Origin of the sequence: Streptomyces sp. CB02400, from assembly GCF_001905725.1 — a bacterium.
In the GTDB taxonomy this organism is placed as follows: domain Bacteria; phylum Actinomycetota; class Actinomycetes; order Streptomycetales; family Streptomycetaceae; genus Streptomyces; species Streptomyces atrovirens.
The window spans coordinates 56,950-114,620 of record NZ_LIWB01000013.1 but is presented as its reverse complement, the minus strand read 5'-3'; the positions used below and the strand labels follow the sequence as shown (position 1 = coordinate 114,620).

The 57,671-nt window shown below is 71.5% G+C and carries 48 protein-coding genes (2 of these 48 only partly in view); 21 read left to right on the top strand and 27 right to left on the bottom strand.

Annotated elements, in window-relative coordinates; translation table 11 throughout:
- Positions 1–283, bottom strand: partial view of a hypothetical protein gene (locus AMK33_RS27615; RefSeq protein ID WP_073935681.1) — the 5' end (the start) only. The gene continues 356 nt to the left of window position 1, outside the view; the window shows 283 of its 639 coding nt (coding positions 1–283); it begins with the start codon at positions 281–283; its stop codon lies off the left edge, out of view.
- A gap of 140 nt (positions 284–423) precedes the next feature.
- Between AMK33_RS27615 and npdG the strand changes: the two genes are divergently transcribed.
- Together npdG and AMK33_RS27605 are read left to right on the top strand one after the other, a co-directional pair.
- Complete coding sequence (npdG, locus tag AMK33_RS27610; RefSeq protein WP_073935680.1) at positions 424–1,137, top strand: NADPH-dependent F420 reductase; 714 nt, start codon at positions 424–426, stop codon at positions 1,135–1,137.
- A gap of 66 nt (positions 1,138–1,203) precedes the next feature.
- Complete coding sequence (locus AMK33_RS27605; RefSeq protein WP_073935679.1) at positions 1,204–1,398, top strand: hypothetical protein; 195 nt, start codon at positions 1,204–1,206, stop codon at positions 1,396–1,398.
- Here the strand turns inward: AMK33_RS27605 and AMK33_RS27600 are convergent.
- A complete protein-coding gene (locus AMK33_RS27600; RefSeq protein ID WP_073935678.1) occupies positions 1,388–2,188 on the bottom strand; it encodes a site-2 protease family protein in 801 nt (266 codons plus the stop codon). The genes AMK33_RS27605 and AMK33_RS27600 overlap by 11 nt on opposite strands.
- Before the next feature lie 160 nt (positions 2,189–2,348).
- Between AMK33_RS27600 and AMK33_RS27595 the strand changes: the two genes are divergently transcribed.
- Positions 2,349–5,630, top strand: coding sequence for a BTAD domain-containing putative transcriptional regulator (locus AMK33_RS27595; protein ID WP_073935677.1), 3,282 nt, complete (start codon positions 2,349–2,351; stop codon positions 5,628–5,630).
- Here AMK33_RS27595 and AMK33_RS27590 read toward each other — a convergent pair whose 3' ends face one another.
- The 3 genes from AMK33_RS27590 to panB form a co-directional block, all read right to left on the bottom strand.
- Positions 5,631–6,449: an ABC transporter permease gene (locus AMK33_RS27590; protein WP_073935676.1), complete on the bottom strand. Its 819-nt coding sequence runs from the start codon at positions 6,447–6,449 to the stop codon at positions 5,631–5,633.
- Entirely contained in the window at positions 6,446–7,474 is a 1,029-nt protein-coding gene (locus AMK33_RS27585; RefSeq protein WP_201263093.1) for an ATP-binding cassette domain-containing protein, read from the bottom strand. Before AMK33_RS27585 ends, AMK33_RS27590 begins: the two co-directional genes overlap by 4 nt.
- A 275-nt stretch (positions 7,475–7,749) precedes the next feature.
- Positions 7,750–8,628 carry a 3-methyl-2-oxobutanoate hydroxymethyltransferase gene (panB, locus tag AMK33_RS27580; protein ID WP_073935674.1) on the bottom strand — a complete coding sequence of 293 codons (879 nt, stop codon included), beginning with the start codon at positions 8,626–8,628 and terminating at the stop codon, positions 7,750–7,752.
- 191 nt (positions 8,629–8,819) lie between these two features.
- On the opposite strand from panB, the gene AMK33_RS27575 reads away from it, so the two are divergent.
- The 4 genes from AMK33_RS27575 (at position 8,820) to AMK33_RS27560 (ending at position 13,688) form a co-directional block, all read left to right on the top strand.
- Entirely contained in the window at positions 8,820–10,415 is a 1,596-nt protein-coding gene (locus AMK33_RS27575) for an MFS transporter (RefSeq protein ID WP_073935673.1), read from the top strand.
- Positions 10,416–10,492: 77 nt separating this feature from the next.
- Positions 10,493–11,113: a TetR/AcrR family transcriptional regulator gene (locus AMK33_RS27570; protein ID WP_073935672.1), complete on the top strand. Its 621-nt coding sequence runs from the start codon at positions 10,493–10,495 to the stop codon at positions 11,111–11,113.
- Between the two features lie 184 nt (positions 11,114–11,297).
- Positions 11,298–12,350, top strand: a complete 1,053-nt coding sequence (locus AMK33_RS27565; protein ID WP_075806921.1) for an endonuclease/exonuclease/phosphatase family protein — start codon at positions 11,298–11,300, stop codon at positions 12,348–12,350.
- A gap of 114 nt (positions 12,351–12,464) precedes the next feature.
- Positions 12,465–13,688: an MFS transporter gene (locus tag AMK33_RS27560; RefSeq protein WP_073935671.1), complete on the top strand. Its 1,224-nt coding sequence runs from the start codon at positions 12,465–12,467 to the stop codon at positions 13,686–13,688.
- Between the two features lie 619 nt (positions 13,689–14,307).
- Here AMK33_RS27560 and AMK33_RS27555 read toward each other — a convergent pair.
- Genes AMK33_RS27555 through AMK33_RS27545 form a run of 3 tightly spaced genes read right to left on the bottom strand, consistent with a single transcriptional unit; the run spans position 14,308 to position 17,391 of the window.
- On the bottom strand, positions 14,308–16,059 hold the full coding sequence (locus tag AMK33_RS27555; protein WP_073935670.1) for an NAD+ synthase: 1,752 nt from the start codon (positions 16,057–16,059) through the stop codon (positions 14,308–14,310).
- Between the two features lie 49 nt (positions 16,060–16,108).
- Complete coding sequence (locus AMK33_RS27550; RefSeq protein WP_073935669.1) at positions 16,109–16,732, bottom strand: DUF305 domain-containing protein; 624 nt, start codon at positions 16,730–16,732, stop codon at positions 16,109–16,111.
- Positions 16,729–17,391: a DUF3105 domain-containing protein gene (locus tag AMK33_RS27545; RefSeq protein ID WP_073935668.1), complete on the bottom strand. Its 663-nt coding sequence runs from the start codon at positions 17,389–17,391 to the stop codon at positions 16,729–16,731. The genes AMK33_RS27550 and AMK33_RS27545 overlap by 4 nt, the downstream gene beginning before the upstream one ends.
- Positions 17,392–17,552: 161 nt before the next feature.
- On the opposite strand from AMK33_RS27545, the gene AMK33_RS27540 reads away from it, so the two are divergent.
- A complete protein-coding gene (locus AMK33_RS27540; RefSeq protein WP_073935667.1) occupies positions 17,553–17,996 on the top strand; it encodes an RrF2 family transcriptional regulator in 444 nt (147 codons plus the stop codon).
- A 276-nt stretch (positions 17,997–18,272) separates the two neighbouring features.
- Complete coding sequence (locus AMK33_RS27535) at positions 18,273–19,634, top strand: glutamine synthetase family protein (protein WP_073935666.1); 1,362 nt, start codon at positions 18,273–18,275, stop codon at positions 19,632–19,634.
- A 144-nt stretch (positions 19,635–19,778) separates the two neighbouring features.
- Here AMK33_RS27535 and AMK33_RS27530 read toward each other — a convergent pair whose 3' ends face one another.
- On the bottom strand, positions 19,779–20,336 hold the full coding sequence (locus AMK33_RS27530; protein ID WP_073935794.1) for a DinB family protein: 558 nt from the start codon (positions 20,334–20,336) through the stop codon (positions 19,779–19,781).
- A gap of 332 nt (positions 20,337–20,668) precedes the next feature.
- Between AMK33_RS27530 and AMK33_RS27525 the strand changes: the two genes are divergently transcribed.
- The gene (locus AMK33_RS27525) at positions 20,669–22,234 is read left to right on the top strand and encodes a pectate lyase family protein (protein ID WP_073935665.1); all 1,566 of its coding nucleotides are present in this window, start codon (positions 20,669–20,671) and stop codon (positions 22,232–22,234) included.
- Between the two features lie 271 nt (positions 22,235–22,505).
- On the opposite strand, the gene AMK33_RS27520 is transcribed toward AMK33_RS27525, so the two are convergent.
- The 6 genes from AMK33_RS27520 to AMK33_RS27495 all read right to left on the bottom strand — a co-directional run bounded on the left by AMK33_RS27520 (position 22,506) and on the right by AMK33_RS27495 (position 25,769).
- Positions 22,506–23,216, bottom strand: a complete 711-nt coding sequence (locus AMK33_RS27520; RefSeq protein WP_073935664.1) for a DUF3618 domain-containing protein — start codon at positions 23,214–23,216, stop codon at positions 22,506–22,508.
- Positions 23,192–23,620, bottom strand: a complete 429-nt coding sequence (locus AMK33_RS27515) for a phage holin family protein (RefSeq protein WP_073935663.1) — start codon at positions 23,618–23,620, stop codon at positions 23,192–23,194. The genes AMK33_RS27520 and AMK33_RS27515 overlap by 25 nt, the downstream gene beginning before the upstream one ends.
- 1 nt (position 23,621) lies before the next feature.
- Positions 23,622–24,254, bottom strand: coding sequence for a hypothetical protein (locus AMK33_RS27510; RefSeq protein ID WP_073935662.1), 633 nt, complete (start codon positions 24,252–24,254; stop codon positions 23,622–23,624).
- Positions 24,255–24,611: 357 nt separating this feature from the next.
- Positions 24,612–25,046: a type II toxin-antitoxin system VapC family toxin gene (locus AMK33_RS27505; RefSeq protein WP_073935661.1), complete on the bottom strand. Its 435-nt coding sequence runs from the start codon at positions 25,044–25,046 to the stop codon at positions 24,612–24,614.
- The gene (locus tag AMK33_RS27500) at positions 25,047–25,298 is read right to left on the bottom strand and encodes a CopG family transcriptional regulator (RefSeq protein WP_073935660.1); all 252 of its coding nucleotides are present in this window, start codon (positions 25,296–25,298) and stop codon (positions 25,047–25,049) included.
- A 30-nt stretch (positions 25,299–25,328) separates the two neighbouring features.
- The gene (locus AMK33_RS27495) at positions 25,329–25,769 is read right to left on the bottom strand and encodes a VOC family protein (RefSeq protein ID WP_073935659.1); all 441 of its coding nucleotides are present in this window, start codon (positions 25,767–25,769) and stop codon (positions 25,329–25,331) included.
- Between the two features lie 241 nt (positions 25,770–26,010).
- On the opposite strand from AMK33_RS27495, the gene AMK33_RS27490 reads away from it, so the two are divergent.
- Positions 26,011–29,010 carry a bifunctional [glutamine synthetase] adenylyltransferase/[glutamine synthetase]-adenylyl-L-tyrosine phosphorylase gene (locus tag AMK33_RS27490; protein WP_073935658.1) on the top strand — a complete coding sequence of 1,000 codons (3,000 nt, stop codon included), beginning with the start codon at positions 26,011–26,013 and terminating at the stop codon, positions 29,008–29,010.
- A gap of 153 nt (positions 29,011–29,163) precedes the next feature.
- Here AMK33_RS27490 and AMK33_RS27485 read toward each other — a convergent pair whose 3' ends face one another.
- Together AMK33_RS27485 and AMK33_RS27480 are read right to left on the bottom strand one after the other, a co-directional pair.
- Positions 29,164–30,033, bottom strand: coding sequence for a phosphatase PAP2 family protein (locus tag AMK33_RS27485; RefSeq protein ID WP_073935657.1), 870 nt, complete (start codon positions 30,031–30,033; stop codon positions 29,164–29,166).
- 132 nt (positions 30,034–30,165) lie between these two features.
- Entirely contained in the window at positions 30,166–31,200 is a 1,035-nt protein-coding gene (locus AMK33_RS27480; RefSeq protein WP_073935656.1) for a LacI family DNA-binding transcriptional regulator, read from the bottom strand.
- A 423-nt stretch (positions 31,201–31,623) separates the two neighbouring features.
- Between AMK33_RS27480 and AMK33_RS27475 the strand changes: the two genes are divergently transcribed.
- The 7 genes from AMK33_RS27475 (at position 31,624) to AMK33_RS27445 (ending at position 44,390) form a co-directional block, all read left to right on the top strand.
- Entirely contained in the window at positions 31,624–32,895 is a 1,272-nt protein-coding gene (locus AMK33_RS27475; RefSeq protein ID WP_073935655.1) for an extracellular solute-binding protein, read from the top strand.
- 97 nt (positions 32,896–32,992) lie between these two features.
- Complete coding sequence (locus tag AMK33_RS27470; RefSeq protein ID WP_073935654.1) at positions 32,993–33,997, top strand: carbohydrate ABC transporter permease; 1,005 nt, start codon at positions 32,993–32,995, stop codon at positions 33,995–33,997.
- Positions 33,998–34,010: 13 nt separating this feature from the next.
- Positions 34,011–34,922 (top strand): sugar ABC transporter permease, encoded by a 912-nt coding sequence (locus AMK33_RS27465; protein ID WP_073935653.1) that lies wholly within the window; start codon positions 34,011–34,013, stop codon positions 34,920–34,922.
- A 147-nt stretch (positions 34,923–35,069) separates the two neighbouring features.
- Positions 35,070–36,815, top strand: coding sequence for a glycoside hydrolase family 13 protein (locus AMK33_RS27460; protein WP_073935652.1), 1,746 nt, complete (start codon positions 35,070–35,072; stop codon positions 36,813–36,815).
- Positions 36,816–36,984: 169 nt separating this feature from the next.
- Entirely contained in the window at positions 36,985–38,358 is a 1,374-nt protein-coding gene (locus tag AMK33_RS27455) for an alpha-amylase (protein ID WP_073935651.1), read from the top strand.
- Positions 38,359–38,566: 208 nt separating this feature from the next.
- Positions 38,567–43,978 carry a pullulanase-type alpha-1,6-glucosidase gene (gene pulA / locus AMK33_RS27450; protein WP_073935650.1) on the top strand — a complete coding sequence of 1,804 codons (5,412 nt, stop codon included), beginning with the start codon at positions 38,567–38,569 and terminating at the stop codon, positions 43,976–43,978.
- A gap of 55 nt (positions 43,979–44,033) precedes the next feature.
- Positions 44,034–44,390 (top strand): 5-carboxymethyl-2-hydroxymuconate Delta-isomerase, encoded by a 357-nt coding sequence (locus AMK33_RS27445; RefSeq protein WP_073935649.1) that lies wholly within the window; start codon positions 44,034–44,036, stop codon positions 44,388–44,390.
- Positions 44,391–44,394: 4 nt separating this feature from the next.
- Here the strand turns inward: AMK33_RS27445 and AMK33_RS27440 are convergent, their stop codons facing one another.
- Both AMK33_RS27440 and AMK33_RS27435 read right to left on the bottom strand, forming a co-directional pair.
- Positions 44,395–45,090 (bottom strand): TetR/AcrR family transcriptional regulator, encoded by a 696-nt coding sequence (locus tag AMK33_RS27440; protein ID WP_073935648.1) that lies wholly within the window; start codon positions 45,088–45,090, stop codon positions 44,395–44,397.
- 64 nt (positions 45,091–45,154) lie between these two features.
- Positions 45,155–47,044: a hypothetical protein gene (locus AMK33_RS27435; protein WP_073935647.1), complete on the bottom strand. Its 1,890-nt coding sequence runs from the start codon at positions 47,042–47,044 to the stop codon at positions 45,155–45,157.
- 134 nt (positions 47,045–47,178) lie between these two features.
- Here AMK33_RS27435 and AMK33_RS27430 point away from each other — a divergent pair, with 134 nt between their 5' ends.
- Complete coding sequence (locus AMK33_RS27430) at positions 47,179–47,610, top strand: hypothetical protein (RefSeq protein WP_073935646.1); 432 nt, start codon at positions 47,179–47,181, stop codon at positions 47,608–47,610.
- 78 nt (positions 47,611–47,688) lie between these two features.
- On the opposite strand, the gene AMK33_RS27425 is transcribed toward AMK33_RS27430, so the two are convergent.
- The 8 genes from AMK33_RS27425 to AMK33_RS27385 all read right to left on the bottom strand — a co-directional run bounded on the left by AMK33_RS27425 (position 47,689) and on the right by AMK33_RS27385 (position 55,759).
- Positions 47,689–49,215, bottom strand: coding sequence for a DUF1996 domain-containing protein (locus tag AMK33_RS27425; protein WP_073935645.1), 1,527 nt, complete (start codon positions 49,213–49,215; stop codon positions 47,689–47,691).
- Between the two features lie 219 nt (positions 49,216–49,434).
- Positions 49,435–50,088: a LuxR C-terminal-related transcriptional regulator gene (locus AMK33_RS27420; RefSeq protein WP_073935644.1), complete on the bottom strand. Its 654-nt coding sequence runs from the start codon at positions 50,086–50,088 to the stop codon at positions 49,435–49,437.
- Complete coding sequence (locus AMK33_RS27415; RefSeq protein ID WP_073935643.1) at positions 50,073–51,338, bottom strand: sensor histidine kinase; 1,266 nt, start codon at positions 51,336–51,338, stop codon at positions 50,073–50,075. Before AMK33_RS27415 ends, AMK33_RS27420 begins: the two co-directional genes overlap by 16 nt.
- Before the next feature lie 68 nt (positions 51,339–51,406).
- Positions 51,407–52,417: an SDR family oxidoreductase gene (locus AMK33_RS27410; RefSeq protein WP_073935642.1), complete on the bottom strand. Its 1,011-nt coding sequence runs from the start codon at positions 52,415–52,417 to the stop codon at positions 51,407–51,409.
- Positions 52,418–52,489: 72 nt separating this feature from the next.
- On the bottom strand, positions 52,490–53,029 hold the full coding sequence (locus AMK33_RS27405) for a winged helix-turn-helix domain-containing protein (protein ID WP_073935641.1): 540 nt from the start codon (positions 53,027–53,029) through the stop codon (positions 52,490–52,492).
- Between the two features lie 329 nt (positions 53,030–53,358).
- The gene (gene glnII, locus AMK33_RS27395) at positions 53,359–54,387 is read right to left on the bottom strand and encodes a glutamine synthetase (RefSeq protein WP_073935639.1); all 1,029 of its coding nucleotides are present in this window, start codon (positions 54,385–54,387) and stop codon (positions 53,359–53,361) included.
- Positions 54,388–54,648: 261 nt separating this feature from the next.
- Positions 54,649–55,290, bottom strand: coding sequence for a hypothetical protein (locus AMK33_RS27390; RefSeq protein WP_073935638.1), 642 nt, complete (start codon positions 55,288–55,290; stop codon positions 54,649–54,651).
- 109 nt (positions 55,291–55,399) lie between these two features.
- Positions 55,400–55,759: an arsenate reductase family protein gene (locus tag AMK33_RS27385; protein ID WP_201263092.1), complete on the bottom strand. Its 360-nt coding sequence runs from the start codon at positions 55,757–55,759 to the stop codon at positions 55,400–55,402.
- A 232-nt stretch (positions 55,760–55,991) separates the two neighbouring features.
- Here AMK33_RS27385 and AMK33_RS27380 point away from each other — a divergent pair, with 232 nt between their 5' ends.
- Entirely contained in the window at positions 55,992–56,306 is a 315-nt protein-coding gene (locus AMK33_RS27380; RefSeq protein WP_073935793.1) for a hypothetical protein, read from the top strand.
- A 179-nt stretch (positions 56,307–56,485) separates the two neighbouring features.
- On the top strand, positions 56,486–57,671 hold the 5' portion of the coding sequence (locus tag AMK33_RS27375) for a sensor histidine kinase (protein ID WP_079194989.1). 62 nt of this gene lie beyond the right edge of the window; 1,186 of the gene's 1,248 nt are visible here — the first part of the coding sequence; it begins with the start codon at positions 56,486–56,488; its stop codon lies off the right edge, out of view.

Below are 57,671 nucleotides of genomic sequence, written 5' to 3'. Positions count from 1 at the left end.
CCTCCAGGCGCCCCAGGCCCACCGCCAGGTGCGCGGGGTCCGAGGGGCGCGCGTCGTGCCGTACGAGCGTGGGGGCCAGCTCAGGGGTGCCCGACCAGGCGGCCTCGTCCGCCAGGTGTGCCGCCAGATGCCACGGCTCGTACGCCGGTGTGCCCACGAGCAGCAGCCCGCCGCCGTGCGAGACCACCGACCCGCGCAGCGTCCCCGCGAAGTGCCGGGTGGCGCCCAGCCATTCCGTCCCGGCGAGCACTTCCCGCAGCAGCGCGACCCGTACCGCGTCCATGCCGCCGCATCTTTCCCCAACCGCGTCGCCGCGGACCGGTGTTCGGCCCGGATTCGCCCGAACCGGGGACACGGTCCCGGACCGCGTGACAGGGCTCACGTACACCGGGCACGGCGCCGTCACGGACGTAGAGTCGGGCCATGACCTCCAGTGACAGCGCACAGCCGCCCGCGAAGGCCCCCGCCAAGGACCCCTGGGACCTGCCCGACGTCTCCGGGCTCGTCGTCGGCGTGCTCGGCGGCACCGGGCCGCAGGGCAAGGGCCTGGCCTACCGGCTCGCCAAGGCCGGCCAGAAGGTGATCATCGGCTCCCGCGCCGCCGAGCGCGCCCGGGACGCCGCCGAGGAGCTCGGACACGGCGTCGAGGGCGCCGACAACGCCGAGACCGCCCGGCGCAGCGACATCGTGATCGTCGCCGTGCCGTGGGACGGCCACGGCAAGACGCTCGAGTCCCTGCGCGAGGAGCTGGCCGGCAAGCTCGTCGTGGACTGCGTCAACCCGCTCGGCTTCGACAAGCAGGGCGCCTACGCGCTGAAGCCGGAGGAGGGCAGCGCCGCCCAGCAGGCCGCCGCGCTGCTGCCGGACTCCCGGGTCACCGCCGCCTTCCACCACCTGTCCGCCGTACTGCTCCAGGACCCGGAGATCGACGAGATCGACACCGATGTGATGGTGCTCGGCGAGGTCCGGGCCGATGTCGAGACCGTGCAGGCGCTCGCCGGGCGCATTCCGGGCATGCGGGGCGTCTTCGCCGGGCGGCTGCGCAACGCCCACCAGGTGGAGGCGCTGGTCGCCAACCTGATCTCCGTCAACCGCCGCTACAAGGCACACGCCGGGCTCCGCGTCACGGACGTATGAGGCGATGGGGGACACTGGAGGCCGTAGCAGTGCCGTAGCAGTGTCCCCCGACAGGAGCCCCCAGCCATGCCCCGCCTCGCCCTCTACGCCCTCGCCGTCTGCCTCCTCACCGTCGCCGCGGCCGTCGTCTCCTTCGTGCGGGGCAGCGTGTTCATCGGCATCGTCTGGGTGCTGCTGGCGGGACTGTCGTCCAACATGACCTGGTACTACCTGCGGCGCGGGCGGACGGCGGCGGCGCGGGACGGCTCCGTCACGGGCTGACCGAGCAGTACCCGCTCGTCTCCCGCCAGAAGCGGAACAGGTCGTAGCCGCAGTACGTGTCGAGCTCGTCGATGCCCAGCGTCCCCAGCAGCGAGTCGATCACGTCGAAGAACGCGCCGTTCACCGACGGCACCCACAGCAGCGCGAACACGAACAGCAGACCGAACGGGGCGAACGGCTCCACCTGCCGCCTCACGCCGTACGACAGCCAGGGCTCGATCACGCCGTAGCCGTCCAGGCCCGGAACCGGCAGGAAGTTCAGGATCGCGGCCGTCACCTGGAGCAGCGCCAGGAACGCCAGCGCGAAGCGGAAGTCGGCCGGTACGCCGTCCAGCGCGCCCAGCCAGAACGGCGCCGTGCACACGATCGCGAACAGCACGTTCGTCAGCGGGCCCGCCGCCGAGATCAGACTGTGCCGCCAGCGCCCCCGGATCCGGCCGCGCTCGATGAACACGGCACCGCCCGGCAGGCCGATCCCGCCCATGATGACGAAGACGACCGGGAGCACGATGCTCAGCAGGGCGTGCGTGTACTTCATCGGGTTCAGCGTGAGATAGCCCTTCGCGCCGACCGATATGTCGCCGCTGTGCAGGGCGGTGCGCGCGTGCGCGTACTCGTGCAGGCACAGGGAGACGATCCAGGCGGCCGTCACGAACAGGAACACGGCCACGCCCGGCTGCTCGGCGAACCCGGTCCAGGTGGCCCACCCGGTGACCGCCGTCACGGCCAGGATGCCCAGGAAGACCGGGCTGATCCTCCGGTCGCTGTGACGGGTGGCGGCGGTGGTCATGGGGCTCCTCGGACGGTCGGGCGCGGACGGGGACCGCCCGACGGTACCGGGCGCACGGTGAAAACGTCTCGCGTCGGCCGCCGGTTCCGCGCAGGGTGGGAACGACCACACCGACCACGCCGACCGGGCTCCGTGCCCCCCGCCGGCACCACCGGAGACAATGGACCCCGTGCGCTACCGCATCCTCGGCACCACCCAGGCACTCCGCCCCGACGGCACCGTCGTCCCCGTCGGCGGGGCGCGGCTGCGTGCCCTGCTGACCGTGCTCGCCCTGCGGACCGGGCGCACCGTGCCCGTGGGCCTGCTGGTCGACGAGGTCTGGGGGGACGCCGATCCGCCGGCCGACGCCACCGGGGCGCTCCAGGCCCTGATAGGGCGGCTGCGCCGCACGCTCGGCGCGGACCAGATCGCCTCCGTCGACGGCGGCTACCGGCTGACCGCCGCGCCCGACGACATCGACCTGCACCGTTTCGAGCGGCTGGCCGGCGACGGCCTGCGCGCCCTCGCCGACGGCGACCCGGCGAAGGCGGCCGTCGTCCTCGACGACGCCCTCGCCCTGTGGCGCGGCCCCGCCCTCACCGGCCTGCCCGACCGCACCGCGGAGGCGGCCCGCCTGGCGACCCGGCACCTGGACGTGCTGCGCGCCCGGCACACCGCCGCCCTCGCCCTCGGCGACGCCGAGCAGTCCCTGCCCGAGCTGACCGCACTGTGTGACAGCCACCCCCTCGACGAACCCCTCCAGGCGCTGCGGCTGCGCGCCCTGCGCGACACGGGCCGCACCGCCGAGGCCCTGGCCGCCTACGAGGACGTACGACGCCTGCTCGCGGACCGTCTCGGCTCCGACCCCGGCACCGAACTGCGCGCACTGCACGCCGAGTTGCTGAAACCCGGGCCGGCGCCCAAAAGCCGGGTCGGTGCGCCGCCCGGCAACCTGCGGGCCCGGCTGACCTCGTTCGTCGGCCGGGAGGCCGACATCGAGACCATCCGCGCCGACCTCACCGCCGCCCGCCTGGTGACCCTGCTCGGGCCGGGCGGGGCCGGCAAGACCCGGCTGTCGCAGGAGGCCGCCGAGACCGTACGGCAGACCCTCCCCGACGGCGTGTGGCTCGCCGAACTCGCTCCGGTCGACGACCCCGAGGCCGTCCCCGAGGCCGTCCTCACCGCCGTCGGCGCCCGCGAGACCGTGCTCTACGGCGCCGGCGCCGAGAGCATGCGGGCCGTCACCGACCGGCACGACGACCCGGTGGAGCGCCTCGCCGAACACTGCGGCCCGCGCCGCATGCTGCTGATCCTGGACAACTGCGAGCACGTCGTCGAGGCCGCCGCCCACCTCGTCGAGGCGCTGCTGGAACGCTGCCCCGAGCTCACCGTCCTCGCCACCAGCCGCGAACCCCTCGGCGTGCGCGGGGAGTTGCTGCGGCCGGTGGAGCCGCTGCCCGAGCCGGTCGCGCTGCGCCTGCTCGCCGACCGGGGGGCCGCCGCCCGCCCCGGTTTCCGCACCGACGCCGACGACGGCACCGCGGCGGCCTGCGCGGAGATCTGCCGCCGCCTCGACGGACTGCCGCTGGCCATCGAACTCGCCGCCGCCCGGCTGCGGATGCTCACCCCGCGCCAGATCGCCGACCGGCTCGACGACCGCTTCCGGCTGCTCACCTCCGGCAGCCGCACCGTCCTCCCCAGGCAGCAGACCCTGCGGGCCGTCGTCGACTGGTCCTGGGACCTGCTCGACGCGGACGAACGCGACGTACTGGGCCGCCTGTCGGTCTTCGCGGGCGGCTGCGACCTCGCCGCCGCCGAGGCCGTCTGCGGACCGGCCGCGCTCGACGCGCTCGGCTCCCTCGTCGACAAGTCCCTGGTGGTGGCCGCCCCCTCGGGCGACGGCGAGATGCGCTACCGGCTCCTGGAGACCGTCGCCGAGTACGCCGGCGAACGCCTCGACGAGTCCGGCCGGCGCCCCGAGGCCGAGCGGGCGCACCTGACGTACTTCCGTGAAGTCGCCCGCACCACCGAGCCGATGCTGCGCGGCCCGAACCAGGTGGCCGCCATCGCACTGCTGGAGCGGGAGTACGAGAACGTGCGCACGGCCCTGCGCCACGCCCTCGCCCTGCGCGACGAGCAGGAGGCACTCTGCATCTGCCTGTCGCTCGTCTGGTACTGGCAGATGCGCGATCTGCGCATCGAGGCCCGCAACTGGTGCTCCGAGGTCATGGCCCTCGCCCCCGACCCGTTCACCGAACCGGTACGGCCCGCCGTACCGCTGTGGGAGCGCTGCACCGACGCCCCGCCCCCGATGACCGGCGAACTCCTCGCCGAGGCCCGCCGCGGGGTACACCTGGCCCATCTCGCCCACATGGACACCGAACTCGACGACTGGCAGACCCCGCAGGCCCAGCACAAGCTGCGCCTCGTCGGCGCGACGTACGAGCCCGGCATGCCGCAGGCCTGCCGGCCGCCCGGCCTGCTCTGGGTGTTCGCCGTGATGCTGACCGGCGACATGGAGCGGCTGCGCCACGTGGTCGACGCCGCCATCCGCACCTGCCGGGAGAACCCCGGATTCGAATGGGAGCTGGCCTCCAACCTCCAACTGCGCGCCAACTTCCTGGCCAACCGCAGCGACTGGGCCGGCGACGCCCGCCGCGACGCCGACGAGGCCCTGGAGATCCACCGCCGGCTCGGCGACACCTGGGGCATCGCCGAGGCCCTCTCCGCGCGCGGCGAGGCCCGCGAACAAGCCGGCGCGTACGAGGCCGCCGCCGCGGACTACGAGGTGGCGATCGAGTACGCCGACCGCCTCGGCGCCCGCGCCCACACGGCCGTGCTCACCGCCCGGCTGGGCAACGCGCTGCTGGAGGCGGGTGAGGCGGAGCGCGGTGAGCGGCTGCTGCGCGAGGTCATCGACGACACGCGCGGCCGGCATGCCGAGGCCCTGCCCGCCGCCCGGCTCTTCCTGATCGGCTGGCTGTGCACGACCGGCCGTACGGCGGAGGCCCGGCAGAATCTGCGGGAGTTGCGCGAGGAGTTCCGCATCGCGCACTACGTCGTCTTCGACGCGTTCATCCTCGGTGCCGAGGGCTGGCTGGAGGTGGCCGACGGCAACGACGAGCAGGCCCTGGTCGTCCTCCGCGAGGCGATCCGGCAGGCGGGCGATCCGCTGTCCGCCGCCATGGCACCCCATATGCGCTCGGCGTACGTCACCATGGGCGCCGCCGCCCTCGCCGGAGTCGACGGCGGACGGCACGCCCGGGACGCGGGCCGCTGCCTCGGCGCCGCCGACTCCTGGCTGCCGCCCGAGCACAGCCCCCCGCGCATGGAACGCGAGGCGCGCGAACGCGCCGAGGCGCGCATTCGGGCGGCACTCGGCGACACGGCGTACGACACCGCGTACGCCGAGGGCGCCGGCCTCTCCCCGGACGAGGTCGACGCCCTGCTCGAAGCGGAGTGATCAGCTCTTCGTACGGAACTTGTGGATCGCGACCGGTGCCATCACCGCCGTGATCCCCACCGACCAGGCCAGGGTCATCCACAGGTCGTGGGCGACCGGGCCGCCCACCATCAGCCCGCGCGCGGCGTCCGCCAGCGCGGACAGCGGGTTGACCTGGGTGAAGGACTCCAGCCAGCCCGGCATCGACTGGGTCGGCGCGAAGATCGACGAGCCGAACTGCAGCGGCATCAGCACCAGGAAGCCCATCGCCTGCACCGACTGCGCGTTCTTCATCACCACGCCCAGCGTGAGGAAGATCCACATCAGTGCCGAGCCGAACACCGCGGACAGTCCCACGGCGGCGAACAGCCCCGGCCAGTTGTTGATGTCGAAGCCGACGAGCACACCGACGACCATCAGGATCGCGGTGGCGATCAGCATCCGCACCATCTCGACCGAGATCTTCGCGAACAGCACCGAGCCGCGCCCGATCGGCAGCGACCGGAAACGGTCCATGACCCCGGTGTTGAAGTCCTGGTTGAACCCGGTGCCCACTCCTTGGGCCATGTTCATGCCCATCATGGCCATCAGGCCGGGCACGATGTACTGCACATAAGCCTCCTGCCCGCCGCCCAGCGACTGCCCGATGGAGCCGCCGAAGACGTACACGAACAGCAGGGTGAAGACGATCGGGAACAGCACGGCGTCGAACATCGACTCCGGGTCCTGCCGTATCCACAGCAGATTGCGGCGCACGAGCGCCCCGGTGTGCCGCAGATGGGCGCGCAACGGGATCCGCGCGTCCGCGCGGAGGTCGGTGGTGGCGGTGGCGGCACTCATACGGCGACGACCTCCTCGTGGGTCTCGGCGGGTACGGCGTCCTGCGGGGCACTGGCACGGTGGCCGGTGAGGGACAGGAACACCTCGTCCAGGCTGGGCAGTTCGGTGGTGATGGAGCTGAGGGTGATGCCGCGCGCGGTGACCGCGCCGACCACGGCGGTCAACTGCTCGTCACTGAGCACCGGGACGAGCACGGCACCCCGCTCGGTGTCCACGGTGGTCGTGGCGAGCCCGGTGATGCCCAGCGTGTCGAGGGCGTCCGCCAGCGGGCGCAACTGCAGCGGATCGGCCGGGCGGACCCGCAGCGTACGGCCGCCGACCTTGGCCTTCAGCTCCTCGATGCCGCCGCTCGCGATGACCTTGCCCCGGTCCACGACGGTCAGCTCGGAGGCGAGCTGCTCGGCCTCCTCCATGTACTGGGTGGTCAGCAGCACCGTCACCCCGTCCCCGACCAGCCGCTTGACCTCGTCCCACACCTCGTTGCGGGTACGGGGGTCCAGTCCCGTGGTCGGCTCGTCCAGGTACAGCACGGCCGGCCGGCCGATCATCGAGGCGGCCAGGTCGAGGCGCCGCCGCATACCGCCCGAGTAGGTGGCCGCCGGCCGGCGGGCCGCCTCGGTGAGCGAGAACCGCTCCAGCAGCTCGTCGGCGCGGGACCGCGCCTCCTTGCGGGACAGGTCGAGCAGCCGCCCGATCAGATACAGGTTCTCCCACCCCGGAAGCTTCTCGTCCACGGAGGCGTACTGCCCGGTCAGCCCGATCACCCGGCGCAGCTGCCTCGGCTGGCGCACCACGTCGTACCCCGCGACGGTGGCGTGCCCGGCGGTCGGCGTGAGCAGGGTGGACAGGATCCGTACGAGCGTGGTCTTCCCGGCCCCGTTCGGCCCGAGCACCCCCATCACGGTGCCCTCACGCACATCCAGATCGACCCCGTCCAGCGCCTTGGTCCCGCCGTAGTGCTTGACCAGCCCCCGCACGGTGACGGCGCTCCCCGCGCCCCCCAGGTCCTTGTCGTTTCGCGTCATGCCAAGAACCCTCCCAACCCCCACCGACAAACCCCCGACATCCCACCGACAGCCCTCCTACGCCCTCCGCGGGCAGCCGCATGCAGCGTCAGCCGCGGGCAGTCGTGCCTCCCCCAGTGCCTCGAGGGCCTGGGAGGTGCCCCCAGCGGCACGGGTGGGCGCGACGGCACCCCGTTGGCGCCGGGCAGCGCGAACACCCCCCGCCCAGCCCGGACATGCGTCGGCCCCGCCGACGGGGGAAGATCGACGGGGCCGACAGGTGGTGCGACAGTGGCTCAGTGCACGGAGTGCGCTTCCTCCGGGAAGGTCCCGCCGACCACATCCTCGGCGAACGCCTTCGCCGCCCCGCTCATGACCTCACGCAGATCGGCGTACCGCTTGACGAACTTGGGCACCCGCCCCCCGGTCAGCCCCAGCATGTCGGTCCACACCAACACCTGCGCATCCGTGTCCGGCCCGGCCCCGATCCCGACGGTCGGAATGTGCAGCACCCGAGTCACCTCGGCCGCCAGCTCCGCCGGCACCAGTTCCAGCACCACCGCGAACGCCCCCGCGTCCTGCACGGCCTTCGCGTCCCGCAGCAACTGCTGCGCCGCCTCCTCGCCCCGCCCCTGCACCCGGTACCCCATCGCGTTCACCGACTGCGGCGTCAGCCCGATATGGGCCATCACCGGGATCCCGGACTCCACAAGCAGCTCGATCTGCCGGTGCGACCGCTCGCCGCCCTCCAGCTTCACGGCACCGACGCCGGCCTCCTTCACCAGCCGGGTCGCCGAGCGCAGCGCCTGCACCGGACCCTCCTGGTAGGAGCCGAAGGGCAGGTCGCCCACGATCAGCGCGCGCGAGGTCCCGCGCACGACCGCCGCCGACAGCATGGTCATCTCGTCGAGGGTCACGGGCACGGTGGTCTCGTACCCGAGGTGGCAGTTGCCGGCCGAGTCACCGACGAGCATGACCGGGATGCCGGCCTCGTCGAACACGGACGCGGTCATCGCGTCGTACGCGGTGAGCATGGGCCACTTCTCGCCGCGCTCCTTGGCGGCGGCGATGTCGCGGACAGTGATACGGCGCGTGCCCTTGCCCCCGTACAGCGTCGCTCCGCCGGAGGGGGAACCGGACGTCGTCCCGGTCTGGGCAGCCGAAAGCTGCGTCATTGAACCGTCTCCCAACACGTCATCTCGAGGCGCCCTGACGGCGTCCCCGGACCACGTCCATGGTGGCACCTCGCCCCGACGAGGGCCAGAGGCACCCCTGTGAGTTCCACCGTGCAATATCCCGGCAAGTTCTGGGCAAAACGTTTACGATACGAGACGGTTCCGTATCGTAATTGACTACTCTGGGCCGCATGACTTCTCCTGCCGCCCCTGCCCGCCGCCGGGTCCCGGAAGCCGTGCACCGGCGTCGTTGGGTGATCCTCGGCGTGCTGATGCTGAGCCTGCTGATCGTCGTACTCGACAACTCGATCCTGAACGTCGCCATCAAGACGATCTCCACCCCCGCCCCCACCGGCCTGGGCGCCACCCAGAGCGAGCTGGAGTGGGCGATCAACTCCTACACCCTCGTCTTCGCCGGTCTGCTCTTCAGCGCGGGACTCCTCGGCGACCGGCTCGGCCGCAAGAAGGTGTTGATCGGCGGTCTCGTCGTGTTCGGCGTCGGCTCGGCGCTCGCCGCGTTCTCCGGCTCACCGGCCGAGCTGATCGGCTTCCGCGCGGTGATGGGCCTGGGGGCCGCGTTCGTCATGCCGGCCACCCTGGCCGTCCTGATGAACGTCTTCGAACGCGACGAGCAGCCCAAGGCCATCGGCATCTGGGCGGGCGGTGTGGGCCTCGCCATCGCCATCGGCCCGATCACCGGCGGATTCCTCCTGGACCACTTCTGGTGGGGCTCGGTCTTCCTCGTCAACGTGCCCATCGTCGTCCTCGCCGTCGCCCTGATGCTGTGGCTGGTCCCCGACTCCCGCGACCCGAACCCGGGCCGGATCGACCCCGTCGGCGTCGTCCTGTCCGTGGCCGGACTGGTCCTGCTGGTCTACGGCATCATCAAGGGCGGCCAGCTCGCCGACTTCACCGACGTCACGGTGGTGTCGACGATCGGCGCCGGTCTCGCCGTACTCGCCGCGTTCGTGGTGTTCGAGAAGCGCAGCGACCACCCGTCCATCGACGTCACCTACTTCAAGAACAAGGTGTTCTCCGCCGCGGTCGTCGCGATCGCGCTGGTCTTCTTCGCGCTGATGGGCGTGACGTTCTTCGCCGTGTTCTACACCCAGAGCGTGCGCGGCTACTCGCCGCTGGAGACGGGCCTGCTGATGCTGCCGCTGGCCGCCACACAGATGATCTTCGCGCCGCGGGCCCGCCTCCTGGTGGACCGCTTCGGCAACAAGGTCACCACGACCGCCGGCCTGCTGGTGCTCGCCGCGACGCTGGCCGCGTTCGCCACCCTGGACGGGGACACGCCGATCTGGATCCTGGAGGTCGTCTTCTTCCTCATGGGCGCCGGCATGGCGCACGTCATGACACCGGTCAGCGTCGTCATCATGCAGGCCCTGCCCCGCGAGAAGGCCGGCTCCGCCTCCGCCCTCAGCAACGTCTTCCGCCAGGTCGGCGGCGCCCTCGGCATCGCCGTACTCGGCTCGGTGCTGTCCGCCGCCTACCGCAACGGCATCGAGGACGACCTCGGCCTGCTGCCGCCCGGCGTCCGGCACACCGCCGGCGAGTCCATCGAGGCCACCCTGGCCGTGGCGGCCCGGCTGGGCGCGCGCGGCGAGCCCCTGATCGGCGCGGCCGACGACGCGTTCCTGCACGCCATGCACGTCACCGCGCTGTGGGGAGCGGGCGTCGCGGTGCTGGGCGCGGTCGTCGTCGCCGTGTTCCTGCCCGGCCGTACGCCGACGCCCGAAGGGGACGAGGAGGAGCAGGAACTGATGCCGGCGGCGGACCGATGACCCCTGGGCGGTGGACCGTCGCCACCGCCCACCGGGAGAATCGTCCCAGCCCACCCCTGACGTAAGGACCCGACGACGTGATCCCGGCCGACACCGACCCCCGGCAGGACGGACCCGCACGGGGCCGCCCCCGCAGCGAGGCGGTCGAACGCGCCATCATCGAGGGAGTGATGAAGCTCCTGGAGGACGGCGTGCCCCTCGCGGAGCTCTCCATCGAGCGCATCGCCCGCACCGCCGGCGTCGGCAAGGCCACCATCTACCGCCGCTGGAACGGCAAGGAGCAGCTCCTCGTCGACGTCCTGCGCGCCGCCGAGCCCCCGGACCCCCAACTCCCCGGCACCTCCATGCGCGACGACCTCGTCGTCCTGCTGGAGTCCCTGCGCCTGCGCGGCCTGGCCGGGCGGACCTCGGCGATCCTGCACAACGTGCGCGCCCAGATGAAGAGCAGCCCCAACCTCTGGGCCGCCTACCACGACACCGTCATCCTGCCGCGCCGCCGGCTCGGCCTGGAGGTGCTGCGCCGGGGCCGGGAGAACGGCGAACTGCGCGCCGACGTCGACATGGAGATCCTCAACGACATCGTCGTGGGCCCCATCCTCGTCCGCACCGTCCTGCGCCCCGACGCCGACCTCCCGGACGACCTCGCCGAACAGGTCGTCGACACGCTCCTCCAGGGCCTACGCCCCGTCACCGGCTAGCCGCGATGTGCGCGTTTCGTCACAGAGGACGCTTTCCCCGCCCCCGCCCGGAACTCCCCGAGCGCCCCCGCACGTCCTCGCCCCCGTACGGCCGTCGAGAGGCGGCAGGAAAGGAACCGATCATCCCCTAGGGTCTTACGGACACGGGGGCGACGGTGTGCACGGCAGGTTGTGAGGCGACGGTATGGCGCAGCAGGCGTACATGACGGAGACGGACAACGGCGGTTCGGGGTCCGAGCCGCAGCCGACCCGGCTCCGACGCCTGCGCGAGCGCCTCACCAGAGGCTGGCGCGGCGACCGCCGTATCTGGCGCCGCGGCCTCGTCCTGGCCGCCTGCTCGGTCCTGACGGCCCTGGTCATGCTGGCCCACGGCCACATCCCGAACGCGATCGGCAACCTGGGCAGCCTGGTGGACACCTTCCTCCCCTGGGTGGGCCTGCTGATCCCCGTACTGCTCGTCCTCGGCCTGATCCGCAAGTCGGCGACGGCGCTGATCGCGACGATCCTGCCGGCGGCCGTCTGGCTGAACCTCTTCGGCGGCCTGCTCACCGACAAGACCGCCACGGGCGGCGACCTCACGGTGGCCACGCACAACGTCAACGCCGACAACCCGGACCCGTCCGCCACCGCCCGCAGCGTGGCCGCCTCGGGCGCGGACGTGCTGGCCCTGGAGGAGCTGAAGGCGTCGGAGGTCCCGACGTACGAGCGGGCGCTGGAGTCGACGTACGAGTACCACGAGGTGGTCGGCACCGTCGGGCTGTGGAGCAAGTACCCCCTGAGCGACGTGAAGGCGGTCGACATCCGCCTCGGCTGGAAGCGCGCGATGCGGGCCACGGTGGCCGCCCCCGCCGGCCAGGTCGCCGTCTACGTCGCCCACCTCCCCTCGGTCCGCGTGAAGCTGGAGGCCGGTTTCACGGCCCGTCAGAGGGACAAGAGCGCCGACGCCCTGGGTGAGGCCATCGCCGACGAACCGCTGCCGAACGTCGTGCTGCTCGGTGACCTGAACGGCACGATGAACGACCGCGCCCTGAACGCCGTCACCTCCCAGATGCGCTCCACCCAGGGCGCCGTGGGCAGTGGCTTCGGCTTCAGCTGGCCGGCGTCGTTCCCGATGGCGCGGATCGACCAGATCCTGGTCAAGGGCGCCGAACCGGAGAGCTCCTGGACCCTCCCGGCCACGGCGAGCGACCACCTCCCCATAGCGGCCCGTGTGAGGGTCACCACACAGGACGACTGAAAACCGCAGGTCAGCCGCCCTTTCTTCATCCCCTGGTCACTCAATGGAATACCGGACCTGCGAGACTTTGTTCCGCACGTGAACATATCTCGTCCTCCGAAAGGTCCGCACGTCATGCCCCTGGCCCTGCTCGCCCTCGCCGTGGGTGCCTTCGGCCTCGGTACCACCGAGTTCGTGATGATGGGGCTGCTCCCCGACGTCGCGGACGACCTGGGCATCTCCATCCCCAGCGCGGGCCACCTGGTCTCGGCCTACGCCCTGGGCGTGGTCGTCGGTGCCCCGCTGCTGGCCGCCGCGACCGCGCGGATGGCCCGCCGCACGGTCCTGATCGCCCTCATGGCCCTCTTCGTGGCGGGCAACGCCCTCTCGGCGCTCGCCCCCGACCACAACTGGCTGCTGGCCGCCCGCTTCCTCAGCGGCCTCCCGCACGGTGCCTTCTTCGGCGTGGGAGCGGTGGTCGCCACGACGATGGTGGCCCCGGAACGCAAGGCCCGCTCGGTCTCCCTGATGTTCCTCGGCCTGACCGTGGCCAACGTGGCGGGCGTCCCCGTGGCCACGCTCATGGGCCAGAACGTCGGCTGGCGGGCCACCTTCCTCGGGGTCAGCGCCATCGGCCTGGCGGCGATGGCGTCCCTGGCCCTCCTGATCCCCCGCGACGCCACTCCCGCCCCGCGGTCCGCGCTGCGCGGCGAACTGGCGGCGCTGCGGTCCCTGCCGGTCTGGCTGGCCCTCGGTACGACGGTCGCGGGCTTCGGAGCGCTCTTCGCGGCGTACAGCTACATCACGCCGATGCTGACCGGTACCGCGGGGTACGCCGAGACGAGCGTGACGCTGCTGCTGGCCCTGTTCGGCGTGGGTGCCACGGCCGGCAACCTGCTGGGCGGGCGGCTGGCCGACCACTCCCTGCGCGGGACGCTGTTCGGTGGTCTGGCTTCGCTGACGGCGATCCTGGCGCTGTTCCCGCTGCTGATGCGGACGGAGGTGAGCGCGGCGATCGCCGTGACCGTGCTCGGTACGGCGGCGTTCGTGACGGGGTCGCCGTTGCAGCTGATGGTGATGGAGAAGGCGTCCGCGGCGCCGTCACTGGCCTCGTCGGCCAACCAGGCGGCGTTCAATCTGGCGAACGCCGGTGGGGCGTGGATCGGGGGACTGGCCCTGGCGGCCGGCTTCGGGACGACGTCGCCGGCGCTCGCGGGTGCGTTGCTGTCCGCCTTCGGTGTCGGTGTGGCGGCGGTGGCGTACGCGGTGGACCGCAGGGCGGCGCCGGGGGTGGCCGTCGGGCGTGAGCGGGTGGTCGCGGGGGGTGTGCCGCAGCGGTCCGAGGTGAGCGGGGTCTGAGCCACGGCGCCGGCGCGGGCCGGGGGCGTGCGTGGTTCGGTGCTTTGCGGATGCCCTGTGCTGGTGTCGGCCGGGGGCCGCACGGCCCGGCGTGCTGTGCGGAGTGCCCCGGCGTCGGTGTGGGCCGGGGGTGGGGTCGCGCGGCCCGGCGCTTACGGGGTGCCGTCGCGCCCACCCGTGCCGCCCTGCGGCACGATTGCCCGCGGAGGGCGGGGGAGGTTGCGCCCACCCGTGCCGCCCTGCGGCACGACTGCGCGCGGAGGGCGGGGCGCAGGCGCGTACGGTCCGGAGCGCGTGCCACGGTGGGCGCACCGCAGCCGCTCGCGGCGGGAAGGGGACGGGGCGGGGGTGGCCGCCCGCAGTGGCTGGCGCGTCCGCGCCCCGCACCTCTCCGAGGAACCCCATCGCGCCAGTCCGAGGACGGACACCCCCGACCCGGCCCCGACCCACCCACCGACCGCAGGCGCTACCCCAGCCCTCACCGAACCGAAAGCGGCGCCGCAGGCATCCCCCCACCGGACCGAACCCCGCACCGCAGGCATCCCCCCACCGGACCGAACCCCGCACCGCAGGCATCCCACCCACCGGACCGAACCCCGCGCCGCAGGCGGTAAAGGCGTCAGCCCTCGCGCCAGCCGTTGGTGATGGGCAGGCGGCGGTCCTTGCCGAAGCCCTTCGGGGAGATCTTCGTGCCCGGCGGGTACTGCCGCCGCTTGTACTCCGCCCGGTCCACCATCCGCAGCGTCTTCGTCACCAGCTCCGCGTCGAACCCGGCCGCGACGATCTCGTCCGCCCCCCGGTCCCGGTCCACGTACAGCGCCAGGATCGCGTCCAGCACCGGATAGTCCGGCAGCGAGTCCGTGTCCACCTGCCCCGGCCGCAGCTCCGCACTCGGCGGCTTCGAGATCGAGTTCTCCGGAATCGGCGGCGTCTGCCCCCGCTCCACCGCCGCCCGGTTGCGCCACTCCGCCAGCTGGAACACCGACGTCTTGTACACGTCCTTGATCGGCCCGTACGCCCCGACCGAGTCCCCGTACAGCGTCGAGTACCCCACCGCCAGCTCCGACTTGTTCCCCGGTGCCAGCACGATGTGCCCCTCCTGATTGGAGATCGCCATCAGCAGCGTCCCCCGCAGCCGCGACTGCAGGTTCTCCTCCGCCAGCCCCGTCAGCCCCAACGCCCCCATATACGCATCGAACATCGGCTCGATCGCCACCGTCCGATAGTTCAGCCCCGTCCGCCGAGCCAGCTCCGCCGCATCGTCCTTCGAGTGCTCGGACGAGTACTTCGACGGCATCGACACGCCGTACACGTTCTCCGCCCCCACCGCGTCACAGGCGAGAGCGGCGACCAGCGCCGAGTCGATCCCCCCGGACAGCCCGATCAGCACCGACCGGAACCCGTTCTTCTCGACGTACGCCCGCAGCCCCACGACCAGCGCGGAGTACACCTCCTCGTCATCGTCGAGCCGCGAGGCGTATCCTCCGGCCGACGAGGCGTCGTACGCGGGCACAGGCTCCTCCGACAGCACGACCCGGTCGATCCGCAGCCCGTCGTCGACGACCCCCGTCGGCGCGTCGGCCTCCGCGAGGGGCAGCTCGAGGTCGACCACGACACACGCCTCGGCGAACTGCGGCGCACGCGTCACGACGCCGCCGTCACGGTCCACGACGATCGAGTCCCCGTCGAAGACCAGCTCGTCCTGCCCGCCCATCATCGCGAGGTACGCGGTCGTGCACCCGGCCTCCTGCGCCCGCTTGCGCACCAGCTCCAGCCGGGTGTCGTCCTTGTCCCGCTCGTACGGCGAGGCGTTGATCGACAGCAGCAGCCCGGCCCGGGCCGACCGCGCCGCCGGCACCCGCCCCCCGTCCTGCCACAGGTCCTCACAGATGGCGAGGGCGACATCGACCCCGCGCACCCGCACCACCGGCATGGTGTCGCCGGGCACGAAGTACCGGAACTCGTCGAAGACGCCGTAGTTCGGCAGGTGGTGCTTGGCGTAGCTCAGCACCACCTCACCCCCGTACAGCACGGCGCCCGCGTTCTGCGGCGCACCGGCCGGCTGCCCGTACTTCGGCTGGGCGGCGGCGCTGCGGTCGAGGTACCCGACGATCACCGGAAGCTCCCCGAAGCCCTCCTCGGCGAGCCGCGCGGCCAGCGAGCGCAGCGCCGCCCGCGAGGCCTCCACGAAGGACGACCGCAGGGCGAGGTCCTCGACGGGATACCCGGTCAGCGCCATCTCGGGGAACGCCACGAGGTGCGCTCCCTGCTCGGCGGAGTGCCGGGTCCAGCGGACAATCGTTTCGGCGTTGCCGGCGAGGTCGCCGACGCTCGAGTCGATCTGATTCAGGGCGAGACGTAGTTGAGGCACGGGCCCAGTGTAATCGTCAAAACGACGCGATGTCCCGGAGCCCCGTCCGCTACGGCCGGGCAGCCGCCCCCCGCTCCTCCAGCATCCCCGCCATCAGCGCGATCTCGGACTCCTGCCCCTCCACCATCCCTCGCGCGAGCCGCTTCTCGACCCCCACCTCACAGGCACGGACACACGCCTGAGCCATGTGCACCCCGCCCTTGTGGTGGTCCGTCATGAGCTGCAGGTAGAAAACCTCCGCCCGCTCCCCGCTCAGCGACCCCAGCCGCTCCATCTCGGCGTCGGTCGCCATCCCCGGCATCAGCGCGCCGTCCTTGCCGGAAGCGCTGTCACCCATCCCCATCCAGGTCATGGGCGGATCCATGGACACCTTGGGCAGCTCCCACAGGTCGAGCCACCCCAGCAGCATGCCCCGCTGGTTGGCCTGCGTCTGGGCGATGTCGTAGGCGAGCCGCCGGACCTCCTCGTCGTCCGTGCGGTCCCGTACGACGTACGACATCTCGACGGCCTGCTGATGGTGCACGGCCATGTCCCGGGCGAACCCGGCGTCCGCGGACTCCGCGGTCGGAACCGCGTCCGAGGACCCCTCGTCCCCGGCCACCGCATAGGTGATCGCCCCGGCCGCGACCAGCGCCGTCACCACGGCCCCCGCGACCAGCCCGACCTGCCTCACTTGGACAGCCCGTTGGTGCAGGCGGCCCCCGGCTCGGGCGTCTGCTCCCCCTGGACGAACTTCTCGAAGAACGCGTCCAGGTCCGGATCGTCCGCACCGGTCACCGTGCGCTGGTGCCCCCAGGCGGACAGCATGATCGGGTCCTGCTGGCCGTCCACCGGACTCATCAGCGTGTACGGCGTCTTCTTCACCTTCGCCGCGAGCGCGTCGACGGCGGCCTTGTCGGCCGAGGCGTTGTACGTCACCCACACGGCACCGTGCTCCAGCGAGTGCACGGCGTTGGTGTTGTTGATCTCGTCGGTGTAGACGTCCCCGTTGCAGTTCATCCACACCGGGTTGTGGTCACCGCCCACCGGAGGCGAGACGGGGTAGTCCACGGCCTTGGTCACGTGGTTGCGCCCCAGCTCGCCCTCCCACTTCCGCACACCGTCCTTGCCCGTGACGAACTTGCCCGAGTTCTTCGAGCCGGCGGCCGGACTGCCGTCGTCGTCCGACTGCGACTGGACGAGCACCACACCGCCGGCGACGAGCCCGACGACGATCACCACACTGGCGGCGATGGTGAGGATGCGGGCGCGACGCTCGCGGGCCTTCTCGGCACGCCGCATCTCCTCTATGCGCGCCGAACGTGCCGAGCTGCTCTTCTTGGCGGAGCCCATGGGAGTGTCCTTCGGGGGAGTGGGACGAACGGGTCAGCTGATCGTAATAGGGGAGAGGGGGCAAGCCGTAGGGTTCACGGCCAACGGAACCGGACCGCACCCCGCAGAACCCCACCCCAGAAAACTTGAACCCAAGATGCGTATTACCTACGCTCTCTGCTATGCGGCTCCTCCGCTCCACAGACCTGGCCCTGCGCGTCCTCATGCGCCTCGCCGTGGCCGGCGACTCCAACCCGACGACGCGCGACGTCTCGGAAGCCATGGACGTGCCCTACACACACGCTGCGAAGGTGGTCGCCGAGCTCCAGCACATGGGCCTGCTGACGGCCCGCCGCGGCCGGGGCGGCGGTCTGGGCCTCACGGAGGAGGGCCGTACCGCCTCGGTGGGCGCGGTGGTCCGGGCCTTCGAGGGCGAGGGGGACGTCGTCGACTGCGAGGGCACCGCCACCTCGTCCCCCTGCCCGCTGAACTCGGCCTGCCGGCTGCGCGGCGCCCTGCGCGGGGCCCAGGAGGCGTTCTTCGCCTCGCTGGACCCGGTCACGGTGGCGGACATCGTCACGGCCCCCACCGGCCCCCTCCTGCTGGGCATCTCCCCGAGGCCGTGAACCGCCCGTTGCGCCCGTTACGGATGTCGGTCCGAGCGGGCAGGATGGGCTCCGGAGCGGTACACCTGTCGTGTGCGAGGCGTTCGAGCCGCGGCAAGCCGACCGCTCGAGCCGACCGCTCGAGCCGACCGATCAAACCGTCCGATCAGGCCGACCGATCAAGGTCGGCAACGCGTATGAAACGCTGGTGTGGTGGGATGCTCGCAATGCCCGGCCGTGTCCCCGGGGCGTGGGAGCGGACAGGCGGCCTGACCGGCAAGGATGGGGAAGCGGAAGATGGACAAGCAGCAGGAGTTCGTGCTCCGGACGTTGGAGGAGCGCGACATCCGGTTCGTGCGCCTGTGGTTCACCGACGTGCTGGGCTTCCTCAAGTCCGTGGCCGTCGCCCCCGCCGAACTCGAACAGGCGTTCGATGAAGGGATCGGCTTCGACGGCTCCGCCATCGAGGGCTTCGCCCGGGTGTACGAGTCCGACATGATCGCCAAGCCGGACCCGTCGACGTTCCAGATCCTCCCCTGGCGCGCCGAGGCCCCCGGCACGGCCCGCATGTTCTGCGACATCCTCATGCCGGACGGCTCCCCGTCCTTCGCGGACCCGCGCTACGTCCTCAAGCGCGCCCTCGCCCGCACCTCCGACCTGGGCTTCACCTTCTACACCCACCCGGAGATCGAGTTCTTCCTGCTGAAGGACAAGCCGCTGGACGGCAGCCGCCCGACCCCCGCGGACAACTCCGGCTACTTCGACCACACCCCGCAGAACGTCGGCATGGACTTCCGCCGCCAGGCGATCACCATGCTGGAGTCGATGGGCATCTCGGTGGAGTTCTCCCACCACGAGGGCGCCCCCGGCCAGCAGGAGATCGACCTGCGTTACGCGGACGCGCTCTCCACGGCGGACAACATCATGACGTTCCGCCTGGTCATGAAGCAGGTGGCCCTCGAGCAGGGCGTCCAGGCGACCTTCATGCCGAAGCCCTTCTCCGAACACCCCGGCTCCGGCATGCACACCCACCTCTCCCTCTTCGAGGGCGACCGCAACGCGTTCTACGAGTCCGGCGCGGAGTACCAGCTCTCCAAGGTGGGCCGTTCCTTCATCGCGGGCCTGCTGCGGCACGCGGCGGAGACGTCTGCGGTCACCAACCAGTGGGTCAACTCCTACAAGCGCATCTGGGGCGGTACGGAGCGCACGGCGGGCGCCGGCGGCGAGGCCCCGTCGTACATCTGCTGGGGCCACAACAACCGCTCGGCGCTGGTCCGCGTGCCCATGTACAAGCCCGGCAAGACCGGCTCGGCGCGCGTGGAGGTCCGCTCCATCGACTCCGGCGCCAACCCGTACCTGACCTACGCCGTCCTGCTGGCCGCCGGCCTGAAGGGCATCGAGGAGGGCTACGAGCTCCCGCCGGGCGCCGAGGACGACGTATGGGCCCTGTCCGACGCGGAACGCCGCGCGCTGGGCATCGAGCCCCTGCCGCAGAACCTGGGCGAGGCCCTGACCCTGATGGAGCGCAGCGACCTGGTCGCCGAGACCCTCGGCGAGCACGTCTTCGACTTCTTCCTGCGCAACAAGCGCCAGGAGTGGGAGGAGTACCGCTCCGAGGTCACCGCCTTCGAGCTGCGGAAGAACCTGCCGGTGCTGTAACCGCGGACCGGAGCGGGTGTCCGGCCGGGTGTCCGGCTGACGAGCGCACGGGGCCGATGGCCGTGGGCCCCGGCCCCATGAACGTTCACCGGCGCCTGCGACCCCGCCCCGGCGGAAGACGGCGCGACAAAGGCAACGGCGCCGTCAGCCCATGCTCTTGGCGCCGTCCAAGGACTCACGGATGATGTCGGCGTGACCGGCGTGCTGAGCGGTCTCGGCGACGATGTGCATCAGCACCCTGCGGACCGACCACTCCGCGCCGGACTCGAACCACGGGGCCTTCGGCAGCGGCCACCTGGCCTCCAGGTCGGGCAGGGCGGCGACCAGGTCGTCGGTCCGGCGGGCCACGTCGGCGTACTCGGCCAGCACACCGGCCAGCGTCTCACCGGGCAGCATCCGGAACTCGTCGTCCCGCCGGGCCCAGTCGGCCTCGGTCATGGCGGTGAAGTCCCCCATCGCCGAGGGGCCGTCCAGGATGAAGTCCACCCAGTTCCGCTCGACCGAGGTGACGTGCTTGACCAGGCCGCCCAGGCAGAGCGCGCTGCTCGTGGTCCGCAGCCCGGCCTGCTCGTCGGTGAGGTCACGGGTGGTGAAGCGCAGGAAGTGCCGGTGCTTGGCGAGCATCTCCAGCAGGTCGGCGCGCTCGCCGGTGACGGCCGGGGTTCCGCTCGGGTCGTCGGTGGTCAGCTCGTTCACGGTCATGGTCATCCGCCTTCCGTTGTTCTGCTCCGTCGGACAAGGACCACGTTAGAAGTCATCTAGGTCAGATCCTGTCCTAGGACGGGGAGGGGCGGGGAGGAGAGCGCGGCGCCACGGCAAGTGGAAGCTCCCCCTCCGTAACTGCACGGAGTCTTGTCAGCCACTCGGGCGTGGCCCTACTGTCACGGCAGACCAGAAGAAAGCGCTTTCCCATCGATGGGTCCGGCCCACCCCGCCCCCTCTCATCGATGTCGCTGTCATGCCCATGACACGAACCTGATCGGCACCGACACCGGCACCAGCCCCCGACTCAGAGGACGAAAGGCGAGACGAGAATGAGACGATCAGTCGCCGTGCGGCTCTCCGCCGTACTGGCCACGGGAGCCCTCGCGGCAGCGACCGGCCTGACCCTGTCCACGTCCACGGCATCCGCCGCGACCGGCGGTGTCACCGGCTACGCGACCCAGAACGGCGGGACCACCGGCGGCGCGGGCGGCCAGACGGTCCGCGCCACCACCGGCACCGCGATCCACCAGGCCCTCTGCAACCGGGCCAGCAGCTCCACCCCGATCGTCATCCAGGTCGAGGGCACCATCAACCACGGCAACACCACCAAGGTGTCGGGCGACAGCTGCAGCACCGCCGCCGACAAGATCGAGCTCAAGCAGATCAGCAACGTCACGATCGTCGGTGTCGGCAACGGCGCCGTCTTCGACCAACTGGGCATCCACATCCGGGAGTCCAGCAACATCATCATCCAGAACGTGACGGTGCGGAACGTCAAGAAGTCCGGCTCGCCCACGTCGAACGGCGGCGACGCCATCGGCATGGAAAGCGATGTCCGCAACGTCTGGGTCGACCACGCCACGCTGGAGGCGTCCGGCGGCGAGTCGGAGGGCTACGACGGCCTCTTCGACATGAAGGACAACACCCAGTACGTGACGCTGTCCTACAGCACCCTGCGCAACTCCGGCCGCGGCGGCCTGATCGGCTCCAGCGAGAGCGACACCTCGAACGGGTACGTCACGTTCCACCACAACCTGTACGAGAACATCGACTCCCGTACGCCCCTGCTGCGCGGCGGCATCTCCCACATCTACAACAACCACTACAAGAACCTGAACGAGTCCGGGATCAACTCCCGGGCCGGCGCCCGCGCCAAGGTGGACAACAACTACTTCGAGGACTCCAAGGACGTCCTCGGCACCTTCTACACCGACGCCGCCGGCTACTGGCAGGTCAGCGGCAACATCTTCGACAACGTGACCTGGTCCGAGCGGGAGGGCGACAACAACCCCGCCGGTCCGAACCCGACGTCGAACACCTCGGTCAGCATCCCGTACGCGTACACCCTCGACGCGGCCAACTGCGTGCCGAGCGTGGTGAGCCAGACGGCGGGCGCCAACAAGGGCCTGAAGGTCTCCGACGGCAGCTGCACCCCGCAGAACCCGGACCCGACCGACCCCGACCCGACGGACCCGGACCCCACCGACCCGGACCCGGACCCGACCGACCCGGACCCCACTGACCCGCCCACCGGTACCAACCTCAGCATCGGCGCGGGCTCCGACGGCTCCTCCAAGGCCGACGGCACGAGCTACGGCAACGTCCGCGACGGCGACATGAGCACGTACTGGTCGCCGTCCGGCTCGACCGGCTCCGTCTCGATCAAGTGGGGCTCGGCCGCCACCGTCTCCAAGATCAACATCAGGCAGGCGTCGGGCTCGGGCACCATCGGCTCCTACCGCGTCCTCAACCACGACACGGGCGCCGTCCTGGCCTCCGGCAGCGGATCGGGCGTCATCGGCTTCTCCGCGACCTCCCTGAAGAAGATCACCTTCGAGATCACCAGCGCCTCGGGCACCCCGAGGATCGCCGAATTCGAGACGTACGCGAGCTGACACGCACCGGGGGCCGTCCTTGCGGCGGCCCCCGGCCTCCGTCGTCCCCGGCGCGGGCCGCTGGAGTCACCGGCCCGGGCGGGGTACTCGGAGGCCACGTTCTTCTTCGGCAACCGGGTCGGTTGCCTCGGGTCGCTGGTCATCAGCGCGGTGGCGACCGTGATCCTGATCCTGGTCCTCACGCGCTGACCGTTCACCACGGCGGGACGAAGCCCTGTCCCCGGCCCGCTCGGGCCGTGGACAGGGCTTCCTCCGTCCGCCGCGCCCGGTCTCACGCCGGGCCGGAGCGGCGGCCGGCCTCGTCCTTGAGGCTGCGGCCGGAGTCCTTGGCCTGGTCGGTGACCTGGCCGGTCCGGTCGCGGGCCTCGTCCTGGGTGGTGCGGGCCGCCTGTTGCGCGGTGTCCTTCACCTCCGCGGCCGCGCTCTGCGTGACCTCCTTGGCGCCTTCCTTCAGGTGCTGCGCGGACTCGGTGGCGGCCTGCTTCACCGGCTCCAGCGCCTCGGCGCCGCGCTCCATCAGCTCGGACGCCTTCTGCTGTTCCTTCTCGGAGGCGGGCACCATCGAGGCGGCCAGCAGGCCGACGCCGAAGGCGACCAGGCCGGCGGCCAGCGGGTTGCCCTGCGTCTGGCGGCGGGCCATCTCGGGTGTCTGCTGGACGGCCTGTCCCGCCTGACCGGCGGCCTCGCGCGCCGAGTCGGCCGCCCGCCCGGTGCCCTCCTGCACGGAACCGGCCGCGGAGCCCGCCGCCGACTGCACCGACTCGGCCGCCGACCGGGCGGTGTCGGCCATGCCGTGCGCCGTGTACGAGGCGGTGCCCATGACGCGGTCACGGACGCCCGACACCGTGCGGCGCATCCTCGCCCTGCGGCGGCGGGCCATGCGGCGCGGGCTGGCCCGGTCGGCGAGCCGGTCCACGTCCGCGGACAGCTGGTTGCGGGTGGCCGCGATCTCGGCCCTCATTTGGTCGGGTGACGTGCCCATTCCGCGTCCTCCTTCAGGGTCTGGACGGTGTGCTCGGGCTTCGGCGAGACGGTGCGCATCTTCGCGCGGCCCTTCTGGTACAGCACGGCCGCGGCGACGGCCCACAGCGCGGCGATGATCAGCGCGGCCCAGCCGTCGTCCATCACGTTGGCCAGACCGAACATGGCCGCCAGCGACAGGAACAGCAGGACCATGTAGCCGGCGAAGCCGGCACCGCCGTACATCCCGGCCGCCTTGCCCGCCTTGGTGCCCTCCTCCTTGACCTCGGCCTTGGCCAGCTCCACCTCCTGGCGGAAGAGGACCTGGAGGTCGGAGGTCACCCGGGACAGCAGCTCGCCCGCGGACCGCTCCCCTTCGTACGGCTCGGCCGAGCGGGCCCGGGACAGGGGTGACATCGTGGCCATCTCACGCCTCCGGGAACGGGCGGCCCGGCGTGCCGAGGCTCGGCGGCGTGGACGGCGCGGGCGGTGCGGTCCCCGGCGGGGGAGCGACCGGCAGGGCCTCGGGAGCCGGGGCCGCGGTGACCCGCCGCTGCCCGTTCCCGTCGGTCCGGGAGGCCGACTGCGTCACCTTCGCCAGGCGTCCGACGGCCAGTCCGGCCAGCAGCGCGCCGCCGAGGAAGGCGCCGGGGCGGCGCCGGGCGAAGCCCTGGAGGTCGGCGGCGATGCCTTCGACCCCCTGCCGCTCCAGGTAGTCGGCCATCCACATTCCCTTGTCGCCCGCGCGGGCCGCCAGGCCCCGGGCGGGCGAGTCGTGCTCGGCGTGCGCGGCCAGGTTCGAGAAGTCGTTCGCCCACTGCCGCAGCGTGCCGGCCGCCCGCTTCGTCTGCCCGTCCGCCTCGTCGATCGCGCGGCCGCGCAGGTCCTCGATGACCGTACCGGCCTGCTGCCGCGCCTCACCCACGACGGTCCGGGCCTGTTCCGCCGCGGTCCCCGCGACCTGACCGGCGGCCTGTTTGGCCTGCCCGGCCGTCGCGGAGGTCTCTGCCTTGACCTTGTCCCCGGTACTCCCGGATCCGGTTCGTACGGACTCACTCATCGGCGACTTCCCCTCATCGGATGTGCTGGGTGCGGCTCCTGCTCCCAAGGGCCGGCCGGTGCACGCCGGAGGCCTGCGCCAGCCAGCACACGAAACCGCCCGTGACACGACGAGTCGCCATTTGTCCTGGATTGACACGTAATGACGGGATCGGATATCGGGAGTGAGGGCGGCGGCGGACAGCACCCGCCCGCCGCCCGCAGGGGAGTGCCGGAGGCAGAGGTGATCCGCGAGGGTGCTCACCGGATTGCCTCGGTGCGTCGCGTCCGGGACGAGCGCGAGCACCGGCGCCGGGGCAACACGATGTGATCGCGATCGCCCCCGGCCGACACCTTCGGCATTCTCGTCCGGGTGGCGTTACAGGTCGTCGGGCAGGAGCCGGAACGCCGGGTGCGCGGTGAGTGGGCGGATGGTGCGGAAGTCCTTCCGGTCGAGCGTGAGCACGGCGTCCGTCGCGTACTCGCGGGCCATGACCGCGATCACCGAGTCGGTCAGGTCGAGCGCGAGTTCCCGGTACCTGCGCTGAACGTGTCTGGCGTCCGCGAGGAGACCGGCGTGCGCGTCACCGAAGACGTAGCGCCCCGTCCTGGCCTGTGCCACGAGTGAGTCCATGACCTGCCCTGCGGCGTCCTTGTCGAACCGGCGGCTCAACAGGTGGTCCAGTTCGGCGAGGACGAGTTGGGGGATCACCAGAAGGCCGGCCGTGTCCATCACGTGACGGGCGGTCTTGTGCTCGGGGCAACTGCGGTCGACGGAGGCGACGACCCCCGACGTGTCGGCGATGGCGATCACTTATGAGGCCTCGTTCCAGCGGCCGAAGCCCGTCTCACCCAGTATCTCGTCACCTTGCTCCGCGAAGGTGGGGTCGCCGCTGTCGAAGACGGGAAGCCCCACGGGCTCGTCCCAGACACGATTGCGGGCGATGGCGAGGCGGACGCCCTCACGAATCAGTTCCGCTTCGCTGATTCCTCTCCGCGCAGCCGTGTCCTTGAGGTCGTGGAGATCGTCTTCCTCGAGGTAGACCGTCGTTCGCTTGAGGCTCATAATTGTATGGTACTCCCGCCATACGTTGGCCTATGCCCCCGCCGCGTCCCCCAGCACCTTGTGCAGCGGCTCCGCCGCCCGGCGCCGGTACTCCTGCACCGCCCAGCCGTTGCCGTCCGGGTCCGTGAAGTACATGAACGTCGCGCCGTCGGCCGGGGCGTACTCGACCGGGTCGGAGACGTCCAGGCCCCGGGCGGTCAGTTCCGCGTGGGCCGCCTCGATGTCGGCGACGCAGAGCTGGAGTCCCTGGTAGGAGCCGGGGGCCGGGGTGGGTCCCGGGGTCATCTCCCAGATGCTGTCGCCCAGGGCGATCGAGCAGCCGGAGCCGGGCGGGGTGAGCTGGACGATGCGCATGCCCGGCATGACCTCCTGGTCGATGTCGACGTGGAAGCCGACCTTGTCCCGGTAGAAGTCCCTGGCGCGGTCGATGTCGCTCACCGGGAGCGGGATCACTTCGAGGGTCATGTCCATGGAACAGCGACTCCTTCGTCGGCGTATCGGCTGCGCGTCGCCCGGACCGTCACCCGGCCCGGCCGGACGGCTGTCCCCACCGAATCCGAAAACCGTCCGCCGCGCCACCGAAACGCCGACACGGGCATGTCTCACCGCGCCCCGGGCCAGGGCCCCGTACTCCGGATAGGCTCATGGCCGTACGACCCTGATCCGAGGCATGTGCAGCAGGCACAGGCACGAGGCACGAGGGAGGCCGGGGATGACGTCGGCGCCGGGGCGCAGGAGCAGTACCTTCACGCGGCTGCTGCGGCACGGCTTCACCGATCCGTCCGCCGCGGAGCGGCTGCTCGACAGCGCCGGACTCGCGCTGGTGCGCAACGACCCCGTGCTGCTGGACGCCCTCGGCGCCACCGCCGACCCCGATCTCGCGCTGCGGGGCCTGGTGCGGCTGCTGGAGGCGCAGGACGGGCCCACCGCCCGTCAGGAGCTGCTGGACACGCTGATAGCCGCCAAGCCGCTGCGGGACCGGCTGCTCGGGGTGCTCGGCGCGTCCGAGGCGCTCGCCGACCATCTGGCCCGGCACCCGAGCGACTGGCAGGCCCTCGTCACCTACGAGCCGCGCGACCTGCACCCGGGCGTCGAGGAGTTCGAACGGGGCCTCGCCGAGGCCGGCGACCCGGTCTCGCTGCGCGTCGCCTACCGGCGCTGTCTGCTGTCCATCGCCGCCCGTGACGTCTGCGGCACCATCGAGGTCGCCCAGACCGCCGCCGAGCTCGCCGACCTCGCCACCGCCACCCTGCGCGCCGCCCTCGCCCTCGCCGGGGCCGCCGCGCCCGAGGACGCCGCGCTGTGCCGGCTCGCGGTGATCGCGATGGGCAAGTGCGGGGGACACGAGCTGAACTACGTCTCCGACGTCGACGTCGTCTTCGTCGGCGAGGCGGTGGACGGGGCCGACGAGGACAAGGCGCTGCGCGCCGCGACCCGGCTCGCCGCGCACATGATGCGGATCTGCTCCGAGACCACCGTCGAGGGCTCCATCTGGCCCGTCGACGCCAACCTCCGCCCCGAGGGCCGCAACGGGCCGCTGGTGCGCACCCTCGCCTCCCACCTCGCCTACTACCAGCGCTGGGCCAAGACCTGGGAGTTCCAGGCGCTGCTCAAGGCCCGCCCGGTCGCCGGTGACCTCGCGCTCGGCGAGGAGTACGTCGCCGCGCTCCAGCCGCTGGTGTGGGGGGCCGCCGAGCGGGAGAACTTCGTCGCCGACGTGCAGAAGATGCGCCGCCGGGTGGTGGCGAACATCCCCGCCGCCGAGATCGACCGCCAGCTCAAGCTGGGCCCCGGGGGTCTGCGGGACGTCGAGTTCGCGGTGCAGTTGCTGCAACTGGTGCACGGGCGCGCCGACGCCTCGCTGCGCAGTGGCACCACCCTCGACGCGCTGAAGGCCCTCGCCGCCGGCGGCTACGTCGGCCGCGCGGACGCCGCCCAGCTCGACGACGCCTACCGCTTCCTGCGCTCCATGGAGCACCGCATCCAGCTCCACCGGCTGCGCCGCACCCACCTCGTCCCCGAGGACGAGGCCGACCTGCGCCGCCTGGGCCGCTCCCTCGACCTGCGCACCGACCCGGTCGCCACCCTGACCCGGGAGTGGAAGCGGCACGCCTCCGTCGTACGGCGGCTGCACGAGAAGCTGTTCTACCGGCCGCTGCTGGACGCCGTCGCCGCGCTCGCCCCCGGCGAGGCCAGGCTCAGTGCCGAGGCCGCGCGGGAGCGGCTGATCGCGCTCGGGTACGCCGATCCGGCCGCCGCGCTGCGCCACCTGGAGGCGCTGGCGTCCGGTGTCACCCGCAAGGCCGCCATCCAGCGCACCCTGCTGCCGGTGCTGCTCGGCTGGTTCGCGGACTCCGCCGACCCGGACGCCGGTCTGCTCACCTTCCGCAAGGTCTCCGACGCGCTCGGCAAGACGCCCTGGTACCTGCGGCTGCTGCGCGACGAGGGCGCCGCCGCCGAGAACCTGGCCCGCGTGCTGTCCGCCGGACGGCTCGCCCCCGACCTGCTGATGCGCGCCCCCGAGGCGGTGGCGCTGCTCGGCGACGGGGGCGGCGGGCTCGAACCGCGGCCCCGCGCCCATCTGGAGCAGGAGATCCTCGCCGCCGTCCGCCGCGCCGACAACGCCGTCCAGGGCGTCACGGCCGCCCGCGGGGTGCGCCGCCGCGAGCTGTTCCGTATCTCCGCCGCCGACATCGTCGGCTCCTACGGCACCGAGTCGCAGCCCGCCGAGGCCGACCAGGGCGCCCTGGTGGACCTGGTGGGCGGCGCGGTGTCCGACCTGACGGCCGCCACCCTCGCCGGCACGCTCCGCGCGGTGGTCCGCGAGGGCTGGGGCGACACCCTCCCCACCCGGTTCGCGATCATCGGCATGGGCCGCTTCGGCGGACACGAGCTGGGCTACGGCTCCGACGCGGACGTCCTGTTCGTGCACGAACCGCGCGACGGCGTGGACGAGCGGGAGGCCGCCGAGGCCGCGGGCAAGGTGGTCGCCGAGATGCGTCGGCTGCTGCAGATACCGAGCGCCGACCCGCCCCTGCTGATCGATGCCGACCTGCGCCCGGAGGGCAAGTCCGGCCCGCTGGTGCGCACGCTCAAGTCGTACGAGGCGTACTACCGCCGGTGGTCGCTGGTGTGGGAGCGGCACGCGCTGCTGCGCGCCGAGCACGTCGCCGGGGACGAGGACCTGGGCCGCCGCTTCACCGAGCTGATCGACCCGCTGCGCTATCCGACCGCCGGGCTCGACGAGGAGGCCGTCCGGGAGATCCGGCGGCTGAAGGCCCGTATGGAGTCCGAGCGGCTGCCGCGCGGCGCCGACCCCAAGCTGCACGCCAAGCTCGGGCCGGGCGGGCTGTCCGACGTGGAGTGGACCGTGCAGCTCCTCCAGTTGCGGCACGGCGCCCGGGAGCCGGGCCTGCGCACGACCCGCACGCGGCAGGCGCTGGCCGCCGCCCGCGCGGCCGGGCTGATCTCCGAGGACGACGCCTCCACCCTCGACGAGGCCTGGGTGCTCGCCACCCGTGTGCGCAACGCGGTGATGCTGGTCCGTGGCCGGGCCGGGGACACCTTCCCCACCGTGCCCCGCGAACTGGGCGCCGTCGGCCGCTACCTGGGCTACGGCCCCGGCCACGCCGGCGACATGCTCGACGCGTACCGGCGTACGGCACGGCGGGCGCGGGGCGTGGTGGAGGAACTGTTCTACGGGGGGCTGTAACCCCCCGCCAGGGCCCGGCCTCCCCGAGGTCGCCCCGGCCCGTCGTGTCGCCCGGGGGCGCGTCGCCCCGTCTCCCCGGCGAAGGCGGCAGTCCGGTCTTCGCCCGGGACAGGAGGTCAGGCCCCTGAGGAGGTGCCGCCCGGTCCCACCGGGCTAGCCCTGCTTCGGCACCGGAATCCGCTCCGGCTCCCGTTTCCGCTGTTCGGGCACCAGCCTCGGCAGGGTGTACGGCTGACGGCCGTACCAGAGCAGTGCGATGCCGTAGCCGAAGGCCAGGCAGAGGACGCCGCCCACCGCGTCCAGCCAGAAGTGGTTGGCGGTGGCGACGATGACCACCAGCGTGGCCGCCGGGTACACCAGGCCCAGCACCCGCACCCACGGCACGGTGGCCAGCGCGAAGATCGTCAGCCCGCACCACACCGACCAGCCGATGTGCATCGACGGCATCGCGGCGTACTGGTTCGACATGTTCTTCAGGTCGCCGGAGGCCATCGAACCCCACGTCTGGTGGACCATGACGGTGTCGATGAAGTCCTGGCCGTTCATCAGCCGGGGCGGGGCGAGCGGATACAGGTAGTAGCCGACGAGGGCGATGCCGGTGGTGGTGAAGAGGACCAGGCGGGCCGCCGCGTACCGGCCGGGATGACCACGGTAGAGCCACACCAGGACGCCCAGCGTCACCACGAAGTGCAGGGTGGCGTAGTAGTAGTTCATGCCGACGATGAGCCAAGTCACCGAGTTCACGGCGTGGTTGACGGACTCCTCGACGGCGAGGCCCAGTTGCTGTTCGAGGCGCCAGATCCAGTCGGCGTTGCGCAGCGCCTCGGCCCGCTGTTCCGGCACGGCGTTGCGGACGAGCGAGTACGTCCAGTAACTCACCGCGATCAGCAGGATCTCGAACCACAGCCGGGGCCGGCGGGGGGCTCGCAGACGGCGCAGGCGGCCCGGCCCCGTCTTCTCCGCGACGGGGTGCGCTGCGGCCTCTTCCCGGCCTTCCAGCGTTGTCACCGTCGTGTCACCCATGGGCCAGAGTCTGCCAGAAAAGGCCTTCCCACCAGATCATCCCCCGGTCGGGCCCGACCCGCATGTTCTCCCCCGGGGGGCAGGCCCGCTCCTTCCTCCTGTGGGAGTGCGCCGAAGGTCCTTCTCTCCGCCCTAGGGACGATTCCGGTCCCCAGGGGCCGAAGCGGTCGAACCGCGCACCACCAGTTCCGGCATGAACACGAACTCGCTGTGCGGCGCGGGCGTTCCGCCGATCTCCTCCAGCAGCGTGCGCACCGCGGCCTGGCCCATCGCCGGGACCGGCTTGCGGACCGTGGTCAGCGGCGGGTCGGTGAAGGCGATCAGCGGGGAGTCGTCGAAGCCGACCACCGAGATGTCCTTCGGCACGTCCAGACCGCGCTGCCGGGCCGCCCGTATCGCGCCCAGCGCCATCATGTCGCTCGCGCACACCACCGCCGTGCAGTCGCGGTCCATCAGCGCGGTGGCGGCGGCCTGGCCGCCCTCCAGCGTGTACAGCGAGTGCTGGACGAGCTCGGTCTCGACCGTCTCGGCGCTCAGGCCGAGCTGCTCCTGCACGGTGCGCACGAAGCCCTCGATCTTGCGCTGCACCGGCACGAACCGCTTCGGCCCGAGCGCCAGGCCGATCCGGGTGTGGCCGAGGGAGGCGAGGTGGGTGACGGCGAGCGCCATCGCGGCCCGGTCGTCGGGGGAGATGAACGGCGCCTGCACCTTCGGCGAGAAACCGTCCACGAGCACGAACGGCACGCCCTGTGCCCGCAGCCGCTCGTAGCGCTGGGTGTCGGCGGTGGTGTCCGCGTGCAGTCCGGAGACGTAGATGATGCCGGCCACCCCGCGGTCCACGAGCATCTCGGTGAGCTCGTCCTCCGTCGACCCGCCCGGGGTCTGGGTGGCGAGCACCGGCGTGTAGCCCTGCCGGGTCAGCGCCTGCCCGATGACCTGGGCCAGCGCCGGGAAGATCGGGTTCTCCAGCTCCGGGGTGATCAGACCGACCAGGCCCTCGCTGCGCTGCCGCAGCCGCACCGGCCGCTCGTAGCCGAGGACGTCGAGGGCGGCGAGCACGGACTGGCGGGTGGTGGCGGCGACGCCCGGCTTGCCGTTGAGGACGCGGCTGACGGTTGCCTCGCTCACCCCCGCCTGAGCAGCGATATCGGCAAGGCGTGTGGTCACAGGACTGGACTGTAGCTGCCGGTTCTCCCCTTGCACACCGATCGGACGCCTGGTGCGCGCCGTCGAACGGCCCGCTGCGGGCTGCTGGGTCATCGCGGTCCCTCAAGTCGTGGTCGGCGTCCGGTCCGCAAGGGATGATTCCCCCGGCGGCAACGGATGGCAAGTGCTTGCAGAGTCTTGCACAACAGTCCGAACCCCTGTCGTACGGGCGGAAACCCGGGTTGCCGGGCGGTCTGGAACAGGTCACGGCGGCATAACTCTCGGCTGCGCTTGCAAAACTTTTCTGCAAGGTCTTTCGAAAAGGTTCCAGCGCTGTTACGTTCACGTCGCCCGGCGGCGGCAACGGCGCCCTCGGCAAGTCAGCAGGACGGCAGACGGGGCCGCACCTGCACCACACGGGCTTTCACCCTCAAGGAGATCCTCATGCGGCGTGGCATAGCGGCCACCGCGCTGGTGGCGTCCCTCGCCCTCGCGGCGACGGCCTGCGGCGGAGACAGCGACAGCGGCGACTCGGCCGGCGGCCCGGTCACCATCACCTGGTGGGACACCTCCAACGCGACCAACGAGGCGCCGACGTACAAGGCCCTGGTCGAGGAGTTCGAGGCCGCCAACAAGGACATCAAGGTCGAGTACGTCAACGTCCCCTTCGACCAGGCGCAGAACAAGTTCGACACCGCCGCCGGCGCGTCGGGCGCCCCCGACGTGCTGCGCGCCGAGGTCGGCTGGACCCCCGCCTTCGCCAAGAAGAGCTTCCTCCTGCCGCTGGACGGCACCGAGGCCCTCGCCGAGCAGGACAAGTTCAAGCCCAACCTGATCGAGCAGGCCAAGTACGAGGGCAAGACCTACGGCGTCCCGCTGGTCACCGACACCCTCGCCTTCGTCTACAACAAGGCCCTGTTCGAGAAGGCCGGCGTCGAGGCCCCCAAGACCTGGGACGACCTGAAGAAGGCCGCCGCCACCATCAAGGACAAGACCGGCGTCGACGGCTACTGGGGCTCCACCGCCGGCTACTACGCCCAGCCGTTCCTGTACGGCGAGGGCACCGACACCGTCGACGTCGACGCCAAGAAGGTCACCGTCAAGTCGCCCGCCGCCGAGAAGGCGTACGGCACCTGGCTGGACCTCTTCGACGGCAAGGGCCTGCACAAGGCCGACGTCACCGCCGACGCCTACGCGCACATCCAGGACGCGTTCATCAACGGCAAGGTCGCCTCGATCATCCAGGGCCCGTGGGAGATCACCAACTTCTACAAGGGCTCCGCGTTCAAGGACAAGAACAACCTCGGCATCGTCACCGTCCCGGCCGGCTCCGCCGGCACGGCGGGCGCCCCGACCGGCGGCCACAACCTCTCCGTCTACGCCGGCTCCAGCAAGGACAAGCAGGCCGCCGCGCTGAAGTTCGTCAACTTCATGACCTCGGCCAAGGCGCAGGAGACCATCGCGCTGAAGAACTCCACGCTGCCCACCCGCGACGACGCCTACACCGACAAGGTCAAGGCCGACCCGGGCATCGCCGGCTACCAGACGGTCCTCTCCGCCGCCCAGCCGCGCCCGGCCCTGCCCGAGTACAGCTCCCTGTGGGGTCCGCTGGACGACGAGCTGCCGCAGATCGCGAGCGGCAAGGAGTCCCTGGACAAGGGCCTCGGTGACGCGGAGACCGCGATCGCCAAGCTGGTCCCGGACTTCAGCAAGTAACGCCCGTGTGGCCGCCGGACCCGCTTCCAGGAGGGGAGGGTCCGGCGGCCGCCGGCCTGTGTGCCGTACCCCTTGACCATCCAGAAGGTGCCGAACCATGACAGTCGCCATCGACCGCGCGACCGGCAAGCGCCGCGGTGACCGCGCGCCCCGCCCCGGGCCGGTCAGCCGCCTGAAGCGCGGATACCAGAAGCACTGGTACGCCTACGCCATGATCGCGCCGGTGGCGCTCGTGCTCGGCGTCATCGTGCTGTACCCCCTGGCATACGGGCTCTACCTCACGCTCACCGACGCCGACAGCCTGAACTCGGCCCGCACCATCGGCGTCAACGAGATCGAGGCCACCTACAAGTTCATCGGCATCGACAACTACGCCGACATCCTGTGGGGCGAGACGGCCTACGACCGCTTCTGGTCCAAGTTCGTCTGGACGATCGTGTGGACGGCCGCCTGTGTCGCCCTGCACTACGGCATCGGCCTCGGCCTCGCCCTGCTGCTCAACCAGAAGCTGCGCGGCCGCACCCTCTACCGGCTGGTCCTCATCCTGCCGTGGGCCGTGCCGACCTTCGTCACCGTCTTCGGCTGGCGCTTCATGCTCGCCGACGCCGGCATCATCAACGACGGCCTGAGCGCCCTCGGCCTGCCCACCCCGGCGTGGCTGGAGGACACCTTCTGGCAGCGGTTCGCCGCCATCATGGTCAACACCTGGTGCGGTGTGCCGTTCATGATGATCTCCCTGCTCGGCGGCCTGCAGTCCATCGACGCCAGCCTGTACGAGGCGGCCGAGATGGACGGCGCCAACGCCTGGCAGCGCTTCCGCCACGTCACCCTGCCCGGCCTGCGCTCGGTCAGCTCCACCGTGGTCCTGCTCGGCGTCATCTGGACCTTCAACCAGTTCGCCGTCATCTTCCTGCTGTTCGGCAACACCGCCCCGGAGGCACAGATCCTCGTGACCTGGGCCTACCAGCTCGGCTTCGGACAGCAGCCGCGCGAGTTCGCCGAGTCCGCGGCCTACGGCATGCTGCTGCTGGCCATCCTCGTCGTCTTCACCTCCTTCTACCGCCGCTGGCTGAACCGCAATGAGCAGCAGCTCGCGATCTGAGGCAGGAGTCCCCATGAGCACATCCACCGTCACCACCACTGCTCCGGCGGACCGGCCTGCCGACGAGAAGACCCCGCCCCGCCCGTCCCGCCGGCGCGGCGAGAGCGGCCTCCTGGCCCGCCTCACCACGCACGGCGTGCTGACCGTGGCCAGCCTGATCGCGCTGTTCCCGGTCGCCTGGCTGGTCTTCCTGTCCCTCGGCCCCGACAAGGACGACTATCTGCGCCCCGGCGGCATCTGGGGCAAGATGACGCTGGACAACTACACGTTCGTCCTGCAGAACACGAACTTCTTCGACTGGCTGAAGAGCTCGCTGATCGTCTCGCTCGGCACCACGTTCATCGGTGTCCTGGTCGCCGCCACCACCGGCTACGCGGTCTCCCGCATGCGCTTCCCGGGCTACAGGAAGTTCATGTGGGTGCTTCTGCTCACCCAGATGTTCCCCGTGGCCGTCCTGATGGTCCCGATGTACCAGATCCTCTCGGACCTGCAGCTCGTCGACAGTTACCTTGGACTCATCCTCGTCTACTGCTCGACGGCGGTGCCGTACTGCGCCTGGCTGATGAAGGGCTACTTCGACACCATCCCGTTCGAGATCGACGAGGCGGGACGCGTCGACGGGCTGACCCCCTTCGGCACGTTCGCGCGGCTGATCCTGCCGCTCGCCAAGCCCGGGCTGGCGGTCGCCGCGTTCTACAGCTTCATCACCGCGTTCGGCGAGGTCGCCTTCGCCACGACGTTCATGCTCGACGACGAGAAGTACACACTCGCCGTCGGTCTGCAGAGCTTCGTCAGCGAGCACGACGCACAGCGCAACCTCATGGCCGCCACCGCGGTCCTGATCGCGATACCGGTCTCCGCGTTCTTCTACCTCGTGCAGAAGAACCTGGTCACCGGCCTCACCGCCGGCGGCACGAAGGGCTGACCCCCTTCGTCCGACGACTCCCGCGCGCGCCCGCCGCGCGCGGGTAGGCGGCCGCGGTGTCCATCCGACCCCGCCGTCACCGCGGCCGCCTCGTCTCCAGCCGCGCACCCCCACTCGTCTCCCGACCGCACTCGTATCAAGGACGACATGAGCCAGCAGCACTCCGCCGCCCCGGCCCCGACCCCCACCACCGACGCGGCCGTCGCCACCGTCACCCGGCGCCGCGACTGGTGGCGGGACGCGGTGATCTACCAGGTGTACCCGCGCAGCTTCGCCGACAGCAACGGCGACGGCATGGGCGACCTGGAAGGCATCCGCTCCCGCCTGCCGTACCTGCGCGACCTCGGCGTGGACGCCGTGTGGCTCAGCCCCTTCTACGCCTCACCGCAGGCCGACGCCGGCTACGACGTCGCCGACTACCGCGCCGTCGACCCCATGTTCGGCACCCTGCTCGACGCGGACGCGCTGATCCGGGACGCCCACGGCCTCGGCCTCAGGATCATCGTCGACCTGGTCCCGAACCACTCCTCCGACCAGCACGAATGGTTCAAGCGCGCCCTCGCCGAGGGCCCCGGCTCGCCCTCGCGCGACCGCTACCACTTCCGCCCCGGCAAGGGCGCGAACGGCGAGCTGCCGCCCAACGACTGGGAGTCGATCTTCGGCGGCCCCGCCTGGACCCGCGTCACCGAGCCCGACGGCACGCCCGGCGAGTGGTACCTGCACCTGTTCGCCCCCGAGCAGCCCGACTTCAACTGGGAGCACCCGGCCGTCGGCGACGAGTTCCGCTCCATCCTCCGCTTCTGGCTGGACATGGGCGTGGACGGCTTCCGCATCGACGTCGCCCACGGCATGGTGAAGGCCGAGGGCCTGCCCGACCTTGGAAACCACGAGCAGCTCAAGCTGCTGGGCAACGATGTCATGCCGTTCTTCGACCAGGACGGCGTCCACGACATCTACCGCCAGTGGCGTCTCATCCTCGACGAGTACAGCGATGCAATGGGGCCCGAAGGGCCTTCCGCGGAAGGGCGGGGGCGGGAGACGGGCGGGCGCATCTTCGTCGCCGAGGCGTGGACCCCGACCGTCGAGCGCACCGCCAACTACGTCCGCCCCGACGAACTGCACCAGGCGTTCAACTTCCAGTACCTGGGCACCCACTGGGACGCCGAGGAACTGCGCACGGTCATCGACCGCACCCTGGACGCCATGCGCCCGGTCGGCGCCCCCGCCACCTGGGTCCTCTCCAACCACGACGTCACCCGGCACGCCACCCGCTTCGCCAACCCGGCAGGCCTCGGCACCCAGATCCGCCTGGCCGGCGACCGCGAGCTGGGCCTGCGCCGCGCCCGCGCCGCCACCCTGCTGATGCTGGCGCTGCCCGGTTCGGCGTACGTCTACCAGGGCGAGGAGCTGGGCCTGCCGGACGTCGTCGACCTCCCCGACGAGGTGCGCCAGGACCCGGCGTACTTCCGGGGCGCCGGCCAGGACGGCTTCCGTGACGGCTGTCGCGTCCCGATCCCGTGGACCCGCGAGGGTTCCTCGTACGGCTTCGGCGACGGCGGAAGCTGGCTGCCGCAGCCGGCGGGCTGGGGCGAGCTGAGCGTCGAGGCGCAGACCGGCACGCCCGACTCGACCCTGGAGCTGTACCGCTCCGCGCTCGCCGTCCGCCGGGACCAGGCCGACCTGGGCGCCGGCGACGCGGTGGAGTGGCTGCGCGCCCCCGAGGGCGTCCTCGCCTTCCGGCGCGGCGAGTTCGTGTGCGTCGCCAACACCACGGGGGAGTCGGTGACCACCCCGTCGTACGGCCGTGTCCTGCTCGCCAGCGGTGAGGTGGAGGGGACGGCCGGCGAGGCGAAGGTGCCCGCCGACACCACCGTGTGGTGGACCACGGGCTGAGGTTCGTCCGCTCCGCGACTTTTTCATTGAAGTCGGTACGGCCCGCTGCCCTTTCGGGTGGCGGGCCTCTAACATCTGCGTTGCCGCAAGGTTGCTGAGGTTTTCTGCAAGAAGATTCAAGCGGTCACGGCGGCATCCCCACACCCTTCGATGAAGAAGGTAACCCCACATGGCACGCAGGATTCTCGCCGGGGTCGCCGCTCTCGCGGCCGCCTCGGTTGTCATGGCCCCGACCAGTGCGAAGGCGTCCCCGCCCGGCGGCAAGGACGTCACCGCCGTCCTGTTCGAATGGAACTTCGCCTCGGTCGCCCGTGAGTGCACCGACACCCTCGGCCCCGCCGGATACGGATACGTCCAGGTCTCCCCGCCCGCCGAGCACATACAGGGCTCGCAGTGGTGGACGTCGTACCAGCCGGTGAGCTACAGGATCGCGGGGCGGCTCGGCGACCGCGCCGCGTTCAAGAACATGGTCGACACGTGTCACGCGGCCGGCGTGAAGGTCGTCGCCGACACGGTCGTCAACCACATGTCCGCGGGCAGCGGCACCGGCACCGGCGGATCGTCGTACACGAAGTACGACTATCCCGGTCTGTACTCCTCGTACGACTTCGACAACTGCACCTCGCAGATCAGCAACTACGGTGACCGCGGGAACGTCCAGAACTGCGAACTGGTCGGCCTCGCCGATCTGGACACGGGTGAGGACTACGTCCGCGGCGCCATCGCCGGGTACATGAACGACCTGCTCTCCCTCGGCGTGGACGGTTTCCGCATCGACGCCGCCAAGCACATGCCGGCCGCCGACCTGGCCAACATCAAGTCCCGGCTGACCAACCCTTCCGCGTACTGGAAGCAGGAGGTCATCCACGGTGCCGGCGAGGCCGTCCAGCCCACCGAGTACACGGGCAACGGGGACGTCCAGGAGTTCCGGTACGCCTACGACCTCAAGCGGGTCTTCAACAACGAGAACCTCGCCTACCTGAAGAACTACGGCGAGGGCTGGGGCTACATGAACGGCTCCGTCTCCGGTGTCTTCGTCGACAACCACGACACCGAGCGCAACGGCGCCACCCTCAACCACAAGGACGGCGCCGACTACACCCTGGCCAACGTCTTCATGCTGGCCTGGCCCTACGGCGCCCCGGACGTCAACTCCGGGTACGAGTTCTCCGACCACGACGCCGGACCGCCGAACGGCGGCCGGGTCGACGCCTGCTGGCAGAGCGGCTGGAAGTGCCAGCACGCCTGGCCGGAGATCAAGTCCATGGTCGCCTTCCGCAACGCGACCCGGGGCCAGTCGGTCACCGACTGGTGGGACAACGGCGGCGACGCGATCGCCTTCGGCCGGGGCGGCAAGGGCTTCGTGGCCATCAACCACGAGTCCGGCTCCCTGACCCGCACCTACCAGACCTCCCTCCCCGCAGGGACGTACTGCAACGTCCAGAACGACACCACGGTGACGGTGAACGGTTCCGGACAGCTCACCGCCACCCTGGGCTCCGACACGGCCCTCGCGGTGTACGCCGGCAAGTCGTCCTGCTGAATGCGCGCGGGCCGCGCCGCCGTTCACGGGGCGGCGGCACGGCCCGCGTCCGTGTGCAAGTCCTTACCGTTACTTTCACAACCCTTGCTGTAAAGCTTTCAACGGCGATACGGTCACGCCGACGCTCCGGTGACGTGGCCGAAACAGGCCGTGCCGCGGCGTATGGGGTCGGACCCGAAATGAGCCGTAAGCGCAAGGAGTTCTCGCCTTGATACCCAGATGGCCCGCGCCCCCGGGGCGCAGCACCGCGCGCGGCAGACGCGTCGCCGCCGTCACCGTGGCCGCGCTCGCCGCCGCCCTGGTGCAGCCGGTCGCCGCCAGTGCCGCGACCCCGCCCGCGCCGCCCTCGGACGCGAAGCTCGCCAAGTCGCCCGCGCGGCACGACCTGACCCGCGAGCAGTTCTACTTCGTCCTGCCGGACCGTTTCGCCAACGGCGACGCGAAGAACGACCGCGGCGGACTGACCGGCTCCCGCCTCAGCACCGGGTACGACCCCACCGACAAGGGCTTCTACCAGGGCGGTGACCTCAAGGGCCTCACGAAGAGGCTCGACTACATCAAGGGGCTCGGCACCACCGCCATCTGGATGGCGCCCATCTTCAAGAACCAGCCCGTGCAGGGGACCGGCAAGGACGCCTCCGCCGGCTACCACGGTTACTGGATCACCGACTTCACCCAGGTCGACCCGCACTTCGGCACCAACGAGGACCTCGAGACCCTCATCGACAAGGCCCACGACAAGGGCATGAAGGTCTTCTTCGACGTCATCACCAACCACACCGCCGACGTCGTCGACTACGAGGAGAAGTCCTACGGCTACCTGTCCAAGGGCGCCTTCCCGTACCTGACGAAGGACGGCGAGCCCTTCGACGACGCCGACTACGCCGACGGCTCCCGGAAGTTCCCGCGCGTCGACACCGGTTCCTTCCCGCGCACCCCGGTCGTGCCCGACGCGAAGAAGCGCCTCAAGGTCCCGTCCTGGCTCAACGACCCCGACATGTACCACAACCGGGGCGACTCCACCTTCGCCGGCGAGTCCAGCGAGTACGGCGACTTCTCCGGCCTCGACGACCTGTGGACCGAGCGTCCCGAGGTCGTCGACGGCATGGAGAAGATCTACCAGCGGTGGGTCAGGGACTTCGACATCGACGGCTTCCGGATCGACACCGTGAAGCACGTCAACATGGAGTTCTGGACCCAGTGGGCCACCGCCCTGGACGCCTACGCGGCCAAGAAGGGCCGGGACGACTTCTTCATGTTCGGCGAGGTGTACTCCGCCGACACGGACGTCACCGCCCCGTACGTCACCCAGGGCCGCCTGGACGCCACGCTCGACTTCCCGTTCCAGGAGGCGGCGCGGCAGTACGCCTCGCAGGGCGGCAGCGCGAAGAAGCTCGCCTCGGTCTTCGGCGACGACTACAAGTACGCCACCGACAAGGCCAACGCCTACGAGCAGGTCACCTTCCTCGGCAACCACGACATGGGCCGCTTCGGGACGTTCCTGACGCAGGACAACCCGGAGGCGTCCGACGCCGAGCTGCTGAAGAAGGACATGCTCGCCAACGAGCTGATGTTCCTCAGCCGCGGCAACCCGGTCGTCTACTACGGCGACGAGCAGGGCTTCACCGGCGCCGGCGGTGACAAGGACGCCCGTCAGACCCTGTTCGCCTCGCGTACGGCCGACTACCTCGACGACGACCTGATCGGCAGCGACCGCACCCACGCCGAGGACACCTACGACACGCGAGCACCGCTCTACCGGCAGATCAGTGCTCTCGCCAAGCTCCGCAAGGCCCACCCGGCCCTCACCGACGGCATCCAGCAGGAGCGGTACGCGGCCGACGGCGCGGGCGTCTACGCCTTCTCCCGCACCGGTACGGGCAAGGACACGACCGAGTACGTCGTCGCCTTCAACAACTCCGGTGAGGCCCAGAAGGCCACCTTCGCGACCGGCTCCGCCCGGATGACGTTCAAGGGCCTCCACGGCACCGACGCCACCGTCACCAGCGACGCCGACAAGAAGATCACCGTCACCGTCCCGGCCGGCTCGGCGATCGTCCTCAAGGCGTCCGGCCCGCTCGCCAGGCCCGTCGCCAAGCCCACGGTCACCCTCAAGGCCCCCGAGGCGGGCGCCACCGGCACCGTCGAGGTCACCGCCGACGTCGAGGGCGGACAGCTCAACCGGGTCGTCTTCGCCGCCCAGACCGGCAACGGAAAGTGGCGGACCCTCGGCTCCGCCGACCACGCCCCCTACAAGGTCACCCACACCATCGGCGAGGACGTCCCCGCCGGCACCGCCCTGCGCTACAAGGCGGTCGTGATCGACTCGGCAGGGCGTACCGCGAGCGCCCTGGCCGCCTCCACCACGGGCACCCCGCCCGTCGAGGAGCCGCCCACCGCCGCCTCCCGCGACTACGCGATCGTCCACTACAAGCGCGCCGACGGCGACTACGACGACTGGGGCCTGTACGCCTGGGGCGACCTGGCGGACGGCGAGGCCACCGAGTGGCCGAACAGCCACCCCTTCACCGGCCGTGACGCCTACGGCGCCTTCGCCTACGTCAAGCTCAAGCCCGGCGCGTCCGACGTCGGCTTCCTCGTCATCGACAAGGACGGCAACAAGGACGTCGCCACCGACCGCACCATCGACGTCACCCAGCACGGCGAGATCTGGATCGAGCAGGGCAAGGAACCCGTCACCACCGAACGGCCCGACCACCCGGCCCAGGACACCACCAAGGCCGTGCTGCACTACAAGCGCGCCGACGGGAACTACGACGGCTGGGGCCTGCACACCTGGACCGGTGCCGCGAACCCCACCGACTGGTCGAACCCCCTGGAGCCGGTGAAGACTGATGCCTATGGCGCTGTCTTCGAGGTGCCGCTCGCCGAGGGTGCCACCAGCCTCAGCTACATCCTCCACAAGGGCGACGAGAAGGACCTGCCCACCGACCAGTCGCTGGACCTCAAGGCCGACGGCCACGAGGTGTGGCTGTTGAACGGCCAGGAGAAGTACCTGCTGCCGCAGCCGGCCGGCTCGGCGGCGGCACTCGACCCGGCCACCTCCAAGGCGGTCTGGATCGACCGGGACACCGTCGTCTGGGACGGTTCGGAGGCCGCCGCCTCCACTCAGCTCCTCGCCTCCCGCACCGGTTCCATCAAGGTGCAGGACGGTGCGCTGACCAGCGAGGACGCGCGCTGGATCCGGCTGACGAGCGCGACGCTCACCGACGCCCAGAAGGCGAGGTTCCCGCACCTGAAGGACGGCACCGCCTGGTCCGTCGACCCGCGTGACCGGGACCGGGTGCGCGAGGCCCTGCGCGGCCAGGTCGTCGCCTCCCAGCACGCCGCCAACGGCGCCGTGCTCGCGGCGACCGGCGTGCAGATCGCGGGTGTGCTCGACGACCTCTACGCGGACGGCGCCACGAAGGCGAAGCTCGGCCCGGTGTTCCGCCACGGCCGTCCCACCCTCTCCGTGTGGGCGCCGACCGCGCAGGACGTCTCCTTGGAGATCGGCGACCGCACCGTCCGGATGCGCCGCGACTCCGGCACCGGCGTCTGGTCCGTCACCGGCCCCCGCTCCTGGGAGGGCGAGGAGTACCGGTACAAGGTGAAGGTGTGGGCGCCCAGCGCCCGCGAGATCGTCACCAACAAGGTCACCGACCCCTACTCGGTCGCCCTGACGACGGACTCCGAGCGCAGCCTCGTCGTCGACCTGGCCGACCGGTCCCTGAAGCCGCGTGAGTGGTCGACGTACGACAAGCCGAAGGCCGTGCCGCTGAAGGACGCCCAGATCCAGGAGCTGCACATCCGCGACTTCTCCGTGGCGGACCGCACGGCGGAGAACCCCGGCACCTACCTGGCCTTCACCGACAAGGACAGCGACGGCAGCGAGCACCTGCGTGAGCTGGCCGAGGCCGGCACCTCGTACGTGCACCTGCTGCCCGCGTTCGACATCGCCACCATCCCCGAGGAGAAGTCCGACCAGGCGACCGTCGACTGCGACCTCGCCTCCTACCCGGCCGACTCCGGCAAGCAGCAGGAGTGCGTGGCGAAGGCCGCCGCCGAGGACGCCTACAACTGGGGCTACGACCCGTACCACTACACGGTTCCCGAGGGCTCCTACGCCACCGACCCGGACGGCACCGAGCGCACCGTCGAGTTCCGGAAGATGGTCAAGGCGCTCAACGAGGACGGCCTGCGGGTCGTGATGGACGTGGTCTACAACCACACCGCCGCGAGCGGCCAGGCCGAGACCTCCGTCCTTGACCGGATCGTGCCCGGCTACTACCAGCGGCTGCTGGCCGACGGCTCGGTCGCCAACAGCACCTGCTGCGCCAACACGGCCACCGAGAACGCCATGATGGGCAAGCTCGTCGTCGACTCGGTAGTCACCTGGGCGAAGGAGTACAAGGTCGACGGGTTCCGCTTCGACCTCATGGGCCACCACCCGAAGGCCAACATCCTCGCGGTCAGGAAGGCGCTGGACGAGCTGACCCTCGCCGAGGACGGCGTCGACGGCAAGAAGATCATCCTGTACGGCGAGGGCTGGAACTTCGGCGAGATCGCCGACGACGCCCGCTTCGAGCAGGCCACGCAGAAGAACATGGCCGGCACCGGCATCGCCACCTTCTCCGACCGGGCCCGTGACGCCGTGCGCGGCGGCGGCCCCTTCGACGAGGACCCCGGCGTGCAGGGCTTCGCCTCCGGTCTCTACACCGACCCCAACTCCTCCGAGAGCAACGGCACCGAGGCCGAGCAGAAGGCCCGCCTGCTGCACTACCAGGACCTGATCAAGGTGGGCCTGAGCGGCAACCTCGCCGACTACACGTTCACCGACACCAGCGGCAAGGAGGTCAAGGGCTCCCAGGTCGACTACAACGGCGCCCCCGCCGGATACGCGGCCGCGCCCGGCGACGCCCTCGCCTACGCGGACGCGCACGACAACGAGTCGCTGTTCGACGCGCTCGCCTTCAAGCTGCCGAAGGACACGTCCGCCGACGACCGGGCCCGTATGCAGGTCCTCGCCATGGCGACGGCCACCCTCTCGCAGGGCCCGGCCCTCTCCCAGGCGGGCACCGACCTGCTGCGCTCCAAGTCCCTGGACCGCAACTCCTACGACAGCGGCGACTGGTTCAACGCCATCCACTGGAACTGCGCGGACGGCAACGGCTTCGGCCGGGGGCTGCCGCCGGCCGCCGACAACGAGGCCAAGTGGTCCTACGCCAAGCCCCTGCTCGGCGCGGTGAAGGTCGGCTGCCCGCAGATCGAGGGCACCTCGGCCGCGTACCAGGACCTGCTGGAAATCCGTACGACGGAGAAGACCTTCTCCCTCGACACGGCCGCGCAGGTGCAGTCCCGGCTCTCCTTCCCGCTGTCGGGGAAGGACGAGACGCCCGGCGTGATCACGATGACCCTCGGTGACCTGGTCGTCGTCTTCAACGCCACGCCGGAGCGGCAGGAGCAGCGGGTCGCCGCGCTCGCCGGGACGGGCTACCGCCTGCACCCGGTGCAGGCGGCGGGCGGGGACGCGGTCGTGAAGACCTCGTCGTACGCGAAGGGGTCCGGCACGTTCACCGTCCCGGCGCGCACGGTCGCGGTGTTCACCACCGCCGGCTGACCCCGTGAGGAGCTGCGGCTAGTGTGAGCCCTCCCGACCCGGATCAGGAGGGCTCATGCCGCAGATCACCGTCGACTACTCCGAGCGACTGGCGGACGGTTTCGACCGGCCCGCCTTCGCGCGGGACCTGCACACCGCCGTGGTGGAGATCGCGGCCGCCAAGCAGCCGGCGTGCAAGACCCGGTTCCGGCGGACCGAGGACGTCGTGGTCGGCCCCGACACCGACGGGCACGCCCTCGTGCACGTCCACATCGCCATGCTGCCCGGCCGCAGCGACGAGACCAAGGCCCGCCTCACCGAGACCGTCCTGGAACTGCTGCGGCAGTACGTCAAGCCGGCCGAGGGCGTGCGGCTGCACGCCTCCGCCGAGGTGCGCGACCTCGACGCCTCGTACCGGAAGTTCGAGGAGTAGGGCCCTAGGAAGCGGCCAGCGAGATAAGCCGGGTGGCGAGGTCGGTGAACGGCCCGTCACCCGGCTCGTTCTTGAGCAGGTCGCGCAGCAGCGCGGCCAGTTCCTCGTCGCGGGCGGCGGCCACGGCGGCGAGCGCGGCGAAGTCCTGCACAAGCTGCGCCTCCAGCTCGGCGCGTGGGATGCGCCGCCCGTCCAGCCAGATCAGCGCCGTCGACTCGACGAGCGAGATCCAGGACCGTACGACCAGTTCCAGCCGCACCGGCGCCGGGCCCACCACGCCCATGTGCGACAGCATCTGGTCATACGCGGCCTGCCGTACGGAGTCGATCAGCGCGTTCGTGGCCGAGGAGCCGACCGCCGGACCGCCGCGCATCAGGGCGGCGAAACCGGGCCCGTGCTCGTCGACGAAGTCGAAGAAGCGGGCCATCACCCGCCGCAGCCGCGACCCCAGCGGACCCTCGTGCGGCTCCACGAACCGGGACGCCAGGTCCTCCGCCGCACGCCTCAACGCGGCCTCGTACAGGCTGAGTTTGCCGGGGAAGTAGTGGTAGACCAGCGGGCGGGAGATGCCCGCCCGTGACGCTATCTCGTCGATGGAGACCTCGTCGGGGGAACGCCGGCTGAACAGTTCGAGGGCCACGCCGATCAACTGCTGCCGCCGCTCCTCGACTCCCATCCTGCGCCGCACCCCGGTAGTCATACGAACACCTTACCGATCGATTCCGGCCTCGAACGGTCCGGACCAGACAGTGGTGTTCGTCCGGCTAGCGCAATCCGTCGATCGACCGCCCGTTCTCGAGCGTGCCCTTGAGGTCGGCGCGGGCGCCCTTCTCGGCGCGGACGGCCAGCAGCCGGCCCCGCGCCGAGCCCTCGACCCCGCCCGTCGCCCTGACGGACGCCAGGTCGCGACTGCCGGCGGCGAGCAGGTACCAGGTGCCGGACTCGGACTTCCACAGCACCCCGGCGAGCACCCGAGGCTCGCGCTCCCCGCAGGCCGGCGCGGACTCGGCCTTCGCCGCCACCGCCCCGAACCGCCCGCCCGGCGTGTGGAACTGCGCCAGCACCCGCGCCCCGCCGCCCCGCCAGGTCTCCGCCCGCGTGCACACCCACGCCGCCTCCCCGCTCTCGTCGGGCAGCGGCTGCTCGGCGAACGCCCAGGCGTTCACGCTCCGTACGCCCGCCGAGCGCATCGCGCTCAGCGAGCAGGCGTACGGCGCCCAGGTGCGCAGCGCCCCGGCACCGGAGGCCTCACGCGTCTCGCCGGGACGCCCGGCGGTGAGGTGGGCCGGGACCAGTTCGCCGAGGTCGGTCACCAGCCGGGTGCCGGTGCCGTCGGTCAGCCGCAGCACGTTCCAGGAGGCGCACGGCCCCGACCGGAGGGCGGGACTCGCCAGCGGTGAGGTCACGCCGTCGGTGAAGGCGAGGGCCGTCGCCTCCGAGCCGGGCTCGCGCAGGTCCCGCTCGTCCGCCTCACGCACCCAGGGCGCCAGCAGATAACGGACGTTGCCGTCGACGCGGCTCAGCACCACCGCGCCCGCTCCGGCCCGGCCGGCCCCGTCGACACGGGCGAGGTCGAGCACGGCCCCCTGCGCGCCGTCCTCCGGCTCGGCGTACCTGGCGAGGCGCAGACCGTCGTACAGCACCACCACGCGCGCGGTGTCGACCGTCCCCGCGTACAGCAGCCGGGGCGGTCCGGCGGGGCCGCCGGACGGGGTGCCCGGGGTCGCCGACACCCGGACGCCCTCCCCGGGCCGCGCCCAGACGGCGAGGGCGCGGCGCAGCAGGGCCTCGTCGCCGGTGCGGTCGCCGCGCGCCGGCCACACGGAGAAGTCGGTGCGCGCGGAGGTCTTCCACGCGGTGGGGGAGACACGGGTCAGCTTCCCCGGGTCCAGCGCGGCCTGCGCGGCCGGGTTGCGCGCGTACGGGGGCGCGGCGGCGCCGTCCGGACCCCAGCCGTCACCCGGCAGCCCCAGCAGCGTCCCGCACACCGCCAGCGCCGCCCCGCCGACCAGCGCGGCCTTCAGACGCCGACGGCGGCGCAGCAGATCCGTCGGCCGGGCCTGGAGCGCGCAGGGGTCGAACTCGGGGGAGTCGAGCAGCCGGTACGGGTCGGGGATCCGGTCGGCCTCCTCCAGCGCGGCGTCCACATCGGCGACGCCCGCCGCCGCGAGCACCTCGCGCACGTCCCCGTCCGGGAGCCGCTCCAGCCCGCGCAGGGCGTGGGCGGCGCGGGCCGGGCCGGACAGCGCGGACAGCCGCTGGTCCAGCGCGAGTTCGTCGGCGCCGCCCGAGCGCGGGAACAGCTTCAGCCCCCACACCTGCGGAAGCGGCGACGGCAGCCGCGCCCCGCGCCCCAGCGCCGTACGCAGCACCTGGAGGCGGAGCAGCGCGTACCCGGGGTCGCCGTCACGGCCGGTCCGCTGGGCGGGGATCGGCGGTGCGGGGGTGCGGCCCCGGGGCAGTGCCCGCTGGACCAGGGAGTGCGCGGTGAGCACCCGCCTGCTCCGGCCCCTGCCGGACGGCAGCACCAGGTAGGCGAGCCGGACGAGCCGCGGATAGTGCTCGACGAGCGCGGCCTCGGCCTGCTCGACACCCACGACCGGACCGGCCGCGGAGGAGGCTGGGGTGGGCGGGACGACATCCTGTGGCTGCACGTCCAGCAGAACGAGCGGACCGGGGGATGGTCACCGGGATTTGAGCGCCGCGGGCGTCACAGCCGTATCGAAGGGCGAGGGCCCCGCGCCGGGGCTCCGTGCGGCATGTCGCCCGCGAGGGACCGGAGGAACACATGAGGCTGACCCGACCGATGCTCGCGCTGGCCGGTGCGGCGGCGGCACTGGCGCTGACCGCCTGCGGATCCGGCGGAGACGGCGAGGACGAGGTGCCGCCCACCGCGACCGGCAGCCTGGAGCATCTGGCCGCCGAGGCGAAGTGCGAGCCGAACATGCAGACCGACGCCGACACCATCCGCCAGGCGCTGTGCGAGAAGGGCGACGAGAAGTACGTCCTCGCCACCTTCGCCACCGACCGGGGCCAGGCCGAATGGCTCAGCACCGCCAAGGACTACGGCGGTTACTACCTCGTCGGACGCAAGTGGGTGGCCGTCGGCGAGGAGCGGACCGTGACGGCGCTGCGGAGCATGCTCGGCGGGACCATGGAGGAGGGGTCCGAGCACATGAACCCCGGCGGCAGCCACAACCAGGGCGGCCACCACGGCTGACCCCCGGCTCCGGACGGACGAGGAGGCCGGCGGTGGGAGATCCCACCGCCGGCCTCCTCCCGTCACCGGGCTACCGGATTACTGGCAGTCCTGGCCGCTGTTGATGCAGTCGACCATCTCGTTCATCAGGTCCTCGTCGAAGAAGTTGATGAAGTCGTTGTGGTCGGTGATCGGCTTGTGGAGCTGCTCCGGGAAGGAGTCCAGCGCGAACGGGTTCACGACCTGCCCGTTCTCGATCCGCGGGGCCGGGATGTTGTCGTACACCAGGCGGACCTGGAGCTGGGGGACGGCCTGGAAGCCGTTCGAGCAACTGCCGTCCGCCTCGACGAAGTCCATGTGCGTACGGTGGTTGGCGCTGTCGGTGTTCTGGCCGTCCCAGCAGCTCTGGAAGGCGGTCGTGCGGACCACGCCGCTGCCGTCGGGGCAGATCGGGTACTTGTCCGTCACCTGCCGGTCCTCGAAGCCGGTGCAGCTCCAGGAGGTGTTGGCGTTGTTCAGCCCGTTGGTGAAGGACTTGGCGTCACCGGTGATGATGCGCAGCGCCCTCGGCATGGCGACGACGTCGCTCGTCCGGTTGCCGACGAACTTCAGCTCCGCCTCGGTGGGCGCGACGATCTTGCCGACGTTGCCGTCCTGACCGCCGCCCGGCTGGCCCTGGTCGATGTCCTGCGTACCGTCCTGGATCCGCAGCACCGGCCAGAAGTACGTCGACCTGTCGCCCTGGTTCCGGCAGGTGGTCTCGCCGTTTGCCAGGTCCTCGTCGCTCGCGAAGGCGTTGTTGGCCTGGTTGCCGACGTAGTCGTGCTGGTGCTGGGCGCCGTTGCTGACGCCGGGGGCGGCGATCACGTTGTCCGAGTTGCGCAGCGCGTTCTCGTTGGTGCCGCAGTCGGTGGTGAAGGTGCCCGTCGAACCGCCGTCGCCGTTCGCGGCCAGACCGTTGGGCAGGTTGCGGGAGCCCGGCTGGACGTCCTCGATGTCGATGAAGTCGTCCGCCACGGGGCCGTTGCCGGCCTGGCCGCCGTTGTCCTGGCCCTGACCGTTGTCCTGGCCGCCGTCACCCTGGTCCTGACCGCCGTCGCCTTGGTCCTGACCGCCGTTGTCCTGGTCCTGACCGCCGCCGCCGTTGTTCCCCGGCTGTTCGACCGGAACACCCTGGCACTGGGCGAACCTGCCGAGGTCGCGCGGCGCCTTGCCGCCCGCCCGGTTGATGTTGATGCCGATCCGGTCCAGGGTGGCCGTCCGCTTGGACTTCAGCGGTCCGAGGATGGCGTTGTCGACGTAGCTCTCGTCACCCGCCTGGGCCTGGCGCGTCTCCGCGAGACGCGTGTAGGCGTCCGTGATCTGCCGGTCCAGCCGGGCCAGCTCCTTCGCCACGCCCCTGCGCGCCTTCCTCGGCACCTTCGTCAGCTTCTGGCCGACGTCGGGGCAGTTGATCGTGGCGACCCGTGCCCCCCTCGACTTCGTTCGGTTGTGGCCTCCGTCCTCGTGCGCCGAGGCGTAGAAGTTGGCCCAGACCAGCCCGCCCCCACCGAGCGCCAGGGCCGCCGCCCCGGCTGTCACTTTGGTGGCCAGCGGCATACGGCGTTTTCTTGTGTTGCGTCCCATGGAAATCCTCTTGACCTTCCTTACGGGGGCACCTTTGCGGGGCGTCGAGCGGCCCGGCAGGAGTGAAGCGGCTCCCTTGAGTACGGGAGCCGCCCCACGGGTGTTCACCCGTCCCGGAAATCGATGGGAAGTCAGTACGGCCACACTGGTTTCAACAGGCCCTGGAATACCAGGAGTTGTCGATCACCCACCCGGGGTGAAGGGGCGACGGGTCCCATTTCACCGGCCGTGGTCGAGATACGCGAGAACCGCCAGCACGCGCCGGTTGTCGTCGTCCGAGACCTCGAGACCCAGTTTGGCGAAGATGTTCGCGGTGTGCTTCGCGATCGCCCGTTCCGTCACCACCAGCCGGGCCGCGATCGCCGCGTTGGTCCGCCCCTGCGCCATCAGCTCCAGCACCTCCAGCTCGCGGGGCGTCAGCCGCGCCAGCGGCCGGTCGTTCCCCGACTGCCGCGCCAGCAACTGCTGGATCACCTGCGGATCCATCGCCGTACCTCCCCGCGCCACCCGTCGTACCGCGTCCACGAACTGCTCCGCGTCGAACACCCGGTCCTTCAGCAGATAGCCGACCCCGCCGCTGCCGTCCGCCAGCAGCTCCCGCGCGTACAACTGCTCCACGTGCTGCGAGAGCACCAGCACCGGCAGCCCCGGCCGCTTGCGGCGCGCCTCCAGCGCGCACTGCAGCCCCTCGTCGGTGTGCGTCGGCGGCAGCCGTACGTCGACCACGGCGACGTCGGGCTCCAGCTCGGCCAGCGCCCGCGCCAGCTCGGGCCCGGACTCCACGGCCGCCGCGATCTCGAAGTCGTGCGCTTCGAGCATCCGGACGAGTCCGTCGCGCAGCAGGAACAGGTCTTCGGCTAGGACAACGCGCAAGGCATCTCCATCGTGACCATGGTGGGACCGCCCGCGGGGCTGCTGACGGCCAGGACGCCGTCGAATGTACCCAGCCGCCGCTCCACCCCGGTCAGTCCCGACCCGGCCCCGACCACCGCGCCGCCCCGCCCGTTGTCGGTGACCGTCACCCGCAGATGACCGTCGGCGTGGTGCAGGTCGATCCAGATCCGGTCCGCCCCGGAGTGCTTCACCGCGTTGGTGAGCACCTCGCTCACCGCGAAGTACGCCGCCGACTCCACGGGAGCCTCGGCCCGTCCGGGCAGCTCCACGTTCACCTCCGTGGCCACCGGCAGCCGCAGCGCCAGCGCCCGCACCGCGTCACCCAGCCCGCGCTCGGCCAGCACCGGCGGGTGGATGCCGCGCACCAGCTCCCGCAGCTCGGTCAGCGCCTCGGCGGAGGACTGCCGGGCATGCGCCAGCAGCTCACGCGCCTTCGCCGGGTCCTTCTCGACCAGCGCCTCGATCGTCCCCAGGTCCATGCCCATCGCGACCAGCCGCGCCTGCGCCCCGTCGTGCAGATCCCGCTCGATGCGCCGCAGCTCGGCGGCGGAGGCGTCCACGGCGTCCCGCCGGGTCTCGGTCAGCACCCGCACCCGCTCGGTCAGCTCGCCCCGGCCCGAGCCGAGGACGGCCCGCGTGAGCAGGAAGTGGACGTGCAGCAGGCGCGGGGTGAAGAAGTGCGCGAGGAACAGCAGGGCGAGGGCGAGGACGCCGGCGCCGAGCGCGGACGCCTGGTCCGTGATCCGTACGAAGCCGTACCAGTACCCGTCGGGCATCACCCGCCACAGCCCGACCGCCAGCGCGAACCCCTCCAGCGGGTAGACCAGCAGCACGAACGGCAGCAGCGCGGTGACGAAGCCCGCGGTCATGTCGACCGGCAGCCACCGCAGGTCCCGCCAGGTCGCCGGGTCGCCCAGCATCCCGAACGTCCGCCCCCACGGGTTGGCGTCCTCGGGTATCGGCCGGTACGACGGCGGGATCCGCACCCCGCCCCACTCGGCCGCCAGCACCCGCCGCCAGTTCGCGAACGTCCGCACCCCCTTCAGCACGTACGGGGTGGTGACGATGCCGACGCCGATCGGGATCAGCGCGATGGACACCACGGACAGCACGAAGCACAGCACCGCCCCCGGCAGCGCCACCAGGGCGAGCGCCAGCCCTCGTATCGCGGCGGGCGCGATGCCCCGCCCCCCGGTCCGCCCCTGGCCGTTCTTCGTATCGGTGGTCATGGCACAAGTCTGGCCGGACGGGACCGGCGGGGCACTGGGCCGGACACCCGGCCCGGGGGTGGTGTTACCTACACCCCTCCGGCGGACCCCAGCACCTTCGCCTCCACCTCCGGATCGAGCCCCTTCTCGGTCCGGTCCGGGCGCTGGGGCGCGGTGCCGCCGATGTCCCGCAGCCAGGCCCAGGTGTCGGCCACGGTCTCGGCGACCGGGCGGCAGCGCAGTCCCGTCGCGACCGCCGGGGAGACGTCCGCCGAGTGCAGCGCGTCGTGCAGGTCGCTGCCCGGCGGCACCCACACCGGCAACTGCGTCCACGGCTCGATCCCCGCTTCGAGGATCACCTCCGGCGCGGTCCAGCGCAGCTCGGCCGGGCCGCCGGTCACCCGGACACAGGCTTCGAGCAACTCGCCCATCGTGCTGTGCCCCTGCGGCGACATCAGGTTGTACGGGCCGCTCAGCTCCCGCTCCGCCGCCCCGAGGATCCACTCCGCGAGGTCGCGGACGTCGACGTACTGGAGCGGCAGGTCACGCGGGCCCGGCGCGAGGACCGGCCCGCCGCGCGCCGTCCGGTTCAGCCACCAGGGCAGCCGGCCCACGTTCTCGTACGGCCCGAGGATCAGCCCCGCCCGCACCAGCAGCGACCGGTCCGCGCCGAAGGCGTCCACGGCGGCCAGCTCACCGCCCAGCTTGTCCCGCGCGTAGTCCGTGGGACCGGCGTCGGCGGAGGCGCCCTCCACCACGGGTGCCTGCTCGGTGTATCCGGCGGGCGGGGCCCAGTCGTACACCGAGCAGCTCGACACGTACACGTACCGTCCGGCGCGGCCCCGCAGCAGCCGCGCCGCGTCCCGCACCGCGCGGGGTGCGGCCGACCAGGTGTCGACGACGACGTCCCACTCGCCGGGGTCCTCGTCGAGCGCGGCCAGACCGTCGAGCGCGGTGCGGTCGCCCAGCAGCGTCCGCGCGCCCTGCGGGGCCTCGTGCCGCCCCCGGTGGAAGACGGTCACCTCCCAGCCCCGCCCGAGGGCCGCCTCGACGACGGCCCGGCCCGCGAACTCCGTACCACCCAGCATCAGAAGTCTCATACCGGTGACTCTGCCCGGCCGGGCGGCACGGGGGAACGGGAATCTGCTGTCGGCAGACCGGTCGTACGGGATTCAGCGCCCGGTCGGCGGCACGTACTTGTAGCCGACCCGGCGTACGGTGCGGATCGTGTCCCGGTGTCCGGGGCCCAGTTTGCGGCGCAGCCGGGCGATGTGGACGTCGACGGTACGGCCGTCGCCGACATGGCCGTAGCCCCACACCGTGCCGACCAGGTGGTCCCGGGTGTGCACCCGGTTCGGGTGCGCCACGAGATGGGCGAGCAGTTCGAACTCCAGGTAGGTGAGGTCGAGTTGCCGTCCGTCGACGTGGGCGGTGCGCTGTGCGGGGTCGACCCGGATCAGCGGGTCGTCGGCGGTCTCGGGGCCGGGGGAGCCGGCCGGGAAGGGCGGCCGCTGGTCGGCGGGGACCAGCACCAGGTAGCCGACCATCGGGGGGCGGCCGGGCAGGACGGGCAGGGCGTTCTGCGGCGCGGGCAGCCAGGTGGCGCCCGGCGGCAGCAGATCCGCCACGGTCACCACCTCGTCCCGGTCCACGGCACGCAGCCGGGGGTGAGCGGAAGGGGGGACGGGGGACAGGGAACGGGGGGTCGCCATGAGACGTCAGCTCTTTCGCGCGAAGGGGTTCGTCGAGGACGTACGCGGTGCGCGGCGGCCGAAGGCCGGGAGAGGATCCGGGCGTCAGAGGGCCGGCGCGTTCGTCGCGCGACAACACACCCGGTCGAAGTCGTGGTGCTGACGGGAAGGCCAGAACGGTTCCAGGTCACGGCGACCCGTCGCGTCGTACTTACGGAAGCCGGCCATGCGTCCATTGAAGCAGACACGCGGGGTCCGCAGGAGCCCCCTTCCACCGCTCGGACAACGCGGAGGGGCGCCCACCCCGATCGGTGGACGCCCCTCGCGACGACTGCGGTACCGCGTACGGATCAGACCTGGCCGGCCTTCTCCAGCGCGGTGCAGCACGTGTCGACCAGCAGGCGGGTCACCACGTACGGGTCGACGTTGGCGTTCGGACGGCGGTCCTCGATGTAGCCCTTGCCGTCCTTCTCGACCTGCCACGGGATGCGGACCGAGGCGCCGCGGTTGGAGACGCCGTAGGAGTACTCGTTCCACGGGGCGGTCTCGTGCAGACCGGTGAGACGGTCGTCGATGCCGGCGCCGTAGTTCTTGACGTGGTCCAGCGGCTTGGAGCCCTCACCGAGCGATTCGCACGCGGTGATGATCGCGTCGTAGCCCTCGCGCATCGCCTTGGTGGAGAAGTTGGTGTGCGCGCCCGCGCCGTTCCAGTCGCCCTTGACCGGCTTGGGGTCGAGGGTGGCGGAGACCTCGAAGTCCTCGGCGGTGCGGTAGAGCAGCCAGCGGGCCACCCAGAGCTGGTCGGAGACCTCCAGCGGGGCCAGCGGGCCGACCTGGAACTCCCACTGGCCGGGCATGACCTCGGCGTTGATGCCGGAGATGCCCAGGCCCGCCTTCAGGCAGTTCTCCAGGTGCGCCTCGACGACGTCACGGCCGAAGATCTCGTCCGAGCCGACACCGCAGTAGTAGCCGCCCTGCGCGGCCGGGAAGCCGCCCTCGGGGAAGCCGAGCGGGCGGGCGCCCTTGAAGAAGGTGTACTCCTGCTCGATGCCGAAGATCGGCTCCTGCGCGGTGAACTTCCCGGCGACCTCGGCCAGCGCGGCACGGGTGTTGGTCTCGTGCGGCGTCATGTCCGTGTTGAGGACCTCGCACAGCACCAGGACGTCGTCGCCGCCGCGGATGGGGTCCGGGCAGACGAAGACCGGCTTGAGGACGCAGTCGGAGGCGTGGCCCTTGGCCTGGTTGGTGGAGGAGCCGTCGAAGCCCCAGATCGGCAGCTCCGCGCCCTTGGCGTCGTCGGCCAGGATCTTCGTCTTGGAACGCAGCTTGGCGGTCGGCTCGGTGCCGTCGATCCAGATGTACTCGGCCTTGAAGCTCACGGTCCACATCCTTCGGGGGTGGGTCTGGGCGCTTGTGCGGGTGCTGCGGCGCTGCGGCACTGGGGCGCCGCCGTCGATGCCCGCAGCCTGTCAACAGGCGATTTCCCGGCCATTGCCCGAATGTGAACCCCGTGTTACCTGACACCGCCGTGTCCCACCTCACCGTGTGAGCACGCGTGCATGGTCGCGGGGGACGCGGACGGGCCCGCCGCCCCGGTGAGGGGAGCGGCGGGCCCTGGGAATCCGCGACGAACCCGGACCTCACCCCACCTTCTCGATCACCGCGCGGCGGATCAGGAACTTGCCGGCCTCCCGGACCTGCTCGAAGGCCGCGTTGTTGAGCAGCACGCAACTGCCGGAGACCGAGGTGACCTCCACCGTCGTGGACTTGTCGTTGTCCAGGTTGGTGACCTTCAGCTTCGTGCCGGCCGGGAACTGGTTGCTGGACGCGGCCGGGGCGCCGTCCTCGCCGGAGAGGGTGACGGTCGACCCGTCGCACACCTGCTCACCGGAGGCCTGCGCGCCCTCCTCCTCCGCCGCGGGCTGCGAGGGGGCGGGCTGCTGCGGCTGCGCGGCCTGGGAGTCCTGAGCCGACTCCCCCACCGTGCACCCGGACGCCTCCTGCTGGCGCTGGATCTGGGCGATGACCGCCTCGCGGTTGGCGATCCGCGCCTCGGACTGCGCGTCCGGGGCGGCCCGTTGGCCCTCGATGAACCTCTGGTTGTTGCCGAGCGCGGTGGCGAGGCCCTGGCAGACGGTCGAGTCCGCCGCCGACTTGGTGGCCGGCGGCGGCGCCGCGTTCGACGTGTTCGCCATGACGAAGGCCCCGCCTCCCGCCACCGTCGCGGCGCTGACCAGCAGCGCGAGCTTCTTCTTCGGGCCGAGGGTTCTCCTGCGCGACATGCGCGCCTCCTGAAGAGGTAGGGGAGCGTACGCCGCTATGTACGAGATACCGAACAGAGTTGCTCAGCGGTTGGGCCGGGCATTCGAAGTGGCCTGCGTCACACGGCTGTCAGCGGGAGAGGGCGTCCCGTACGGCGTCCTCCGTGCGGCCCACGACCGCCGTACCGTCGTCCGCCGTGATGATCGGCCGCTGGATCAGCTTGGGGTGCGAGGCGAGCGCCGCGATCCAGCGGTCCCGCGTGCCGGCCTCCCGCGCCCACTCCTCGATCCCCAGCTCCGTCGCGACGGCCTCCTGGGTCCGGGTGATGTCCCACGGCTCCAGCCCGAGCCGCTCCAGCACCGCCCGGATCTCGTCCTCGCTCGGCACGTCCTCCAGGTAACGGCGGACGGTGTACTCGGCCCCCTCGGCGTCGAGCAGGCTGATGGCGCTACGGCACTTGGAACAGGCGGGATTGATCCAGATCTCCATGCCGCCCACGGTACGCCGACCCCGCTCTGTTCGAATTCTCCGCCCCCGTGCGCGTGTCGCGCGGGACCTGTGTGACGTCACGGCAAAACCCGTGTCCACCAGGGCATTTATTGGCTTCTTCAGGTCTGCTGATTGTCGGTGGGGGGCAGTAGAATGGAAGCAGTGTTCGAGGGTGGTACCGGGGTCGTCGGGGATCCCGGCGGGCCGCCCCGACCGCGACAGGAGGATGCCCGTGCCCGCTGCCGCACTGAAGCCGAAGCCCCTGCCCACCCAGTCCACCGCGAAGCGTCCCGTGCCGCTCGAACTGCCCTGCGCCCCGGTGGAGAAGCGCCCGCTCCCGGCGGGCCGCCCGCGCGAGTGGTACGTCACGCACAACCGCCGGCTCAAGGCGATGCGGCTCGCCATCGCCCTGCTCGACTCCGGCGTCTACCTGCCGGGCCAGGCCCGCAACGAGAGGATCCGCACCACGGCGGCGCTGATCGGCGTCCACCCGCCGTCGGACACCACGTGCCACATGGTGCGCGCGTTCATGCGCTACAACCGCTGAGCCCCGGACCGGTGCCGGGCGGCCTCCGTGCGCGGGGCGCCCGGCACCGGTGTGCCGCGCGCTGAGGCAGTATGGGCGGGTGAGGGCACCGTCCTCACCCCGAAGTCGCCGCGGCCCGGCGGCACTTGCGCCGGCAGGCCACGCGGTCGCGGCCCCGCCGGAGGAGAAAGGTACGACGGTTGGCTGAGGAGAGGACGGTCCCGGTCCCGTCGGCCTGGATGACGCCGTCCGGCCGGTACGGACGCGCCGTCGCCCGGGCGTGCGACATCGGCATCGCGCTGGTGGTCCTGGTGGCGGCGGAGTACTACAGCGGCGATTACGACCTGCTCCTGGGCGCGCTGATGGCACTGTGCCTGCTGGCCCGCAGACGGTTCCCCGGCACGGTGCTGGCGGCCGTCCTGGCGCTGGGCGTCGTCCAGTTCGTCCTGTACGACCTGCCCGACCTGCCGCTGGCGTCGGCGCCCGCCTCGTACGACGTGGCCGTGCTGTTCGCCATGATGTCGGTCGTCCACCACTCCCGGACCACCTGGATGCCGTATCTCGCGGGCGCCGTGGTGCTGCTGGCCGCGGCGGCCGGGACGGTGGGGATGCCGGTCCTCGGCATCGAGCCGTTCGTCGACCTCGAATCGCTCCTGGTCTTCTGGGGGCTGACGCTGACGGTCTGGCTGACGGCCTTCGCCCTGCACACGCGGCGCCTCTACGCCGAGAGCCAGGCGGCCCGCGCCTGGCACGCCGAGCGGGAACAGGAGCAGCGCGTCCGGCTGGCCGCGACCCGGGAGCGGGCCGAGATCGCCCGTGAACTGCACGACGTGGTGGCGCACAGCCTGGCCGTGATGATCCTCCAGGCCGACGGCGCCGGGACCGTGCTGCGGAAGTCGCCGGACATGGCGGAGTCCGCGCTGAAGACGATCGCCGCCACCGGCCGGGACGCGATCGACGACATGCACCGCATCGTCCGGGTGCTGCGCGAGGGGAACCCGGACTCCGGCGACCCGGACTCCGACGGCGGCGGCCCGCCGCGGCGGCTGGTCACCCTCGACGAGATCGAGGTCGTCGCCGAACGCGCACGGGCCGCCGGGCTGACCGTGGACGTGTCGGTCGAGGTCGGCGAGGGACGGCTGTCGCCGGCGGAGGAGATGACGGCCTTCCGCATCGTCCAGGAGTGCCTCACCAACGTGCTCCGCCACGCCGGAGCCGGGGCCGGGGTCGACATCCGGCTCCACGAGGAGCGGGGCACCCTGCTGATCGGTGTGGTCGACGACGGGGCGGGCACCCTCGCCGGCCGCGGCGTCGGCGGACGCTCCGGAGGGAACGGGCTCGTGGGGATGCGGGAGCGGGTGGAGCTCGCCGGCGGCAGCTTCGAGG

What these genes read in the sequence shown, in the direction of transcription:
- AMK33_RS27415 (WP_073935643.1), bottom strand. Translation starts at nt 51,338, where the DNA reads ATGACCACCGATACGAAGAACGGCCAGGGGCGGACCGGGGGGCGGGGC.
- AMK33_RS27470 (WP_073935654.1), top strand. Translation starts at nt 32,993, where the DNA reads ATGACAGTCGCCATCGACCGCGCGACCGGCAAGCGCCGCGGTGACCGC.
- AMK33_RS27515 (WP_073935663.1), bottom strand. Translation starts at nt 23,620, where the DNA reads ATGGCCACGATGTCACCCCTGTCCCGGGCCCGCTCGGCCGAGCCGTAC.
- AMK33_RS27560 (WP_073935671.1), top strand. Translation starts at nt 12,465, where the DNA reads ATGCCCCTGGCCCTGCTCGCCCTCGCCGTGGGTGCCTTCGGCCTCGGT.
- panB (WP_073935674.1), bottom strand. Translation starts at nt 8,628, where the DNA reads ATGACGCAGCTTTCGGCTGCCCAGACCGGGACGACGTCCGGTTCCCCC.
- AMK33_RS27585 (WP_201263093.1), bottom strand. Translation starts at nt 7,474, where the DNA reads ATGACGCGAAACGACAAGGACCTGGGGGGCGCGGGGAGCGCCGTCACC.
- AMK33_RS27455 (WP_073935651.1), top strand. Translation starts at nt 36,985, where the DNA reads ATGGCACGCAGGATTCTCGCCGGGGTCGCCGCTCTCGCGGCCGCCTCG.
- AMK33_RS27595 (WP_073935677.1), top strand. Translation starts at nt 2,349, where the DNA reads ATGGACCCCGTGCGCTACCGCATCCTCGGCACCACCCAGGCACTCCGC.
- AMK33_RS27405 (WP_073935641.1), bottom strand. Translation starts at nt 53,029, where the DNA reads ATGGCGACCCCCCGTTCCCTGTCCCCCGTCCCCCCTTCCGCTCACCCC.
- AMK33_RS27500 (WP_073935660.1), bottom strand. Translation starts at nt 25,298, where the DNA reads ATGAGCCTCAAGCGAACGACGGTCTACCTCGAGGAAGACGATCTCCAC.
- AMK33_RS27495 (WP_073935659.1), bottom strand. Translation starts at nt 25,769, where the DNA reads ATGGACATGACCCTCGAAGTGATCCCGCTCCCGGTGAGCGACATCGAC.
- AMK33_RS27475 (WP_073935655.1), top strand. Translation starts at nt 31,624, where the DNA reads ATGCGGCGTGGCATAGCGGCCACCGCGCTGGTGGCGTCCCTCGCCCTC.
- AMK33_RS27590 (WP_073935676.1), bottom strand. Translation starts at nt 6,449, where the DNA reads ATGAGTGCCGCCACCGCCACCACCGACCTCCGCGCGGACGCGCGGATC.
- AMK33_RS27525 (WP_073935665.1), top strand. Translation starts at nt 20,669, where the DNA reads ATGAGACGATCAGTCGCCGTGCGGCTCTCCGCCGTACTGGCCACGGGA.
- AMK33_RS27600 (WP_073935678.1), bottom strand. Translation starts at nt 2,188, where the DNA reads ATGACCACCGCCGCCACCCGTCACAGCGACCGGAGGATCAGCCCGGTC.
- AMK33_RS27410 (WP_073935642.1), bottom strand. Translation starts at nt 52,417, where the DNA reads ATGAGACTTCTGATGCTGGGTGGTACGGAGTTCGCGGGCCGGGCCGTC.
- AMK33_RS27540 (WP_073935667.1), top strand. Translation starts at nt 17,553, where the DNA reads ATGCGGCTCCTCCGCTCCACAGACCTGGCCCTGCGCGTCCTCATGCGC.
- AMK33_RS27545 (WP_073935668.1), bottom strand. Translation starts at nt 17,391, where the DNA reads ATGGGCTCCGCCAAGAAGAGCAGCTCGGCACGTTCGGCGCGCATAGAG.
- AMK33_RS27460 (WP_073935652.1), top strand. Translation starts at nt 35,070, where the DNA reads ATGAGCCAGCAGCACTCCGCCGCCCCGGCCCCGACCCCCACCACCGAC.
- AMK33_RS27425 (WP_073935645.1), bottom strand. Translation starts at nt 49,215, where the DNA reads ATGGGACGCAACACAAGAAAACGCCGTATGCCGCTGGCCACCAAAGTG.
- AMK33_RS27575 (WP_073935673.1), top strand. Translation starts at nt 8,820, where the DNA reads ATGACTTCTCCTGCCGCCCCTGCCCGCCGCCGGGTCCCGGAAGCCGTG.
- AMK33_RS27530 (WP_073935794.1), bottom strand. Translation starts at nt 20,336, where the DNA reads ATGACCGTGAACGAGCTGACCACCGACGACCCGAGCGGAACCCCGGCC.
- AMK33_RS27390 (WP_073935638.1), bottom strand. Translation starts at nt 55,290, where the DNA reads ATGTCGCGCAGGAGAACCCTCGGCCCGAAGAAGAAGCTCGCGCTGCTG.
- AMK33_RS27385 (WP_201263092.1), bottom strand. Translation starts at nt 55,759, where the DNA reads ATGGAGATCTGGATCAATCCCGCCTGTTCCAAGTGCCGTAGCGCCATC.
- AMK33_RS27430 (WP_073935646.1), top strand. Translation starts at nt 47,179, where the DNA reads ATGAGGCTGACCCGACCGATGCTCGCGCTGGCCGGTGCGGCGGCGGCA.
- AMK33_RS27605 (WP_073935679.1), top strand. Translation starts at nt 1,204, where the DNA reads ATGCCCCGCCTCGCCCTCTACGCCCTCGCCGTCTGCCTCCTCACCGTC.
- AMK33_RS27440 (WP_073935648.1), bottom strand. Translation starts at nt 45,090, where the DNA reads ATGACTACCGGGGTGCGGCGCAGGATGGGAGTCGAGGAGCGGCGGCAG.
- AMK33_RS27465 (WP_073935653.1), top strand. Translation starts at nt 34,011, where the DNA reads ATGAGCACATCCACCGTCACCACCACTGCTCCGGCGGACCGGCCTGCC.
- AMK33_RS27565 (WP_075806921.1), top strand. Translation starts at nt 11,298, where the DNA reads ATGGCGCAGCAGGCGTACATGACGGAGACGGACAACGGCGGTTCGGGG.
- AMK33_RS27490 (WP_073935658.1), top strand. Translation starts at nt 26,011, where the DNA reads ATGACGTCGGCGCCGGGGCGCAGGAGCAGTACCTTCACGCGGCTGCTG.
- AMK33_RS27445 (WP_073935649.1), top strand. Translation starts at nt 44,034, where the DNA reads ATGCCGCAGATCACCGTCGACTACTCCGAGCGACTGGCGGACGGTTTC.
- AMK33_RS27520 (WP_073935664.1), bottom strand. Translation starts at nt 23,216, where the DNA reads ATGGGCACGTCACCCGACCAAATGAGGGCCGAGATCGCGGCCACCCGC.
- AMK33_RS27485 (WP_073935657.1), bottom strand. Translation starts at nt 30,033, where the DNA reads ATGGGTGACACGACGGTGACAACGCTGGAAGGCCGGGAAGAGGCCGCA.
- AMK33_RS27535 (WP_073935666.1), top strand. Translation starts at nt 18,273, where the DNA reads ATGGACAAGCAGCAGGAGTTCGTGCTCCGGACGTTGGAGGAGCGCGAC.
- npdG (WP_073935680.1), top strand. Translation starts at nt 424, where the DNA reads ATGACCTCCAGTGACAGCGCACAGCCGCCCGCGAAGGCCCCCGCCAAG.
- AMK33_RS27510 (WP_073935662.1), bottom strand. Translation starts at nt 24,254, where the DNA reads ATGAGTGAGTCCGTACGAACCGGATCCGGGAGTACCGGGGACAAGGTC.